Origin of the sequence: Serratia sp. CY31944 (genome assembly GCF_052169175.1) — a bacterium.
In the GTDB taxonomy this organism is placed as follows: domain Bacteria; phylum Pseudomonadota; class Gammaproteobacteria; order Enterobacterales; family Enterobacteriaceae; genus Serratia; species Serratia sarumanii.
Window position 1 is genome coordinate 57,672 of sequence record NZ_JBJNLG010000017.1, and the last position, 55,797, is coordinate 113,468.

Below are 55,797 nucleotides of genomic sequence, written 5' to 3' on the forward strand. Positions count from 1 at the left end.
AGTGCGGCAACGGCGCGCGCTGCTTCGCGCGCTTTGTGCGGCTGAAAGGGCTGACCAACAAACGCGACATCCGCGTCAGCACCCAAAACGGGCGCATGGTGCTCAGCGTCACCGACGACGATCTGGTGTGCGTCAACATGGGCGAGCCTAATTTCGATCCGCAGGCGGTGCCGTTCCGCGCCGCCAAGGCGGAAAAGACCTACATCATGCGCGCGGCGGAACACACCGTGCTGTGCGGCGTGGTGTCGATGGGCAACCCGCATTGTGTTTTGCAGGTGGACGATGTAAAAACCGCCAAGGTGGAGCTGCTCGGGCCGGTGCTGGAAGGGCATGAGCGCTTCCCGGAACGGGCCAACATCGGTTTTATGCAGGTGGTCAGCCGCGATCATATCAAGCTGCGCGTTTACGAGCGCGGCGCCGGCGAAACGCAGGCCTGCGGCAGCGGCGCCTGTGCGGCGGTGGCGGTGGGGATCCAACAGGAATTGCTGTCAGAAGAGGTGCATGTAGAACTGCCGGGCGGCAGCCTGCATATTCGCTGGAAAGGGCCGGGCAACCCGCTGTTTATGACCGGCCCGGCAACCCATGTCTATGACGGATTTATTCATCTATGAAAAGCGTAGAAGAACAGAGCGTCGCCGGCCTGGCGCTGGATGACGACACCGTGATGCAGTACCTGCTGCAGAACCCGGATTTCTTTATTCGCAACGCGCGCCAGGTTGAGCAGATGCGCGTGCCTCACCCGGTGCGCGGCACCGTTTCGCTGGTGGAATGGCATCTGGCCCGCCAGCGCAATCACATCGAACGGCTGGAAGAAGAGATCACGCTGCTGATGGAGCAGGCCAGCGCCAACGAAGGGCTCTTCGCCCGGTTGTTGCACCTGCAGGCCGATCTGGCCACCGCCGACAGCCTGCAGGACATGCTCAACCGGCTGCAGCGCTGGGCGCGCGGCTTTGGTTTGGCCGGCGCCACGGTGCGCCTGTTCGCCGAGCGCTGGAAGATCGGCGCGCCTTCCGACTTTACCCACCTGGCGCTGACGCGTTCGGCGTTCGAGCCGTTTCGCATTCAGCGGCTGGGCAGCGAACAACATTACCTCGGCGGCCTGAACGGCCCCGAACTGCTGCTGCTGTTGCCGCAGGCCAAACAGATTGGCCAGATTGGCTCGGTGGCGCTGTCGATGCTGGGCGACGATGGCGAACTGGGCATGGTGATCTTCAGCAGCCGCGATACGCAACACTATCAGCAGGGCATGGGCACGGTGATGCTCAATCAACTGGCGCGCATGCTGCCGGCGCTGCTGGAACGCTGGGTCGAACGCGCATGACGCCGATTGCGCCCAGCCTGCAGCAGCCGGTGGACGCTTTTCTGCGTTATCTCAAGGTAGAACGGCAACTCAGCCCGCTGACGCAGCTTAGCTATTCGCGCCAGCTGGCGGCGCTGATGCGCCTGGCGCAGGAGATCGGCGTCACCGACTGGGCGGCGCTGGACGCCGCCCGGGTGCGCATGCTGGCGGCGCGCAGCAAACGCGCCGGCCTGCAGTCCGCCAGCCTGGCGCTGCGGCTCTCTTCGTTGCGCAGTTTCCTCGACTGGCTGGTCAGCCAGGGCGTATTGCACGCCAACCCCGCCAAAGGCATCCGCACGCCGCGCAGCGGCCGCCATCTGCCGAAAAACATCGACGTCGATGAAATGAACCAGCTGCTGGAGATCGATCTCAACGATCCGTTGGCGGTGCGCGATCGCGCCATGCTGGAGGTGATGTACGGCGCCGGCCTGCGCCTCTCCGAGCTGGTGGGGCTGGATTGCCGCCATGTCGATATGGCGGCCGGCGAGGTGTGGGTGATGGGGAAAGGCAGCAAAGAGCGCAAATTGCCGATCGGGCGCACCGCCGTCACCTGGCTGGAACACTGGCTGGCGATGCGCGATCTGTTCGGGCCGGAAGATGACGCGATGTTCCTGTCCAATCAGGGGCGGCGCATCTCGACGCGCAACGTGCAAAAGCGCTTCGCCGAATGGGGCGTGAAACAGGGCGTCAACAGCCATATTCACCCGCACAAGCTGCGTCACTCCTTCGCCACTCACATGCTGGAGTCGAGCGGCGATCTGCGCGCGGTGCAGGAGCTGCTCGGCCACGCCAACCTGACCACCACGCAAATTTATACCCACCTCGACTTTCAACATCTGGCGAACGTGTACGATGCCGCGCATCCGCGCGCCAAACGGGGGAAATCCTGATGCATTTTTATCGCCCGCTGCGCCCGCTGGCGGCGCTGACTTTCGATCTGGACGACACGCTGTATGACAATCGCCCGGTGATCCGGCAAACCGAACAACAGTCGGTGGCCTTCCTGCAGAGCTACCACCCCGGTCTGAACAGCTTTCAGTCGGCGGATTTCCACCGCCTGCGCCAGGAGCTGCGCGAGCAGGATCCGGAGATTTACCACGACGTCACCCAGTGGCGCTGGCGCGCTATTCATCTGGCGCTGAGCCGGCAGGGGCTGCGCGATGCCGACGCGGCGATCGGGGCCGATGCGGCGATGCAAAACTTCGCGCTGTGGCGCAGCCGCATCGAGGTACCGCAAGCGACCCACGCCACGCTGAAGGCGCTGGCCGCGCGCTACCCGCTGGTGGCGATCACCAACGGCAACGCCGATCCGGCGCAGTGCGGCCTGGACGGTTATTTCCAGTTCGTGTTGCGCTCCGGGCCGGACGGGCGCGCCAAGCCGTATCAGGACATGTATCACCTGGCCGTCGAGCGGCTGGGCGTGGCGCCCGAGCAGATCCTGCATGTGGGCGACGATCTGACCACCGACGTCGCCGGCGCGCTGCGCGCGGGGCTGCAGGCCTGTTGGATCAACGATCGGCAACGCTGCCTGATGCAGGCCGCCGACAGCCGCCTGCTGCCGCATATTGAGATTTCGCAGTTGGCATCGCTGACAGCATTGTTATAATCCCTGCCAGAACTCTGTATAAATTTCCAGTGAAAAACCCGTCAGCGGCGGGTTTTCCCTTAACCATTAGTGGTGCCTATGGACGTCTCCGATCTGCTCGACAGCCTGAATGAAAAACAACGTGAAGCCGTGGCGGCGCCGCGCAGCAACCTGTTGGTTCTGGCCGGAGCGGGCAGCGGCAAGACGCGGGTGCTGGTGCATCGCATCGCCTGGCTGCTGTCGGTGGAGAACTGCTTGCCGTATTCGATCATGGCGGTGACCTTCACCAACAAGGCGGCGGCGGAAATGCGCCACCGTATCGAACATCTGATCGGCACCAGCCAGGGCGGCATGTGGATCGGCACCTTCCACGGCCTGGCGCACCGTCTGTTGCGCGCCCACCACCTGGAAGCCAACCTGCCGCAGGATTTCCAGATCCTCGACAGCGACGACCAGCTGCGGCTGCTCAAGCGCATCATCAAGGCGCTGAACGTCGACGAGAAGCAGTGGCCGCCGCGTCAGGCGATGTGGTACATCAACGGCAAGAAAGACGAGGGCCTGCGGCCGCAGCACGTCGAGACCTACAACAACCCGGTAGAGGCCACCTGGCTGCGCATCTACCAGGCCTATCAGGAAGCCTGCGATCGCGCGGGGCTGGTGGATTTCGCCGAGCTGCTGCTGCGCGCGCACGAGCTGTGGCTGAACAAGCCGCATATCCTCAACCACTACCGCGAACGTTTCACCAACGTGCTGGTGGACGAATTCCAGGATACCAACAGTATCCAGTACGCCTGGATCCGTTTGCTGGCGGGCGGCAACAGCAACGTGATGATCGTCGGCGACGATGACCAGTCGATCTACGGCTGGCGCGGCGCGCAGGTGGAAAACATCCAGCGCTTCCTGAAAGATTTCCCCGGCGCGGAAACCATCCGCCTGGAGCAGAACTACCGTTCCACCAGCAACATCCTGAAAGCGGCCAACACCCTGATCGCCAACAACGACGGGCGCATGGGCAAAAACCTGTGGACCGAAGGCGGCGAAGGCGAACCGATCTCCATCTACTGCGCCTTCAACGAACTCGACGAAGCGCGCTTCGTGGTCAACCGCATCAAGACCTGGCAGGACAACGGCGGGGCGCTGAACGACTGCGCCATCCTGTACCGCAGCAACGCCCAGTCGCGCGTGCTGGAAGAGGCGCTGCTGCAGACGGCGATGCCGTACCGCATCTACGGCGGCCAGCGCTTCTTCGAACGCCAGGAAATCAAGGATGCGCTGGCTTACCTGCGCCTCATTTCCAACCGCAACGACGACGCAGCCTTCGAGCGCGTGGTCAACACCCCGACGCGCGGCATCGGCGATCGCACCCTCGACGTGGTGCGCCAGGCGGCGCGCGATCGCCAGCTGACGCTGTGGCAGGCGACGCGTGAGCTGATGCAGGACAAGGTGTTGGCCGGCCGCGCTGCGTCGGCGCTGCAGCGCTTTATCGAACTGGTGGAGTCGCTGGCGCACGAAACCGCCGACATGCCGCTGCACGTGCAGACCGACCGGGTGATCCGCGATTCCGGGCTGTTCATCATGTATGAGCAGGAGAAAGGCGAAAAGGGGCAGGCGCGCATTGAAAACCTTGAGGAATTGGTGACGGCGACGCGCCAGTTCAGCTATCAGGACGAAGATCAGGATCTGATGCCGCTGCAGGCGTTCCTGTCGCATGCGGCGCTGGAAGCGGGCGAAGGCCAGGCCGACGCCTATCAGGACGCGGTGCAGCTGATGACCCTGCACTCGGCCAAGGGGCTGGAGTTCCCGCTGGTGTTTATCGTCGGCATGGAAGAGGGCATGTTCCCGAGCCAGATGTCGCTGGATGAAGGCGGCCGTCTGGAGGAGGAGCGCCGCCTGGCCTATGTGGGCGTAACGCGCGCCATGCAGAAGCTGACGCTGACCTATGCCGAAACGCGCCGTCTGTATGGCAAAGAGGTTTACCACCGGCCGTCGCGCTTTATCGGCGAACTGCCGGAAGAGTGCGTGGAAGAAGTGCGCCTGCGCGCCAGCGTATCGCGCCCGGTCAATCACCGCCGCATGGGCACGCCGATCAGCGAGAACGATACCGGTTACAAGCTGGGCCAGCGCGTGCGCCATCCCAAGTTTGGCGAAGGCACCATCGTCAATCTGGAGGGCAGCGGCGAGCACAGCCGGCTGCAGATCGCCTTCCCGGGCGAGGGCATCAAGTGGCTGGTGGCGGCCTACGCTCGCCTGGAAACGGTATAAAAGAGAGGGGCGCGTTGCAGGGGGCAGCCCCTGCAATCGTTCAGGATCAGTGAGGGTAGCGATCGCCGACCTGCGCGGTGGCATACCAGCGCATCACCGCTTCGGTGCCTTCACCGCCTTCCTGCGGCGCCCACGGCATGCAGTCCTCTTCGGTCAACGCCTGATACGGGCCCTGCTTCACTTCGAACACTACGCCGCCGGCATCGACCGACAACACCGCATGCCAGGTAAATGCCGGCATCTCCAGCACTTTGGTTTCTTCGCCGAGCAGGGTGCGTTGCGTTACGACGCCGTCATCGTTGAACTGCAGCACGACAAAACGGCCGCGCAGCGGCGTCAGCAGTTCCCAGGTTTGCGGGTGACGGTGCGGGCGGATATAGGTGCCGGGTTCCATGGCGATCGCCAGGCGTTGCACCGGGTCGCTCAACTCTTCGTGTAAGGTGCGGTGCGCGCGCAGGCGGGGCACGCTGGCGGCCTGTTCGCTCATCGCGGTCAGTTCATGGGCGGTAATCTGTTTCATCGTTTAAATCCGCATGCTTGTCGTACCATTAGGGTGATGTCATCTTAGCAACATTCTTGGTGGCGGTAAGCGATCGCCGCGACTTTTTCAGTACGGTTTAGGCGCCATTTTTGCCATTGAACACCGTGATGATTTGTTGCGCAATTATCCCGCCTAACGTGTTGACAGGCTTTTTCTTCTCGGCGTAACATGCGCGCACTATTATCATTGAGGACAGACGCCTTGGACACACCCAGTAGATACTGGCTCACTGACCTGCGCCGCAGGTATAACTTCTAAGGCTCTCCGTTTTTGCTGATAGCCTTCGTGGTTGTCGGCGACCCCGCAAAGCGTCGCTATGAGTCAGATCTCTTCATGGTCTGAAACAAATCGGTGATACGCATCCCCTCTGTTTCTGTGCTTCAACGCGTTGTCCGCACCCGTTACCTTCACGGAGTTTTGGCACATGCTGAGCGCTTTTAAATTAGATAACCGCCGCTTGTCCCGTCTGGAGCTGGACGACTCGGATGATCTCACGTCATCGCTGTGGGTTGATCTGGTCGAGCCGGAAGAGGGCGAGCGTGAGCGCGTGCAGAATGAGCTGGGACAAAGCCTGGCGACGCGTCCCGAACTGGACGACATCGAAGCCTCCGCCCGTTTCTTCGAAGATGAAGACGGTCTGCATATCCACTCCTTCTTCTACTTTGAAGATGCGGAAGATCACGCCGGCAACTCCACGGTGGCGTTCACCATCCGCGACGGCCGCCTGTATACCCTGCGCGAGCGTGAACTGCCGGCGTTTCGTCTGTACCGCATGCGCGCCCGCAACCAGACCATGCTCGAAGGCAACGCCTACGAACTGCTGCTGGATCTGTTCGAAACCAAGATTGAACAGCTGGCGGACGAGATAGAGAACATCTACAGCGATCTGGAACAGCTCAGCCGGGTGATCATGGAAGGGCATCAGGGCGATGAATACGACGCCGCGCTATCGACGCTGGCGGAGCTGGAAGATATCGGCTGGAAGGTGCGTTTGTGTCTGATGGATACCCAGCGCGCGCTCAACTTCCTGGTGCGCAAGGCGCGTTTGCCGACCGGCCAGCTGGAGCAGGCGCGTGAAGTGCTGCGCGACATCGAATCCCTGCTGCCGCACAACGAATCGCTGTTCCAGAAGGTGAACTTCCTGATGCAGGCGGCGATGGGCTTCATCAACATCGAGCAGAACCGCATCATCAAGATCTTCTCGGTGGTGTCGGTGGTGTTCCTGCCGCCGACGCTGGTGGCCTCCAGCTACGGCATGAACTTCGAATTCATGCCGGAGCTGAAATGGTCGTTCGGCTACCCGGGCGCCATCACCTTGATGATCCTGGCCGGTCTGGCCCCTTACCTGTACTTCAAGCGCAAGAACTGGCTGTAACCCGGCGGCGCCGGGCTCAGCGCAGCTTGCGCTGGGTGTAGAGCGCGTCGAGGGTGAACAGGATCAGCGCCGCCCAGATAAAGCCGAAGGTCACCAGTTTGTCCTGGCCGACGGTTTCGCCGTAGAAGGTGATCGCCAGCAGGAACATCAGCGTCGGGCCGAGATACTGGAAGAAACCGAGCGTCGACAGGCGCAGCCGGGTGGCCGCCGCGGTGAAGCACAGCAGCGGCACGGTGGTGACGATGCCGGCGGCGACCAGCAGCAGGTTCAGCGACCACGGGTTGGCGCTCAGGTGGCTGGTGGGGCTGTCGGCGAACAGGAACAGATAGGCCGCCGCCACCGGCAGCAGCCACAGCGTTTCGATCAGCATGCCGGTCTGGGCGTCGATGGCGATTTTCTTGCGCAGCAGGCCGTAGAAGGCGAAGCTGAACGCCAGCCCCAGACCGATGATCGGCAACGAACCGAACTGCCAGAGCTGCACCAGCACCCCGGTGAACGCCAGCGCCACGGCCACCCACTGCATGCGGCGAAAGCGCTCGCCGAGAAACAGCATCCCCAACAGCACGTTAACCAGCGGGTTGATGAAGTAGCCCAGGCTGGCTTCCAGCATATGGTGGTTGTTCACCGCCCAGATGAACAGCAGCCAGTTGCCGCCGATCAACAGCGCGGTGACCGCCAGCAGCAGCAGCCGTTTGCGATTTTGGCAGGCGGCGCGCACTTTCGGCCAGTTGCGGCCCAGCGTGATCAGCGCCAGCATGAAGAAAAACGACCAGATGATCCGGTGGGTGAGGATCTCGTCCGCGGATACTTGCTGAATCAGTTTGAAATAGGCCGGGGCGATGCCCCACATAAAATAGGCGGCCAGGGCGAAGAAAATGCCCTGACGCGTTTGCTTTGCGTCCATGACGTCACTCGGTGGGGAACGTAAGATGCGGTGAGTGTACTGAAGACGCCCACCGCACACAATCATCAGCCGACCAGATAGGTGGCGGTCGCGGTCGCGATATGCAGGCCGTCGTGGTTATGCAGTTCTACGCGGGCGACGGCGACCTTATTGCCGCTGCGCAGCACGCTGGCGGAGGCGACGAAGTGTTCGCCGCGGCCGGGGCGCAGGTAGTCGACGCGCAGATCGATGGTGCCCATACGCGACAGTTTGGCGGCGATCTCTTCTTCGATCAGCGGCTCCATGCGCGTCAGCACCCCGCCGGCGCAGGCCAGCCCGGCGGCGACGTCGAGCACCGCGGCGATCACGCCGCCGTGCAGAATTTCCTGTGCGGCGTTGCCCACCAGCTTGCGCTGGTTGGTGAAGCTCAGCTCGACGTAATCATCGTCGAAGCGGCGCAGCTCCAGGCCAAGCTCGCGGTTGAACGGCATGTGGTAGACAAAGATTTCGCCGATCTTGCGGCGGGCGGCTTCCAGGGTCAGTGGTGTGGTCGACATAGCGGGTTTCCGTTTTTCTTTTGCGTTTTAAGGGAGCTAACTGGTCAGTCCAGGTTAATGGAATGTTGATTTTATGCTTAACCTTTGTTGCTTTCCAGACTATTCCAATAAAACCGGCCTGCGCTGCGGTAAAGCCTCCTTTGTGTGTAAAATGGCCTGATTTTTTCCGGGATTGCCCTTTTTCGTTGGAGTGAGGAGAGGTTATGCGCATTTTGTCAGGGATCGTTTCCGCCACGCTGCTGATGCCGGCGCTGGCATTGGCTGCGGAAGCCAAAGAGCAGCAGATTCACGATAAGCCGGCGGTGCGCGGCAGCATTATCGCCAACCTGTTGCAGGAGCACGATAATCCGTTCACGCTGTACCCTTACGATCCCAATTACCTGCTGTATACCGACACCAGCGATATCAACCAAGAGGCCATCAAGACATACAACTGGGCCGACAAGGCGCGCAAGGACGAGGTGAAATACCAGCTTAGCCTGGCGTTTCCGCTGTGGCGGGGCATTGCCGGCGACAACTCGGTGCTCGGCGCGTCTTATACTCAGCGCTCCTGGTGGCAATTGTCCAACCGCGGCGAGTCTTCGCCGTTCCGCGAGACCAACTACGAGCCGCAGCTGTTCGTGGGGTGGGCGACCGATTACCGCTTTGCCGGTTGGACGCTGCGCGATGTTGAAATCGGCGTTAACCATCAATCCAACGGCCGCTCGGACCCGACGTCGCGCAGCTGGAATCGCGGCTATGCGCGGCTGATGGCGCAAAACGGCAACTGGCAGGTGGATCTCAAGCCCTGGTTCCGTTTCTCGGAGAGCTCGAGCAACGACGACAACCCGGACATCACCAAATACATGGGATACTACCGGCTGAAGGTCGGTTACGCCTGGGGCGACAGCGTGTTCAGCGTTGACAGCCACTACAACTGGAACAGCGGCTACGGCGGCGCGGAACTGGGCTGGAGCTATCCGATCACCCGCAACGTGCGATTCTATACCCAGGTGTTCAGCGGCTACGGCGAATCGCTGATCGACTACAACTTCCGGCAGACACGGGTGGGCGTTGGTGTCATGCTGAACGATATTATGTAATCATACCCGGTGGGTGTGTACCGATGAAAAAATGGGGAAGTGTGTGTCAACCGCAGCAGTGATTAACAGAGAGTTGCTGGCCGAGCAGGTATTGCGCGATACCTTCGGCTACCAGCAATTCCGTCCGGGCCAACAAACGATTATCAACGCCGCGATCGGCGGGCAGGATTGCCTGGTGGTGATGCCGACCGGCGGCGGCAAGTCGCTGTGTTACCAAATCCCGGCGCTGGTGATGGACGGCCTGACCCTGGTGGTTTCCCCGCTGATCTCGCTGATGAAGGACCAGGTCGACCAACTGTTGGCCTACGGCGTTTCCGCCGCCTGCTACAACTCGACGCAAACCCGCGAGGAGCAGCTGGACGTCATGGCCGGCTGCCGCAACGGCACCATTAAGATGCTGTACATCGCGCCGGAACGGCTGATGATGGAAAGCTTCCTCAACCTGCTCGACCACTGCCCGCCGGCGATGCTGGCGGTGGATGAGGCGCACTGTATTTCGCAGTGGGGCCATGACTTCCGGCCGGAATATCGCGCGCTGGGTCAGCTGAAACAGCGCTTCCCGTCGATGCCGGTGATCGCGCTGACCGCCACCGCCGACGAGTCTACCCGCGGCGATATCGTGCGCCTGCTGTCGTTGCAGGATCCGCTGGTGCAGGTCAGCAGCTTCGACCGGCCGAACATCCGCTACACGCTGGTGGAAAAATTCAAGCCGCTCGATCAGCTGTGGCGCTTCGTGCAGGATCAGCGCGGCAAGAGCGGCATTATCTATTGCAACAGCCGCGCCAAGGTGGAAGACACCGCCGCGCGTCTGCAGAGCCGCGGGCTGAGCGTCGGCGCCTACCACGCCGGGCTGGACAACGATCGCCGCGCGCAGGTGCAGGAAGCGTTTCAGCGTGACGATCTGCAGGTGGTGGTGGCCACCGTCGCCTTCGGCATGGGCATCAACAAACCCAACGTGCGCTTCGTGGTGCATTTCGACATTCCGCGCAATATCGAATCCTATTATCAGGAGACCGGCCGCGCCGGGCGCGACGGTCTGCCGGCCGAAGCCATCCTGCTGTACGATCCGGCCGACATGGCCTGGCTGCGCCGCTGTCTGGAGGAAAAACCCGCCGGACAGCAGCTGGATATCGAACGCCACAAGCTGAACGCCATGGGCGCGTTCGCCGAGGCGCAAACCTGCCGCCGTCTGGTGCTGCTCAACTACTTCGGCGAAGGCAAGCACGAGAACTGCGGCAACTGTGACATCTGCCTCGATCCGCCCAAGCGCTACGACGGGCTGGAGGATGCGCGCAAGGCGCTGTCCTGCGTGTACCGCGTCGGCCAGCGCTTCGGCCTGGGGTACATCGTGGAAGTGCTGCGCGGTTCCAACAACCAACGCATTCGCGAATACGGTCACGACAAGCTGCCGGTGTACGGCATCGGCCGCGATCAAACCACCGAACACTGGACCAGCGTGCTGCGTCAGCTGATCCACCTGGGCTTTATCACCCAGAACATTGCCATGCACTCGGCGCTGCAATTGACCGAGGCGGCGCGCCCGGTGTTGCGCGGCGAGGTGGCGCTGCAGCTGGCGGTGCCGCGCATCCAGAGCCTGAAGTCGCGCGGTAGCGCCAACCAGAAATCCTACGGCGGCAATTACGATCGCAAGCTGTTCGCCAAGCTGCGAAAACTGCGCAAATCGATTGCCGATGAAGAGAACATTCCGCCGTATGTGGTGTTCAACGACGCCACACTGCTGGAAATGGCCGAACAGATGCCGATCAAGGCCGGCGATCTGCTGAGCGTCAACGGCGTCGGCCAGCGCAAACTGGAGCGTTTCGGCGCGCCCTTTATGGCGATGATCCGCGACCATCTCGACAATGACGAAGACTGAGGGCGATAAATCATGCTGATGCTGTTTCTCACCGTGGCGCTGGTGCATCTGATTGCGCTGATGAGCCCGGGGCCGGACTTCTTTTTCGTGTCGCAAACCGCTGCCAGCCGCTCGCGCCGCGAGGCGATGATGGGCGTGGTCGGCATTTCTCTCGGCATCGTGGTATGGGCCGGCGTGGCGTTGATGGGGCTGCATCTGATCCTGCAGAAGATGGCCTGGCTGCATCAGATCATCATGGTCGGCGGCGGCATTTACCTGTGCTGGATGGGGTGGCAGCTGCTGCGTTCCGCGCGGGCGCAGCAAGCGCAGCCGGCGGCGGAAGCCCAGGTGGCGTTGCCGAAGGCCGGGCGCAGCTTTATTCGCGGTTTCCTGACCAATCTGTCCAACCCGAAAGCGGTGATCTATTTCGGCAGCGTGTTCTCGCTGTTCGTCGGCGACAGCGTCGGCGCCGGGGCGCGCTGGGGGCTGTTCCTGCTGATCGTCGCCGAGACCTTCGTCTGGTTCAGCCTGGTGGCGGTGGTGTTCGCGCTGCCGGCGATGCGCCGCGGCTACCAGCGGTTGGCCAAGTGGATCGACGGGGTGGCGGGGGTGCTGTTCACCGGCTTCGGGTTACACCTGATCTTTACCCGCTGATCGGCAGTGACATGCCCAAGGCCGAGCAGCGATGCCCGGCCTTTTTTTCAGGCCTTGCGGGCGGTCGCCAGCAGCCCCGCCACCAGAATGAACAGCGAACCGAATACCCGGTTGAGCAGCTGCATTTGGCGCGGCGTTCTCAGCCAGCCGGCGATGCGCGTCGCCAGGGTGGCGTAACCGATCATCACCAGAATATCCACCACCACGGTGGTGACGCCGAGCACCAGATACTGCTCGGCCTGCGGCTGATTGGGCAAAATGAACTGCGGGAATAGCGCGGCGAGGAACACGATGCTTTTCGGGTTGGTCAGGTTGACCAGCACCGCGCGGCGGAACAGACGGCGGCGCGGCATGCTGCCCGCCAGCGCATGCAGATCCAGCGCCCCGGCGGCGCGCCATTGCTGGATGCCGAGCCACACCAGGTAGGCGGCGCCCAGCCATTTCAGCAGCTCGAACGCCAGCAGCGATTGCGATATCAGCGCGCCGAGGCCGATGCCTACCAGCACGATGTGTGCGCTCAGCCCGACCTGCAGCCCGGCGATCGACGCGGCGGCGCCGCGATAGCCGTGGCTGATGCCGGTGCTCATGGTGTTGATGGCGCCTGAGCCGGGGGACAGGCTGAGGATAAGCGTGGTCAGCAGATAGGTTAACCACCAGTCCAAGGTCATGGTTCTTCGGCTCCCTGAAAGTGTCGTTTTGTGCCACAATGCGCCGAGGCGGCGCCGTTTTTTGTAAGAATTGAATCACAATACGCTAGTATGATTTCTTGTGCCAGCGGTCACATTTTCCGCCGGCCCCACAGGGAAAACGCTCTCGATGACCTCGTTCACTCTCAGCTCCGATGACTGGTTAACGCGTGAAACGCAGTTCGCTGCCTTCGCCACCGGGCCGCTGCTGGATTTCTGGCGGCTGCGGGAAGAGGGCGAGTTCAGCGGCGTGGACGGCGTGCCGATCCGCTTTGTGCGTTTCAGTTCCGCGCGGCATCAGCGGGTGGTGGTGGTCAGCCCCGGTCGCATCGAAAGCTACGTGAAATACCCCGAGGTGGCCTACGATCTGTTCCACTGCGGTTACGACGTGGTGATCGTCGATCATCGTGGCCAGGGGCGCTCCGGCCGTTTACTGGCGGATACGCACCGCGGTCATGTGGTAAACTTCGCCGACTACGTGGACGATTTCGAGCAGCTTTGGCAACGCGAGGTCGAATCGCGCGGTTATCGGCAGCGCTTCGCGCTGGCGCATTCGATGGGCGGCGCGATCCTGGCGCAGTTCCTGCAGCGCCGGCCGCAGGCGTTCGACGCGGCGGCGTTTTGCGCGCCGATGTTCGGCATCCAGTTGCCGATGCCGGATTGGCTGGCCGACCGCATTCTCGACTGGGCGGAGAGCCGCCCGGCGATCCGCGACTATTACGCGGTGGGCACCGGCCAGTGGCGGCCGCTGCCGTATGTGGTCAACGTGTTGACCCACAGCCGCGAACGCTACCGGCGCAGCCTGCGCTATTACGCCGATTACCCCGAGCTGCAGGTGGGCGGGCCGACCTACCATTGGGTGCGGGAGAGCATCCGCGCCGGCCGGCAGATTATCGCTCGGGCCGGGGCGATCACAACGCCGCTGTTGCTTTTGCAAGCCGGTGAAGAACGAGTCGTCGACAACCGTTCGCATCAGGCTTTTTGTCAGGCTCTGTCAGACGCGGGGCGCCCTTGCGAAGGGGGGCTTCCGTGGGTTATCAACGGCGCACGCCATGAGATCCTGTTCGAGCGGGACGCGATGCGCGCCGAAGCACTGAACGCAATCCTGCGCTTCTTTGCTCAACACTTAGGCGGCGCGCTGCCGCCGACAACTCCATCAGAGGTTAGAACATAACGCTATGTATCACGTCGTCGCTTCCGATTTAGATGGCACGCTGCTGTCTCCCGACCATACCCTGTCGCCGTACGCCAAAGAAACGCTGAAGTTGCTGACCCAGCGCGGCGTGCATTTCGTATTCGCCACCGGCCGCCACCATATCGACGTGGCGCAGATCCGCGACAGCCTGGAGATCAGCGCCTTTATGATCACCTCCAACGGCGCGCGGGTGCACAACACCGCCGGCGAGCTGATTTTCAGTCATAACCTGGACGAGGATATCGCCCGCGATCTGTACGGCATGCTGCACGACGATCCGGAGATCACCACCAACGTCTACCGCAACGACGATTGGTTTACCAACCGCGAAAGCCCGGAGCAGGAAGAATTCTTCCAGGAGTCGGTGTTCAAATACCAGCTGTTCGAACCGGGCCTGCTGGAAACCGACGGCGTCTGCAAGGTCTACTTCACCTGCGAAGATCACGAGCGGCTGCTGCAGGTGGAAGACGCCATCAACGCGCGCTGGGGCGATCGGGTCAACGTCAGCTTCTCGTTCCCGACCTGCCTGGAAGTGATGGCGGGCGGCGTGTCGAAAGGGCATGCGCTGGAAGAAGTGGCCAAGATCATCGGCTATACGCTGCAAGAGTGCATCGCCTTCGGCGACGGCATGAACGATCTGGAGATGCTGTCGATGGCCGGCAAGGGCTGCATCATGCGCGACGCGCATCAGCGCTTGAAGGATATGTTGCCGGAGCTGGAAGTGATCGGCTCCAACGTCGATAACGCGGTGCCGCACTACCTGCGCAAGATGTTCCTCTGACATAACCCGGGCGTTTCTCGGAAATAACAAGGGCGCCTTGCGGCGCCCTTGGCATTACTTGTGCTGGCCCTGCTTCTGCAGGAACTGCACGCCCTTGTCCGGGAAGTCGGTGAACACGCCGTCGACGCCGGCCTGGTTGTAAATCACGTCATACAGCTGGTTCACGTCGGTCACGTACTTCGGCAGCGCATCGGCGCGGATGGTGAACGGATGCACCGCCAGCTTGCTGGCGTGCGCTTCTTTCACCATGTCGGTCAGCACGATGTGGCCCGGCTTGGATTTATCCGCCACCACCAGCATGTGGTAGTCCGGCCCGATGCCGTCGGCATATTGAGCGATTTTCTTCATCGCGCCCGGCTTGAACATCCAGTCGTAGTCGTACTCCACCCATTTGCCGTCGGCTTTCTGCTCGTAGGTTTCCTGCCAGTCGTTATAGGCGATCAGCTGCACCAGCTTCAGATCCATGCCCAGCTTCGGCTCCAGCTCGTTCTTGATGCGTTTGAGCTCGTTGGCGTCGAAGCACTGCAGGTATACGTTGTCGTTTTTGCCGGTGTAGCCGTATTGCTTGAGCACCGCCAGCACTTTGCTGGAGATGTCCTTGCCTTCTTGTTTGTGGAACCACGGCGCCTTGATTTCAGGGTAGATGCCGATGTTCTTGCCGGTCGAATGGTTCAGACCCTGCACGAACTCGATCTCTTCCTGGAAGGTGTGTACGCGGAAGTCGGATTTGCCCATCGGGAAGCGGCCAGGATAGCCCTGTACCTTCTTGCCGTTTTCGATTTCAAACCCTTCGGTAAATTTCAGCGATTTGATCTCCGCCAGCGTAAAGTCGATGGCGTAATAACGGCCGTCCTTGCGCGCGCGGTCCGGGAAGCGTTCGGCGACGTCGGTGACGCGATCGAGGTAATGGTCGTGCAGCACCACCAGCTCGTTGTCTTTGGTCATCACCAGATCTTGTTCGAGGTAATCGGCGCCCTGCGCGTAGGCCATTGCCTTCGCCGGCAGGGTGTGTTCCGGCAGGTAGCCGCTGGCGCCGCGGTGGGCGATCACCACTTTGTCCGCCGCCTGCGCGGCGCTGACCATTGAGGTAGCGAGAATGATCCCTGTCAGCAGGGCTTTGACTTGAGTCCGCATTCCGTTTTCTCCGTGTTGTTGGGGGCAGGGTAGTAAAAAGGCCGCAGGGCGGCCTTTAAATCATGCAAAAGTCGTGTGACGGTTAGCCGCGTTTGCCGGCAGCGATTTCCGCGTGGTGTTTCTTTTCGTTCAGCATGGTCAGCAGCAGCAGGATAACCGCCAGCACGCCGCCGCCGATCATCACCATGAAGCCGCCGTCCCAACCGAAGAAGTCTACGGTATAGCCAACGATGGCGCTGGCCGCGACCGAGCCGCCCAGGTAGCCGAACAGGCCGGTGAAGCCCGCGGCGGTGCCGGCGGCTTTCTTCGGCGCCAGCTCCAGCGCGTGCAGGCCGATCAGCATCACCGGGCCGTAGATCAGGAAGCCGATGACCAGCATACAGATCATGTCCACGGTCGGGTTGCCCGGCGGGTTCATCCAGAACACCACGGTGGCGATGGTCACCAGCGTCATGAAGAACACGCCGGTGGCGCCGCGGTTGCCTTTGAACACTTTGTCCGACATCCAGCCGCACAGCAGGGTGCCCGGGATACCGGCGTATTCATACAGGAAGTAGGCCCAGGAAGACTTGTCCAGCGCGAAGTGCTTCACTTCTTTCAGGTAGGTCGGCGACCAGTCCAGAATGCCGTAACGCAGCAGATAGACGAACACGTTGGCGACCGCGATGTACCACAGCAGCTTGTTCGGCAGGATGTACTGCATGAAGATCTGTTTGGCGGTCAGCTCTTCTTCGTCTTTTTCGCTGTAGTCGTCCGGATAGTCGTTTTTGTACTCTTCAATCGGCGGCAGGCCGCAGGATTGCGGGGTGTCGCGCATCAGGCCGAAGGCGATCAGAGCCACCAGGATGGCGCCGAAGGCCGGCATGTACAGCGCCGCGTGCCAGTCGTTGAACCAGGCCATACCCAGCAGGAACAGCAGCGGCGGCAGGCCGCCACCCACGTTGTGGGCGCAGTTCCAGATGGAGACGATGCCGCCGCGTTCTTTCTGCGACCACCAGTGCACCATGGTGCGGCCGCACGGCGGCCAACCCATGCCCTGGAACCAGCCGCACAGGAACAGCAGGACGAACATGATGGCGATGCTGGAGGTGGCCCACGGCACGAAGCCCATGAACAACATCACCGCCGCCGCCAGGATCAGGCCGGCAGGCAGGAACACTCGCGGGTTGGAACGGTCGGAGACCGAACCCATGATGAATTTGGAGAAGCCGTAGGCGATGGAAATGCCCGACAGCGCGAAGCCGAGGTCACCGCGGCTGAAGCCTTGTTCGATCAGGTAAGGCATGGCCAGGGTGAAGTTCTTACGCACCAGATAGTAAGCGGCGTAACCGAAGAAGATCCCCAGGAAAATTTGCCAGCGCAGCTTACGGTAGAGCGGGTCTACCTTATCGCTCGGCACACGGGCGATGTGTGCGGCCGGCTTAAAAATACTCAACATGAGCGCCTCCGATGGCTTTATCTGTTATCACATCAATATGACCTTTTACGTTCATTTGATGATTGAGCGGATATCGAATGTGGTGTTTTTGTGTTCCATAACGAGCGCCATTGTCGTCAAATACGCCTGGTGTCGCTGTGACGAATGGCGCAATTGTTACACTTTTATGAAACCACGGCGGATTTTGAGCGATTCGTTAACGTTATGAAATAGAAAAACGTCCAAAAATCGTGATTATGATCACATTGATGGTTTTTTGTGGACATTTTTATTTCGTTTGATGTTCGTTATTGTTCCTTATCAAACAAAGACCCTTATAACCGTGGCTCAATAGGCTCATAACTACCGATCCTGAGGGAGCGACATGAGCAGCTATTTTGACGGCGGCGAAACGGATGTGATCATCATCGGCGGCGGCGCCACCGGCGCAGGCATCGCCCGCGACTGCGCGCGGCGCGGCTTGCGCTGCATTTTGCTGGAGCGCCACGACATCGCCACCGGCGCCACCGGCCGCAACCACGGTTTGCTGCACAGCGGCGCGCGCTATGCGGTGACCGACGGCGAGTCGGCGCGCGAGTGCATCGAAGAGAACCGCATCCTGAAACGCATCGCCCACCACTGCATCGAGCGCACCGATGGGCTGTTCATCACCCTGCCGCAGGACTCGCTGGACTATCAGCAACAGTTTATCGCCGCCTGTCGCCAGGCCGACATCGACGCCGAAGCGATCGACCCGCAGCTGGCGCTGCGGCTGGAGCCGGCGGCTAACCCGGCGCTGATCGGCGCGGTGCGCGTGCCGGACGGCACCGTCGATCCCTTCCGGCTGACCGCCGCCAACATGTTGGACGCGCGCGAACATGGCGCGCAGATCCTGACCTACCACCAGGTGGTGGGATTGTTGCGCAGCGGCGATCGGGTGACGGGCGTGCGCGTTTACGACCATCAGAATCAGCGGCGCTATGCGCTGCATGCGCCGGTGGTGGTCAACGCCGCCGGCATCTGGGGCCAGCAGATCGCCGAATACGCCGATTTGCGCATCCGCATGTTCCCGGCCAAGGGGGCGCTGCTGATCCTCGGCCACCGCATCAACAACATGGTGATCAACCGCTGCCGCAAACCGGCGGACGCCGACATCCTGGTGCCGGGCGACACCATCTCGCTGATCGGCACCACCTCGACCCATATCGACTACGACCAAATTGACAACATGCTGGTGACCCCGCAGGAAGTGGACATTCTGATCCGCGAGGGGGCGCTGTTGGCGCCCACCCTGGCGCAGACCCGCATTCTGCGCGCCTACGCCGGGGTACGGCCGCTGGTGGCCAGCGACGACGACCCCAGCGGGCGCAACGTCAGCCGTGGCATCGTGCTGCTCGATCACGCCGCCCGCGACGGGCTGGAAGGGTTTATCACCATCACCGGCGGCAAGCTGATGACCTACCGCCTGATGGCGGAGTGGGCCACCGACAAGGTGTGCGAAAAGCTTGGCGTAAACCGCCCGTGCACCACCGCGCAGGATGCGTTGCCCGGCTCCCGCCAGTCGGCGGAGGAGACGGTGCGCAGCGTGGTTTCTCTGCCCGCCAGCATTCGCGGCTCGGCAATTTACCGCCACGGCGACCGCGCCAGCCAGGTGCCGGCGGCCGATCGGCTCGACACCAGCCTGGTGTGCGAATGCGAGGCGGTGACCGCCGGGGAAGTGCGCTATGCGGTCAACTCGCTGACCGTCAATAACCTGGTGGATCTGCGCCGCCGCACCCGCGTCGGCATGGGCACCTGCCAGGGCGAACTCTGCGCCTGCCGCGCCGCCGGGCTGTTGACGCGCTTTAACGTCAGCACGCCGCAGCAATCCATCGCGCAGCTGTCGCAATTCCTCAACGAACGGTGGAAAGGCGTACGGCCGATCGCCTGGGGCGATGCGCTGCGCGAGAGTGAATTTACCAGCTGGGTTTACCAGGGGCTATGCGGGCTTGAGGCCCAGGCCGACAAGGAGCAGGAGGCGGATGATGCGATTTGACGTAGTGGTGATTGGCGGCGGCCTGGCGGGCCTGAGCTGCGCCATTGCCGTGGCCGAACAGGGCAAGCGCTGTGCGGTGGTCAGTTCCGGCCAGAGCGCGCTCTACTTCTCCTCCGGCTCGCTCGACCTGCTGGCGAGATTGCCGGACGGCACGCCGGTCGAGATGCCGCTGGCGGCGCTACCGCAGCTGGCGCAGCAGGCGCCGCAGCATCCGTATGCCCTGATCGGGCCCGGCCGGGTGGCGACGCTGTCCGCCGCCGCGCAGCGGCTGTTGGAGCGCTGCGGGCTGAACCTGCAGGGCGAGGGCACCAACAACCATCTGCGCATTACGCCGCTCGGCACGCGTCGCGCCACCTGGCTCAGCCCGCAGGCGATCCCGACGCTGCCGCTGACCGGCCAACTGCCGTGGCGGCGCATTGCGGTGATCGGCATCGAAGGCTTCCTCGATTTCCAGCCGCAAATGGCCGCCGACTCTCTGAGCCGGGAGCTCGGCGTAGAGACTGAGGTGGCCTATCTGCACATGCCGGCGCTGGACAGATTGCGCAATAACCCCAGCGAGTTCCGCGCGGTAAACATCGCCCGGGTGCTGGATTTGATGGAAAGTCTGCCGCCGATGGCCGAGGAACTGCGGCGGTTGGCGGGGGCAGCCGACGCGCTCTTTCTGCCGGCCTGTTTGGGATTGGAGGACGACGCGTCGCTGGCGGTGCTGCAGGATGCGGTCGGCAAGCCGATCCGGCTGCTGCCGACGCTGCCGCCTTCGGTGCCCGGCATGCGCTTGCATCAGGCGCTGCGGCGGCGTTTTCAACAGCTGGGCGGCGTTTTCATGCCCGGCGACAGCGTGCTGCGCGCCGAGTGCGAAGCCGGCCGCGTCACGGGCCTGTATACCCGCAACCACGGTGATATTCCGCTGCGGGCGCAGCAGGTGGTGTTGGCCAGCGGCAGCTTCTTCAGCAACGGGCTGGTGGCGGATTTCGACGGGGTGCGCGAGCCGATCTTCGGGCTGGACGTACACAGCCGCGCGGATCGCGCCGACTGGAGCCGGCGCGAGCTGTTCGCGCCGCAGCCTTATCTGCAATTTGGCGTGCGCACCGACGGCAGGCTGCGGGCGATGAAGCAGGGCATGCCGTTCGACAATCTGTACGCCATCGGCGCGGTCGCCGGCGGCTACGATCCGCTGCAGCAAGGCTGCGGCGCCGGCGTGTCATTGATCGGTGCGCTGCACGTCGCGCAGCAGATCGCCGCGGAGGAAAACGCATGAGCCTGCATCAGGACCACAGCTTTGAAAGCTGCATCAAATGCACCGTCTGCACCACCTATTGTCCGGTCGCCAAAGTGAACCCGCTCTATCCGGGGCCAAAACAGGCGGGGCCGGACGGCGAGCGGCTGCGGCTGAAAGATCCGGCGCTGTACGACGAAGCGCTGAAATACTGCACCAACTGCAAACGTTGTGAAGTGGCCTGCCCGTCCGACGTCAAAATCGGCGACATCATTCAGCGCGCTCGCGCCGACTTCGCCCAGAGCAAGCCGACGCTGCGCGACGCCATCCTTAGCCACACCGATATCATGGGCTCGCTGTCGACGCCGTTCGCGCCGATCGTCAACGCCGCCACCGGGCTGAAACCGGTGCGCAAGCTGTTGGACAAGGCGCTGAAGATCGATCACCGTCGCGAACTGCCGAAATACTCGTTCGGCACCTTCCGCCGCTGGTACCGGCAACAGGCGCAGGCTCAGCGGCGCTATGCCGAGCAGGTGGCGTTTTTCCACGGCTGCTTCGTCAACTATAACCATCCGCAGCTGGGCAAGGATTTGATCCGGGTATTCAACGCGCTGGATATCGGCGTGCAGCTGCTGAAACGCGAGAAATGCTGCGGCGTGCCGCTGATCGCCAACGGGTTTATCGAGCAGGCCAAAAAGCAGGCCAGGGTTAACGCCGAGTCGCTGCATGAAGCGGTGCTTGAGCGCGGCATTCCGGTGGTGGCGACCTCATCGAGCTGCACCTTCACCCTGCGCGACGAATATCCTCATCTGCTGGACGTGGACACCACCCCGGTGCGCGATCGGGTGGAGCTGGCGACGCGCTATCTCTATCGCCTGATCAATCAGGGGCGCAGCCTGCCGCTGAAGCGCACGCCGCTGCGGGTGGCTTATCACACGCCTTGCCATATGGAGAAGATGGGCTGGACCGCCTACACCCTGGAGTTGCTGCAGCAGATACCGGGACTGGAGCTGGTGGTGCTGGATTCGCAGTGCTGCGGCATCGCCGGCACCTACGGGTTCAAATCGGAGAACTACGCCACCTCGCAAGGCATCGGCGCGCCGCTGTTCCGGCAGATCGAAGAGAGCGGGGTGGACCTGGTAGTGACCGACTGCGAGACCTGCAAATGGCAGATAGAAATGTCCACCAGCAAGCGCTGCGAGCATCCGATCACCCTGCTGGCGCAGGCGCTGGCATAAAAACGAAAGGGCCGGCAAGCCGGCCCTCTGTGGGATTACTGCTTCAGCTTCAGGGTGGAGATGATGCCTTCGGCTTCGGCCTGCGCCTGCTGCTGATTGTCCGCCGGCAGCGTCACCTGAATGGTCAGCATGTTGTTGTTCAGCGAGCCGATCAGGACGGAGGAATAGGCTTTTTCGCCGCTGCTGGTGATGATGCTGTCCAGCTGACGCAGCGGCACGCCGTTGACGTCGAGCGCCTTGTTGGTGATCACCTGCAGGTTGGCGTCACGCGCGCGCTGGGTATTCTCCAGGCGCTTGGCCAGGGTCTCCAGGCTGTCGGCGGTCTTGTCGCCCAGGATCACGATCACCGCGCGCTGGCCGGTGCTGTCTGCGTAAACATGCATGTTGTTGGCCTGGTTGCCCAGCTTGCCGCTCTGATCCGCCATGCCGACCGGCAGGGTGAACGCCAGTTTACCGTCCAGCAGGCTGACCTGCTGCCCGGCCGGCGCGCTGGCCGCCGCGCCGTCAGACGCTGCCTTGGTGTCTTTGGTGTCGCCGTCGCAGGCCGCGAGGCCAAGCGCCAGCAGGCTGATACCCATCAATTTCGCTACTTTACGCATCGGGCTTCCTTCTTCCTTTCCGGTAGGGATTCACTGTCGTATCGCAACCTATTCCAGGCTGAAATGCAAGGCAGATGTTGTCACAAGTTTTTCTCCAGTAATAGCCGATAATCAGCCACTTCGCCTTTCTTTTCCAGCTGAACAATCTGATAGTGGTGGGCGAGCAGCATCGTCAGCATGGCGCGGAACCGGTTACGGGTTTTGACTGTCAGTTGGCGATAGCCCTGCGCCTGCGCCCAGCGCTCCTGTTCGGCCAACAAGGCCTGCGCCACGCCGTGGCGACGAAATGCCGGCAGCACGCCGCCCAGCCAGCTGTAAAACACCGTTTCCCGCTGTTGATAACCGAGTTTGAAACCGGCCGGCTGGCCGTCGATGTCGGCGATCAACAGGCTGGCGGAGGCACCGCCGATGCGCCGCTGCAGATCGGACAGGCTATGCAGGCCGCCGAATTCGGGGATGCGTTGGTAAAGGCGGTGGATTTCTTCGAGCGTGGCGGTGCGGACGATTGGGATCATGGGCGGCCTCCAAAGGATAGGGCCGCCCAGAATAACACGGCTCAGCCCGGCTGCAGGCTGCCGCTGCGCGCCGCGATGCGTTTGAGCAGCATGTTCAGCAACACGCCGTACATCGGCAGGAAGAACAGCAGGCAGATCATCACCTTGAAGCTGTAATCCACCAGCGCGATCTCCACCCAGTTGTTGGCCATGAAGGGATCGCTGCTCTTGTAGAAGGCGATGAAGAAGAACGCCAGCGTATCGCTGATATTGCCGAAGAACATCGCCGCCGCCGGCGCCACCCACCAGGCGCTGCGTTGGCGCAGGCGGTTGAAGACGTGAACGTCGAGGATCTGGCCGAGCACGTAGGCCATAAAGCTGGCGACGGCGATACGCGCCACGAACAGGTTAAAACTGCCCAGCGCCGCGAAGCCCTGCCATTCTCCCTGATAGGTGACGGTGGAGATCACGTAGGAGATGAACAGCGCCGGCACCATCACCGCCAGGATAATCCGCCGCGCCAGCGGCGCGCCGAAGATGCGCACGGTCAGATCGGTCGCGAGGAAGATAAACGGGAAGGTAAAGGCGCCCCAGGTGGTATGGAAGCCGAAAACGGTGATCGGCAGCTGCACCAGGTAGTTGCTGGAGGTAATGATGGCGATATGAAACAGCGAAAGCCAGACCAACGCCGTGAAGCGCTGCTGTGCGGTAAACGAATACATATTGTAGCCTTTTTAGCAGTGGGGTGAGGGAACCCAGTGTGTCTTGTCAAAACAGCAAAAAACGCTGCGCGGCGGCATGATACGCGTTTGCGCAACCAATGCAATGGTTAAATTTAACGCAAACGTTAACGCATCTTGCGCAGAAAAACTACCGGCGTAAACTAGGCGCTAATGAGATGCGGCGAGCGTTCGCCGATCGTTTTTGAACGAGAAAAATTGCATGACTGACTTATTTGCCCAGGCAGACCAGACGCTCGACGCGCTGGGCCTGCGTTGCCCGGAACCGGTGATGATGGTGCGCAAAACCGTGCGCCATATGGACAACGGCGAAACGCTGCTGATTATCGCCGACGATCCGGCCACCACCCGCGATATTCCGGGGTTCTGCCGCTTTATGGAGCACACGCTGGTGGCGCAGGAGACCGAGCAGGCGCCATACCGTTATCTGCTGCGTAAAGGTGTATAACGGCGACACGGTCGTGTTGATGAAGGAAAAGTCCCTTTCCCCGAAATGACAACGGGCGCGCTATGTCGTGCCCGTATTGGTTTCCGAACTCAGCTGCGCTTTCTCAACAACCGCAGCGCGTTAGCGGTGACCAGCGCGGTGGCGCCGGAGTCTGCCAGCACCGCCAGCCACAAACCGGTCAGCCCCAGCAGGCTGGTGATCAGGAAGATCCCTTTCAACCCCAGCGCGATGGTGATGTTTTGCCGGATATTGGCGTGGGTGGCGCGCGAGATGCGAATCATCTCCGCGACGCCCAGCAGCCGGTTGTGGGTCAGGGCGGCGTCGGCGGTTTCCAATGCCACGTCGGTGCCGCTGCCCATGGCGATGCCGATGCTGGAGGCTTTCATCGCCGGGGCGTCGTTGATGCCGTCGCCGATCATCGCCGTCGGGCGCAGTTCGCTCAGCTCGGTGACCGCGTTGACCTTATCTTCCGGCAACAGACTAGCGCGATAGTCGAGGCCCAGCTCGCCGGCGATCGCCGCGGCGGCGCGCGGGTTGTCGCCGGTCAGCATCACGCCGCGAATACCCAGCGCGTTCAGTTCGGCTATCGCCTGTTTGGCGTCGCTGCGCAGCGTGTCGCGCAGCGCCAGCAAGCCGATGGGCGCGCCGTCTTCCAGCACCACCACCGCCGTTTTACCGGCGTTTTCCAGCTTGTCTACCTTGCTCTGCCATTGAACGTCGAGCAGGCCAGGCGCCAGCTTGCCCGGCGCGCTGATCAGCACGGTCTTGCCGTCCACGATCCCTTCCACGCCGACGCCGGCCAGCGCGCGGCGCGCCTGCGCCAGCGGCAGCTCGGCCCCGCTTGCGGCGGCGCGATTGATAATCGCCTGCGCCAGCGGGTGATGTGAACCGGCTTCCACCGCGGCGGCAAGCTGCAGCAGCCGCTGTTCGGTGAGTGTGCCTATCGGCAGCACGTCGGTCACCGTCGGCTTGCCTTCGGTCAGGGTGCCGGTTTTATCGAAGGCGATGGTTTGTATCTGGCCCAGTTGCTCCAGCGCCGCGCCGCCTTTAATCAGCGCGCCGCGCCGCGTGGCGGCCGCCAGCCCGGATGTAATGGCCGCCGGGGTCGAGATCACCAGCGCGCACGGACAGCCGATCAGCAGCAGCGTCAGGCCGCGATAGATCCAGGTATCCCACGGCTGCGAGAACAGCAGCGGCGGCACCAGGATCACCGCGACGGCCAGCAGCATAATGGCCGGGGTGTAATAACGGCTGAACCGGTCGAGGAAGCGTTCGATCGGCGCGCGGCGCTCTTCGGCTTCTTCAATCAGCTGCAGAATGCGGTCGATGGCGTTTTTGCCGGGCTCGGAGATCACCTTCATCTGCGCCGCCTGATCGACGGACAGGCTGCCGGCGGCCACTTTCTCGCCCTGCTGGCGCTCGACCGGCACCGATTCGCCGGTCAGGGCGCTTTCGTCGAAGCTGGCGAACGGATTGAGCAGCTCGGCGTCGGCCGGCAGGCGCCCGCCGGGCGCGATTTCAATCACGTCGCCAGGGCGCAGGCTGGCGACCGGCACGCGTTTGCGTTCCGTGCCTTGCAGCAGCAGCGCGTCTTCCGGCACCAGCTCCATCAGCGCCGTCACGCCGCGTCGCGCGCGGTTGGCGGCGTAGGATTCCAGCAGTTCGCCGACCATAAACAGCAGCAGCACCATCGCCGCTTCGGCGGTGGCGCCGATGAACAGCGCGCCGATGGCCGCCACGCTCATCAGCGTTTCGATGGCGAATGGCGTGCCGGAGCGGATCAAACGCAGCGCCTTGGCGGCGACCGGCGCCAATCCGACCAGCGTGGTGGCGATAAAGGCGATGCGCCCCAGCTCCGGGTTAACCCGATCCAGTACCCAGCTGACGACCATCAGGGTAGTTAACAGCAGCAGCGGTGCGAATTCGCCGAAGCGTGAGGTTTTCGGCGCGGCGGCTTTGGCGTTTTGAGTGCCGAGCAGGGTAAAGCCGGCCTGGGCGACCGCGTCCTGGATCCGCAGGCTGATGTCGGACTGTGCGTCGACTACCAGTTTCTCGGTCGCAAACAGCACCCGCGCGCTGTCGACGCCGGGGAGTGCGGTGACGGCATTTTCGATTTTCTTGGCGCAGCTGGGGCAGTCCATGCCGGTGACTTTCCAACTGAAACGTTGGCTGCCGGAAGGGGGAGCGGCAGCCAGCCTGTCGCTTTCCTCGTCCGGATCGTCGGGCGTGGCGGCGCAGCAGCCGCTATCGCCATGATCGTGATGATGGTGGGCCTGTTCGGCCTGCGCGGCGGCGTTTTTCGGTTCGCTGCTGCAGCCATGCTGCGTTTTGCTGTGGCTGTGGTTGCAGCCGCATCCGCCTTCGGCGTGGTGATGTTCCTGATGATTAAGGTTTTGCTGATTGTGCATAACGTCCCCCTTCGGGCTGTTAAACGGGTTTGCTCAGTTGACTCTACACCTTGGAGTCCACTCCAGAGTCAAGCGCCGGATGAGAATTATTGCTAACGGCGTTCAAGCGTAGAAAGGGGGATTCATTCAATAATGAATAATGCGAATTTTAATCTATCGGCTTTTCTTATCCCCTATTTGGGGAAACAGGCTCGCCGCCGATAGTTTAAATAAGAAAATAATATTCCTATAGAAACTAAAAAATCGCCCGACCTAATAATAAAGAGTTATTAATCTATAACGCTTTAGCAAAATTTACCTTTTACCCTGGGGAAAGCCAGCATGATTCGCTTGAGTCTGCAGGCCGCATTGCTATTGAAGTTTGGTGCCAACTTCTCCTCATCAGGTTTCATTTGTTTTGTAAAGAAGCCAAAGAAGCAGCATAACAAACTTTCGTTGCGATAATAAATGGTTGATTATTTTATGTGCAGTTTTGCGACCCTGCCTATAATTGGAATCGATTACCATTTTTAATGGTGATCTTATTTGCTGATATATATGCATTAATTCTACCTAACACACTGCCGGCAACGGCGCATAAGCCCCTTCCAGCAAGCCTGAGGTTCATTAACCGTGGCTTACGGGGAGGTTATGTCTATCTGTCTGATTGATATCAATCAGGTAATGAGTGGAATCGAACCAATGCAATCTACTAAAAAGGCAATTGAAATTACTGAATCCAGCCTTGCGGCCGCGACAACTGGCTACGATGCTGTAGACGACCTGCTGCATTATCATGAGCGGGGCAACGGGATTCAGATTAATGGCAAGGATTCATTTTCTAACGAGCAAGCTGGGCTGTTTATTACCCGTGAGAACCAAACCTGGAACGGTTACAAGGTATTTGGCCAGCCGGTCAAATTAACCTTCTCCTTCCCGGACTATAAGTTCTCTTCCACCAACGTCGCCGGCGACACCGGGCTGAGCAAGTTCAGCGCGGAACAGCAGCAGCAGGCTAAGCTGTCGTTGCAGTCCTGGGCCGACGTCGCCAATATCACCTTCACCGAAGTGGCGGCCGGACAAAAGGCCAACATCACCTTCGGCAACTACAGCCAGGATCGTCCCGGCCACTATGATTACGGCACCCAGGCCTACGCCTTCCTGCCGAACACCATTTGGCAGGGCCAGGATCTGGGCGGCCAGACCTGGTACAACGTCAACCAATCCAACGTGAAGCATCCGGCGACCGAAGACTACGGCCGTCAGACGTTCACCCATGAGATTGGCCATGCGCTGGGCCTGAGCCACCCGGGCGACTACAACGCCGGTGAGGGTAACCCGACCTATCGCGACGTCACCTATGCGGAGGATACCCGCCAGTTCAGCCTGATGAGCTACTGGAGTGAAACCAACACCGGTGGCGACAATGGCGGCCACTATGCCGCGGCTCCGCTGCTGGATGACATTGCCGCCATTCAGCATCTGTATGGCGCCAACCTGTCGACCCGCACCGGCGACACCGTGTACGGCTTTAACTCCAACACCGGTCGCGACTTCCTCAGCACCACCAGCAACTCGCAGAAAGTGATCTTTGCGGCCTGGGATGCGGGCGGTAACGATACCTTCGATTTCTCCGGTTACACCGCTAACCAGCGCATCAATCTGAACGAGAAATCGTTCTCCGACGTGGGCGGCCTGAAGGGCAACGTCTCGATCGCCGCCGGTGTGACCATCGAGAACGCCATTGGCGGTTCCGGCAACGACGTGATCGTCGGCAACGCGGCCAACAACGTGCTGAAAGGCGGCGCGGGTAACGACGTGCTGTTCGGCGGCGGCGGGGCGGATGAGCTGTGGGGCGGTGCCGGCAAAGACATCTTCGTGTTCTCTGCCGCCGGCGATTCCGCACCGGGCGCTTCAGACTGGATCCGCGACTTCCAGAAAGGGATCGACAAAATTGACCTGTCGTTCTTCAACAAAGAGGCGCAGAGCAGCGATTTCATTCACTTCGTCGATCACTTCAGCGGCACGGCCGGTGAAGCGCTGCTGAGCTACAACGCTTCCAACAACGTGACCGATTTGTCGGTGAATATCGGTGGCCATCAGGCGCCGGACTTCCTGGTGAAAATCGTCGGCCAGGTTGACGTCGCCACTGACTTTATCGTGTAACACAGCAACGGAACGCCCGGCGCAGTCTCGGCCGGGCGTGATGCGGGAGCCCGGTATGAAAGGTACTTTAACGCGCACCGCTTTGGCGGCGGGCGGCATGATGGTGACGGGTGCGGTCATGGCCGGCAGCCTGGCGCTGCCGACCGCGCAGTCGCTGGCGGGGCAATGGCAGGTGGCCGACAGCGAGCGGCAATGCCAAATCGAGTTTTTGGCGAATGAGCAAAGTGAAACCAACGGCTATCAGCTGGTGGATCGGCAACGTTGTCTGCAAAGCGTGTTTGCGGCCGAGGTGGTGGGCTGGCGCCCGGCGCCGGACGGCATCGCCCTGCTGCGGGCGGATGGCAGCACGCTGGCGTTCTTCTCGCGCGACGGCGATCTGTATCGCAATCAGCTGGGCGCCGATGATGCCCTGACGTTGAAAGCGCTGGCTTGATAATGAAAAACGGGTTCGGCGCGCCGAACCCGCGGCAGATAGTTACAGGTAGAGCGAACGCACGATCAGGAAGTGGCCGGAGAAGTAACAGAAAGCCACGATGGCGTCCGCCGCGCGGAAGGTGAAACGGTAGCGGTTGAGCAGCCAAACCACGTTGGCCAGCAGCAGCAGCGAGGTGCCGGTCAGCAGCGAGAAGCCGAAATCGGTGCTGCGCAGGAAATATTGCTCGCCCGCCAGCCAGACCATCAGCAGCGTCATCGCCACGTAGGTGACGATCGGCCAGCGCATCTCTTCCAGCCGGGTCCAAAGGGTGGCCAGCAGCAACGCGCCGATCGCCAGCAGCGCCAGCGGCAGCGGCCAGAACAGGCTGAACGTCATCTGGCTGGCGAAGCTCAGGGTATACAGCAGATGGGACAGGAAAAAGGCGCCGATGGCGTACAGCACCCGCTCGCGCGGCAACAGGAGCAGCGCGTCGCCGATCAGCGTCGCCAGCAGGCCGAGCACGATCAGATAACCCGCGGCGCCGAGCACCGGCGCCTGCCAGGCCAACAGCAACAGCAGCAGCAGCGTGACGGGTTTGAACACCCAGCGCTGCCAGCGCGGGCCACGGTATGAGGCGTCGACGAACAGCCAACCGGAAAAGAATACGGCAAGGAACGGCCAACTCATTTATGTCTTCCTTATGCATGAGGGAGCCGCAACAACCGGCTCCAAACTGTCACCAATGTCACTTCTTATTTCAGTGTAGGTAGCCTGCCGACGATCGACAATGCTTTCTTGAGAATGCTATGTTTACGCCGATTTGGCCGTGAAGGAAATGGGAAACCGATGAGCAAACCACCGTTATTTTTTGTCGCCGTGATTGCGCTGATCGCCGTGCTGGCCACGCAACGCTACTTCAAGCAGCGCCAGCGGGAGGCGGAAAACGATCGCGCGCCGATGCGCAGTCTGCAGGTGACGGTGAGCGACAAGCGCAGCTTCCCGGTCGCCAAAACCCGCGCGCCGCAGCGCGAACCGCTGGTCAATGAGCCGATGTATTACGAGGTAGTGTTCAGCCCGAACCAGGGCGGTGAAGACATCACGCTTCGGCTGAAACAGTGGCAATACAACCCGATAGAAAAAGGCGCGCAGGGCACGTTGAACATGCAGGGCACGCGCTTCGTCTCTTTCAGCGTTCAGCCGTAGCGGTCATTTCTTCTTGATGGGCGGCTGTTTCTTTTGCCAGGCCAGCAGCTCGAACACGCCAAAGATAAAGATCTTGGCTTCTTGCCAGTAGCTGATTGGCTGATCCTTCGGCTGGGTGGATTTCAACAGCACCAGCTGCAGGCCGTGCATCACCACCATAAAGAACAGCGCCACGTCGATGAAATACTTCAGCGGCTTGGGAAAAGGATGGAACAGGTTAGAGAGCAGGAAGCCCCACACGCACAGCATCAGCAGGCGGCCCAGATTAATCAGCATGGTCGGTTTTCTCTTGCGAACGAATATAAAGGCGATAGGCCACCTGGCCGGCGACCTTCTCCCGGTGCAGCTGCCAGCTGGCAGGCACGTCCGCCGCGGCGCTTTCCGCCTCGGCTTCTACATAGATCCAGGCCTCGTCGGCCAGCCAGCCACGCTGCTCCAGCAGCAATGCGGTCTCCGCCAGCAGGCCTTTGCGAAACGGCGGATCGAGGAACACCACGTCGAACGGTTGGCCCTCGCCCGCCAGCCAGCTCAGCGCGTTGGTGTTGATAACCACCCCCTTGCCCTGCAGCAGCGCCAGATTTTTTTCCAGCTGCTGCGCCACCGGCCGTTCGAATTCCAACAGCGTGGCGCTGCCGGCGTAGCGCGACAGCGCTTCCAGCCCTAATGCGCCGCTGCCGGCGAAACAGTCCAGGCAGCGCGCGCCCTGAATCACCGGCGCCAGCCAGTTGAACAGGGTTTCGCGCACCCGATCGGTGGTGGGGCGCAGCCCCGGGCTGTTCGGCACCGGAAGCTTGCGACCGCGCCATTGGCCGCCGATGATGCGGATCTGTCCGGCTGCGGCCTGGGGCGGTTTTTTGGCCGCCGCCCGTGGCGAGAGTCTTGTCATAAGCGTTGTTTGATTTCTTTTGCGGCGCGGAGCCGTAGAGGTTAACGAAAAGTTGCCCCTATTCTACCGGTGACGGGCTTCGGGGGGAACGGTAAAACTTTGTTGTCTGATTTCACACCGGAAAGCATGCCGGATGCGTGTTGCTGCGCGAGGGAAAGTGATAGACTCGGCGGATTATTGTCAGCATATATCCTTCAGGTATGTAGGGTAAGCGAGCCTTCGGTACGGAGTAGAGTCATAACATGGCAAAAGATAAGAAACGTGGGTTTTTCTCCTGGCTGGGGTTTGGCCAGAAGGAAAAGGAAGAAGAGCAACAGCAACCTGAGCAGCCGGTAGAGCAGGCGGAGCCTCAGGCCGCGGAGACACCGGCTGAACCGGCCACCGCCAAGCTGGATGACAAGCTCCCCGCCCAGGAATCTGAACCTGCCGCCTCCGTCGACACCCCGGGAGAGTGGGATAGCGGCCAGGCCGGTGAACCCATCGCGGAAAACCTGCCTGCGGCGGCCGAACACCCGATGGCGCAAGCGTTGGCCGAAGAGATTGTCAGCGTGACCGAGCAGGTAGTGGCGCAGCAGCAGCCGGTCGTCGAGCCCGAGCCAGTTGTTGAGCCCGAGCCTGTCGTTGTGCCCGAGCCTGTCGTTGTGCCCGAGCCGGTGGTTGAGCCCGAGCCGGTGGTTGAGCCCGAGCCAGTTGTTGAGCCCGAGCCAGTTGTTGAGCCCGAGCCAGTTGTTGAGCCCGAGCCAGTTGTTGAGCCCGAGCCGGTGGTTGAACCTGAGCCGGTTGTCGAGCCCGAGCCGGTCGTTGAGCCCGAGCCAGTTGTTGAGCCTGAGCCGGTCGTTGAGCCTGAGCCGGTCGTCGAGCCCGAGCCGGTTGTCGAGCCCGAGCCGGTCGTCGAACCAGAACCGGAGCCGGAAGAAGAAGCGCCGCTTGAACCTGTGGTGCCGGCCGCTGCGCAAGAGCAGGAGCGGCCGACCAAAGAGGGCTTCTTCGCTCGCCTGAAGCGCAGCCTGCTGAAAACCAAGCAAAACCTCGGCTCCGGCTTTATGGGGCTGTTCCGCGGTAAAAAGATCGACGACGACCTGTTCGACGAGTTGGAAGAACAGCTGTTGATCGCCGATGTCGGCGTGGAGACCACGCGCAAGATCATCACCTCCCTGACCCAGCACGCCAGCCGCAAGCAGCTGAAAGACGCCGAAGCGCTGTATGGCAAGCTGAAGGAGGAAATGTCCGAAATTCTGGCCAAGGTCGATCAGCCGCTGGATGTCAGCGGGAAAACCCCGTATGTCATTCTGATGGTCGGCGTGAACGGCGTGGGTAAAACCACCACCATCGGCAAGCTGGCGCGCCAATTCCAGGCGGAAGGCAAGTCGGTGATGCTGGCGGCGGGGGATACTTTCCGCGCAGCGGCGGTGGAGCAACTGCAGGTGTGGGGCGAACGCAACCGCATTCCGGTGGTGGCGCAGCATACCGGGGCGGATTCCGCTTCGGTGATCTTCGATGCGGTGCAGGCCGCCAAGGCGCGCGGCATCGATGTCTTGATCGCCGATACCGCCGGCCGTCTGCAGAACAAATCGCACCTGATGGAAGAGCTGAAGAAGATCGTCCGCGTCATGAAAAAACTGGACGACCAGGCCCCCCATGAGGTTATGCTGACGCTCGATGCCAGCACCGGCCAGAATGCGGTCAGCCAGGCGAAATTATTTAATGAGGCCGTGGGCTTAACCGGCATCACGCTGACTAAACTGGACGGTACCGCCAAGGGCGGGGTGATCTTCGCCATCGCCGATCAGTTCGGTATCCCGATTCGCTATATCGGCGTTGGGGAAGGCATCGAAGATTTGCGGCCGTTTAAGGCTGACGATTTTATTGAGGCACTTTTTGCCCGAGAGGATTAATACGGATGATTCGCTTTGAACAGGTCAGTAAAGCTTATCTGGGCGGACGACAAGCGCTGCAGGGGGTCGATTTCCATCTGCGCCCGGCGGAAATGGCGTTTCTGACCGGCCATTCCGGCGCGGGGAAAAGTACCCTGCTGAAACTGATTTGTGGTATCGAACGGCCCAGCGCCGGCCACATCTGGTTTGGCGGCCACGACATCAGTCGTTTGAAAAACCGCGAGGTGCCGTTCCTGCGTCGGCAGATCGGCATGATCTTCCAGGATCACCACCTGCTGCTGGATCGCACGGTGTATGACAATGTGGCGATGCCGCTGATCATCGCCGGTGCCAGTACCGAAGACATCCGCCGCCGCGTCTCCGCCGCGCTGGACAAGGTCGGTTTGCTGGATAAAGCGAAGAACTTCCCGATTCAACTGTCCGGCGGTGAGCAGCAGCGCGTGGGCATCGCTCGTGCGGTGGTGAACAAGCCGGCGGTGTTGCTGGCGGATGAACCGACCGGCAACCTGGACGACGCGCTGTCGGAAGGCATTCTGCGCCTGTTTGAAGAATTCAACCGCGTCGGTGTCACCGTATTAATGGCGACGCACGACACTGGGCTTATCGCCCGCCGCAATTACCGCATCCTGACGCTGAGCCAGGGCCGCATGCAAGGGGGCGCTCACCATGGCCAATAACGCAAAAACCGCCAAGAGCAAGGCGCTGCGCGGCGGCTGGCGCGAACAGTGGCGTTACGCCTGGATGAACGCCATCAAAGACATGCTGCGCCAGCCGTTGGCGACGCTGTTGACGGTGATGGTGATCGCCATCTCCCTGACGCTGCCGAGCGTGTGCTACATCGTGTGGAAAAACGTCAGCACCGCGGCCAGCCAGTGGTACCCGACGCCGCAGCTGACGGTCTACCTGGATAAATCGCTCGACGACGACGCGGCGCTGAAAGTGCTCGACGCCATCAAGGCGGAAGCCGGCGTGGAGAAGGTGAATTACCTGTCGCGTGAAGAAGCGCGCGGCGAGTTCCGCAACTGGTCGGGCTTTGGCGGCGCGTTGGACATGCTGGAAGAGAACCCGTTGCCGGCGGTGGCGATCGTTACGCCGAAGATGAGCTTCCAGAGTTCGGATACCCTCAACACCCTGCGCGATCGCGTGGCGGCGGTGCAGGGCGTGGAAGAAGTGCGTATGGATGACAGCTGGTTTGCCCGCCTGGCGGCGCTGACCGGGTTAGCGGGCCAGATCGCGGCGATCATCGGCGTGCTGATGATCGTGGCGGTGTTCCTGGTGATCGGCAACAGCGTGCGTCTGAGCATCTTCAGCCGCCGCGACACCATCAACGTGATGAAGCTGATCGGCGCCACCGACGGTTTTATCCTGCGGCCGTTCCTTAACGGCGGGGCGATGCTCGGCTTTGCCGGCGCGCTGCTGTCGCTGGTGCTGTCCGGTGCGCTGGTGTGGCAGCTGGAGTCGGTAGTCGCCGGGGTGGCCAAGGTGTTCGGCACCACCTTCACTCTGCACGGGCTGGGCTGGGACGAGGCGCTGTTGCTGCTGATCATCTCCGCGATGATCGGTTGGATCGCCGCCTGGCTGGCGACGGTGCAACATTTACGCCGATTTACACCACAGTAAGATTTTTTTGGTATACTCTTCTCCTGCTGCTTTTGATCGCGTTGCGGGAGAAGAGTGACCTCAAGCGAAGTCAGCACAACACCTCTCTTCTTAGCGCACAAATTCCCTATCGGCCTGCACTCTCGTCACGTATTGTCAGCAACAATGCTTGCAAAAAAAGGGTGAACTTTTAGGGCGGAGTACGGTCAAAAATTGCAGCAAATGTTAAGGTGCCCGGCGTGTGGAACCGCTTTTGCTTCAGCAACTGCCGTAGAATCAATCATTTCCCCGCTGTAATAATCACCTGCATGATTTTGTATTCTCATAGAGAGGGTTTGAATGACCAAAGAAATGCAAACTTTAGCCTTAGTACCCCAAGGTAGCTTGGAAGCCTATATCCGGGCAGCCAACGCCTATCCGATGCTGACGGCAGAGGAAGAGCGGGAGCTGGCTGAACGGCTGCATTATCAGGGCGATCTGGATGCCGCTAAGCAGCTCATCCTGTCTCACCTGCGCTTTGTCGCTCATATTGCCCGCAACTATTCAGGCTATGGTCTGCCACAGGCGGATCTGATTCAAGAAGGCAATATCGGCCTGATGAAAGCCGTTCGCCGCTTCAACCCTGAAGTCGGCGTGCGTCTGGTTTCCTTTGCGGTGCATTGGATTAAGGCGGAAATCCACGAGTACGTATTGCGCAACTGGCGCATCGTGAAAGTGGCGACCACCAAAGCGCAGCGCAAGCTGTTCTTTAACCTGCGCAAAACCAAACAGCGTTTGGGCTGGTTCAACCAGGACGAAGTGGAACTGGTGGCCCGCGAGCTGGGCGTAACCAGCAAAGACGTGCGCGAGATGGAATCTCGCATGGCGGCGCAGGACATGACGTTCGATCCGACTCCGGATGACGAGGCCCGCGATGGCCAGTCGATGGCGCCGGTGCTGTACCTGCAGGACAAGAGCTCCGACTTCGCTGAAGGCATTGAGGAAGATAACTGGGAAAGCAACGCCGCAGACAAACTGGCCTATGCGCTGGAAGGTCTGGACGAGCGCAGCCAGCATATCATCCGCGCCCGCTGGCTCGACGACGACAACAAGTCGACGCTGCAGGAGCTGGCCGATCAGTACGGCGTTTCCGCCGAACGCGTGCGCCAGCTGGAAAAGAACGCCATGAAGAAATTGAAAATGGCGATCGAAGCCTGAGTCGATGCGATATTCGAAAAAAAAGCCCGGCAAGCCGGGCTTTTTCATGCCTGAAATTCGGCGTTATGGCGCCACGGCGGTAAAGTCCGGTGCCGGGCAGTCGTAGCCGAATTTCGCCGCCCACGGGTAGCGAGTGCCGGTGTTGATGTAGCGTTGATAAAGCGCCCGGCCGGTCTTGGCGTCGCGCTTGATAACCCAGCTGGCGGCGTTACACAGCACGGCGGCATAGGCCTGGCTCTTCGGCGGCAGCAGATCGGCCGCCTGTTGCGCCAGCCCCACCGCCTGCCAGCGATAGTGCAGGAAACGGTTGTCCTGCGCCGGCAGTGCCGCCTTGGCGCGCGCCGCTTCTGCGCTGTCGATCCAGCTTTTATGCTTCAGCTCGCGAGTATCGAACGCATCCCCCAGATAGGAATAGCCGGCGCCATAGATGGCGTAATCCGGCGTCATCTCATAGCCGGTAAACTCCAGCCCCTGGGCGCGCAGCAGGTTGGCCGCACGATAGTAAGCTTGCGCGCGTGCCAGCGGCGCGGCGGACTTGTCCTTGGCGGCCTTCAGCTCATCGGCGTACTGCTGCGCCGCTTGCCGGTAGTTGGGGATATCGAAATAGTCCTGCGCTTCCGCGGCCCGCCCGGCGCGCATCAAGCGCCGCGCCAGCAGTTCGCGCAGCTGCACTTCCGGCGTGATCTGCTGGCCGCCGTAGTCGTCCGGGTTAACCGGCTTGAGCGGCGTCGTCGGCGCCGGGGCGTGCTTATCGACAAAGTCTTTCAACTCATCGACGGTCAGCACGCGCTCCGCCACGTCGGCCACGTCGGCCCAGTAGATCGCCTTGCCGCGATACAGCAGGTCCATCGCCTGCAGATAGTCGCCGCGGTTCAGCGCCAGAATAGCCTGTTCGCCGGCCACCCGGCACTCGGGGACGATGGTTTCCGCGACGAAGTCGGCGTTGCGCTGTTCGCCCCAGCTTTCGTCGGCGGGGAACGCGCTTGCCGCCTTGGCGTAGGCGGCGGTGGCGGCTTTCACGTCGCCGTCGCGCAGCGCCATTTTGGCGCGCAGCCACCACGCCAGGCCGCTGTCGCCGGCGTTTTTCAGCAGGCTCGCCGCCATCGGGTACTGCCCGGAACGGTAGGCCAATGCCGCCAGCCGATCGCTGCCGGCGAAGCCGCTTTTCACCGTGCCGTCCAGCAGCGTCAGTATCTGGCTGATGATCTGGGCAGAGCGGCCGTTGCCGTCGGTATCTGCCATTTGCAGGTTGCCGCTGCGGGCGAACAGCTCAATGGTCACCAGCTGCTGGATCAACGGATCGCCGATCACCTGCTTCAGCGTTTCCAGATGGTCGGGATTGACCAGGTAGCTGGAGACGTACTGCAGCGACTGCCCGCCGCTCGGATCGCCCTGCGCCGCCTGCTGTGCGTACAGGTGGGCAGCGGGGGCGACGTCACCCAGCCACAGGTGGATGCGCGCCTGCTGCCCGAGGCTGCTTAGCGCCAGCTGGTCGGGATCGGCGGCGCCGCTTTTCACCCGATCGATCACCTGCTGGAACGCCGCCAGCGCCTGTTCAAGTTCGGCTTTAGGCGGATGCTCGGCGGCGGGGGCCGCTTCACCCGATTCATTCACCGGCGTACCGTGGTCAGCCATCAACACCCGCCCAAGCGAATATTGCGCCCGCAGCCCCCAGTCGCCCTGTTCGGCGGCCGGGAGCTTCAGCACCTGCTGGAAATAGTCTGTGGCGCGCGGATCATGGCTGGCGAAAGCGACGGCGCCCAGTTGATAAAGGCGTGCGGCGTTGGACAACCCCTGCGTATTGACGGCGTCAGCCTCTTCCACCGTTTTGGCGGCGCGCATTTTGCCGATCGCCACCGTTTCCGGCGACTGCGGCATCGGTTTCGGCGGCATCGGCGGCGGCGGGGCTTGCCAGCGCGGCAGCTGTTTATCCGCCGGCACCAGTCGGCCGGCTTCGAAGGCGAAATTGCCCTCCGGCATATACAGCAGGGTGCCGTTGCGGTCGATCAGCAGCCGGTTAGGGAAATCCGGGCCGCAGGCATAGCCGCTCAGCGGCAGCGCGGCGCCGATCAGCATGGCCAGCGGAAGAAGGCGGCGGGTGTTCCGTGCCGCGCGCGTATCAAGGTGTGACAAGGGTGCCTCCTGGCGTCAGTTGTTGGCAGCGTAGCCAGCCCAGCGGCCGGGATTGCCCGGCGCGCAGCTGATCGCCGCTGATGCGAATAAAGCGTTGCCGCTGCGGTGCGGATTCCAGCCGGTAGTTGCCGACCGCGTCCGCCGCCAGGCAGTCGTCGGCGCGGATGGCCACCTCTTGCGGCAGCGGGGCGTCCACCGGCCCGTTGTTATGAATTATCAGATCATACAGCCCGTTTTGCTGTGGCTGAGGCCTAAATTTTACCTGCCAGTCGACGTTCAGCGGCTGCCGTTCGATCACCGCTCGCAGCGTGGCGAGCGACCAGGCGCGCCGATCGTCCGCCAGCGGCAAGCGGAACCAGATAATGCCGCGCAGCCGGGGCGGCGTTTGCTGCGCCAGCGTCTGCAGAAAATCGGCGATCTGCTGCGGCGCGACCGTCAGCTCGCGGCCGTTGCCCGCCACGCGCAGCGAGGACTCGCTCTCCACCTGCGCGCCCTGCGCATCAAACCCCAGCAGCGCCATGCCGTAGGCCGGCAGCGCGACGCGAAACGGCTTCGGTGTGACGGAGGCGTACTGCCGCACCCAGCGCAGCGCCAAGGGGCCGTCAAACAGCCCCTGCTGCGGCGAGAGCACCGCGTGCACCTGCAGGACGGAGCTGGCGGCCTGTTGCAGTACGCCGGGCAGGTCGGGCGAGCCGATCCAGGCCGGCAGGGCGGTGATGCCGAGCTGCAAAGCGGCGGGCAGCCGTTGGCGCAGTTGCTGCAGAAAGCGTTGGTAGTCCGGCAGGCGGGCGGTGGCGGCGTCATGATCGATCTCGACGCCGGTGACGGGCAGCCCGGCCGCCTGCCAGCGTTGGGTGAGCGCCAGCAGGCGCTGGATAATGGCCTCTTGGTCCAGCTGCGGCAGCTGGCCGTCGAGGCGCGCCACCAGCCAGAGCGGGCGGCCGTCCTGCCGCAGCAGGTTGAGATCGGCCGGGATCTCCCGCCAGCCCTCGCGCGGATGCACCTGCAGCGCCAGCACGCGCAGCCCACTGAACAGATCGCGGCTGTGCGCCAGCGCATCGGCGTGCTGCGGCGTCCAGACCCGCTGCCAGATATAAACCTGCTGATCCCAGCCTGAGGCCAGGCGCAGCGCCTGCTGGCGCCCGAGGAGCGCGGCCGCCAGCCCCAGCGCAATCAAGATTAGCGCCGCCAGCCGGCGTTTCATTTTTGCCAGAGATCGCCCTGCGGTGCGAAGCCGCAGGCGCGCATGAAGTTATCGACTTCCCCGCGTTCGCGCGGCGCCAGGCCGGCGGTCGACAGCTGCCAGTGGGCGATCTGCGGCAGCTGACGCTGCGCATCCTGCACCAGGTAAAGACCGACGCCGCGGCGGCGCGTCACTTCGCGAACCAGCAGGTCCTGCAGCTCGGCGCGGTCGTCCTGCAGCGCGATTTTCACCGCCCCCAGCAGCCGCTCGTTGAAGCGGGCGGCGAACAGCGCCTTGCCGTCGTTCAGCCAGCTCTGCCACTGTTCCGGCTGCTGGTGCGGCCAAATTTTACCGAGGTCGATAAGGTCTTGCGGGGACAGCGCGGTCAGGCGCTCGATGGTCAGTTTCATGCAGAATTTCCGCGCAGCTAAATGATGCCGACAGTGTAATAGATCTTGTGCAGAGCGTTGTGTAAGTTTTTCTGTACGATTACTGTGCAATATGTTTTTTGCACGGGGCATTTTCCGAGTAAATAGTTAGTAAACGGATTGTTAACCAGCACAACGCACTACGCCTCAAGGTAAAGAGCGCAGATTTAATTCGAATTTTATCCTGTTTACACCGCTTGTTTCTGCCTGATGAAGTTGATTTGCAGAAGAAAATTCCTGTTTAATGGCATGAAAAATAAAGTCTTATTAGAAAATAATGCCGACAAAGCGCCTAAATCATTATTACTTATAACAAAAGCGGTCAATAACGATCCGGTGCAGGCAAACACAACAGGTACGTTCACAACGACAGATGGGGATTTGCGGATGAAATTAACAACAGGTAAGGCACTGCTGGCGGGTTGTATTGCGATGGCCATGAGCCAGGCGGCCATGGCGAAAGACATCAAGGTGGCGATCGTCGGGGCGATGTCCGGCCCGGTCGCGCAGTATGGCGACATGGAGTTTACCGGCGCGCGCCAGGCGATTGCCGACATCAACGCCAAGGGCGGCATCAAGGGCGACAAGCTGGTCGGCGTGGAATACGACGACGCCTGCGACCCGAAACAGGCGGTTGCGGTCGCCAACAAGGTGATCAACGACGGCATTCGCTACGTGATCGGCCACCTGTGCTCCTCGTCCACCCAGCCGGCGTCCGATATTTATGAAGACGAAGGCGTGATCATGATTACCCCGGCGGCCACCAACGCCGATCTGACCACCCGCGGCTACAAAATGATCATGCGCACTACCGGCCTGGATTCGGATCAGGGTCCGACCGCCGCCAAATACATCCTCAGCGACATCAAGCCGAAGCGCATCGCCGTGGTGCACGACAAGCAGCAATACGGCGAAGGCCTGGCGCGCTCGGTGCGCGACAGCCTGAAAAAACAGGGCACCGAAGTGGCGATGTTCGAAGGCATCACCGCCGGCGACAAAGACTTCTCCACCCTGGTGGCGCGCCTGAAAAAAGAGAATATCGACTTCGTGTATTTCGGCGGTTACTACCCGGAAATGGGCCAGATCCTGCGTCAGGCCAAGCAGGCCGGGTTGACCACCCGCTTCATGGGGCCGGAAGGCGTGGGCAACTCCTCGCTGTCCAACATCGCCGGGGCTGCTTCGGAAGGCATGCTGGTGACGCTGCCGAAGCGCTACGATCAGGTGCCTGCCAACCAGCCGATCGTCGATGCGTTGAAAGCCAAGAAGCTGGATCCGACCGGCCCGTTCGTCTGGACCACCTATGCCGCGCTGCAGTCGCTGACCACCGGCATGGCGCGCAGCGGCAGCCAGGAGCCGGCGGACATCGTCAAGGATCTGAAAACCGGCAAGCCGGTGGAGACCGTGATGGGGCCGCTGAGCTGGGATGACAAGGGCGATCTGAAAGGCTTCGAGTTCGGCGTGTTCGAGTGGCATGCCAACGGCACGTCCACACCGATCAAATAAGCCATAATGATTAGGGTGGGGCGCGGCTCGCTGCGCCCGGCGGGTCGGCTTGCCGGCCCCGTCTCCCTTTACCCGCCGGTTCTCCGCCGGCGGGTTTCGCAGCCAAGGGTTCAGAGTATGTCAGAGCAACTCCTCTATTTTCTGCAGCAGATGTTCAACGGCTTAACGTTGGGCAGCACCTATGCATTGATCGCCATCGGTTACACCATGGTTTACGGCATCATCGGCATGATCAACTTCGCCCACGGCGAGGTGTACATGATCGGCAGCTATGTCTCCTTTATCGTGATCGCCGCCCTGATGATGCTCGGCATTGACGTCGGCTGGTTGCTGATCGGCGCCGCGTTCCTGGTCTCGATCGTCATCGCCAGCGCCTACGGCTGGAGCATCGAGCGGGTGGCCTACAAGCCGGTGCGCAACTCCAAGCGCCTGATTGCGCTGATCTCGGCCATCGGCATGTCGATATTCCTGCAAAACTACGTCAGCCTGACGCAGGGCTCACGCGATCTGGCGCTGCCCAGCCTGGTGACCGGCCAGTGGGTGCTGGGGGAAAGCAACGGCTTCGCCGCCACCATCAGCACCATGCAGCTGACCATCTGGCTCGTGACCTTCCTGGCGATGCTGGCGCTGACGCTGTTTATCCGCTATTCGCGCATGGGCCGCGCCTGCCGCGCCTGTGCGGAAGACCTGAAGATGGCCAGCCTGCTGGGCATCAACACTGACCGGGTGATCTCGCTGACCTTCGTCATCGGGGCGGTGATGGCGGCGGTGGCCGGGGTGTTGCTCGGCCAGTTCTACGGCGTCATCAACCCTTACATCGGCTTTATGGCCGGCATGAAAGCCTTCACCGCCGCGGTCCTGGGCGGCATCGGCAGCATTCCCGGCGCGATGATCGGCGGCCTGGTGCTGGGCGTGGCGGAAGCGCTGACCTCCGCCTACCTGAGCACCGAATACAAAGACGTGGTGTCGTTCGCGTTGCTGATCGTGGTGCTGCTGATCATGCCGACCGGCATCCTCGGGCGTCCGGAGGTTGAGAAAGTATGAAACTCAATCTGTTCAATGCGCTGATCGCCACGGCGGTGCTGTTCGTGATGGCGTCGTTCCTGATGGGCATGCAGCTTAGCCTGGACGGCACCAAGCTGGTGGTGCACGGCGCGGCGGAAGTGCGCTGGATGTGGATCGGCATCGGCTGCGTCATCGTCTTTTTCTTCCAGCTGTTGCGCCCGCTGCTGCAGCAGGGATTGAAAAAAGTCTCCGGCCCGGCGTTCGTGCTGCCGAGCTTCGACGGCACCACGCCGCGGCAAAAGTTGCTGGCGGCTCTGCTCATCGTCGCGGCGGTCGCCTGGCCGTTCCTGGTGTCGCGCGGCACGGTGGATATCGCCACCCTGACGCTGATCTACGTGATGCTGGGCCTCGGCCTCAACGTGGTGGTGGGTTTGTCCGGTTTGCTGGTGCTCGGCTACGGCGGTTTCTACGCCATCGGTGCCTACACCTACGCGCTGCTGAATCACTATTACGGCCTCGGCTTCTGGGAGAGCCTGCCGCTGGCGGGCATCGTCACCGCCGCCTTCGGCTTCCTGCTCGGTTTCCCGGTGCTGCGGCTGCGCGGCGACTATCTGGCGATCGTGACGCTCGGCTTCGGTGAGATCGTGCGCATCCTGCTGCTGAACAATACTGAGATCACCGGCGGGCCGAACGGCATCAGCCAGATCCCGAAACCGACCTTTTTCGGCCTGGAGTTCAACCGCAGCGTGCGCGACGGCGGTTGGGATACCTTCCATAACTTCTTCGGCCTGAAATACGATCCGAGCGATCGCATCATATTCCTGTATCTGGTGGCGCTGCTGCTGGTGGTGCTGACGCTGTTCGTCATCAACCGCCTGCTGCGCATGCCGCTCGGGCGCGCCTGGGAAGCGCTGCGCGAAGACGAGATCGCCTGCCGCTCGCTGGGCCTCAGCCCGACGCGCATCAAGCTGACCGCCTTTACCATCAGCGCCGCTTTCGCCGGGTTTGCCGGCACGCTGTTCGCCGCGCGCCAGGGCTTCGTCAGCCCGGAATCCTTCACCTTCGTCGAATCGGCCTTCGTGTTGGCGATCGTCGTACTGGGGGGCATGGGCTCGCAGTTCGCGGTCATTCTGGCGGCGATCCTGCTGGTGGTGTCGCGCGAACTGATGCGCGATCTGAATGAATACAGCATGTTGCTGCTGGGTGCGCTGATGGTGCTGATGATGATTTGGCGGCCGCAGGGGCTGCTGCCGATGAAACGGCCGCAGCTGAAGCTGCAGGCGGCGGACATTCACGCGGGCAAGGGGGAGCAGGCATGAGCGTTCAACCTTTACTGCAGGTGGAAGGCCTGTCGATGCGTTTCGGCGGGCTGCTGGCGGTCAACAACGTGGCGTTGACGCTGAACGAAGGCGAAATCGTGTCGCTGATCGGCCCCAACGGCGCCGGTAAGACCACGGTGTTCAACTGCCTGACCGGTTTTTACCGCCCGACCGGTGGCACCATCAAATTGCGCGATCGCCACCTGGAAGGGCTGGCGGGGCAGGCCATCGCCCGCATGGGCGTGGTGCGCACCTTCCAGCACGTGCGGCTGTTCCGTGAAATGACGGTGATCGAGAACCTGCTGGTGGCGCAGCATCAGCACCTGAAAAGCGGCGTGTTTGCCGGGTTGCTGAAAACCCCGGCCTTCCGCCGCGCCGAAGCCGAGGCGCTGACGCACGCGGCGGAGTGGCTGGAGCGCGTCGGCCTGCTGGAGATGGCCAACCGTTCGGCGGGCAACCTGGCCTACGGGCAGCAGCGGCGGCTGGAGATCGCCCGCTGCATGGTGACCCGGCCGGAGCTGCTGATGCTGGACGAACCGGCCGCCGGCCTCAACCCGAAAGAGACCGACGAACTGGATCACCTGATCGTCGAGCTGCGCGATCGGCATAAGGTATCGGTGCTGCTGATCGAGCACGACATGAAGCTGGTGATGGGCATTTCCGACCGCATTTACGTGGTGAATCAGGGCACGCCGCTGGCGCAGGGCACACCGGCGGAGATCCGCAGCAACCCGGACGTGATCCGGGCTTATTTGGGCGAAGAATAATATGTTGTCATTCAATCAGGTATCCGCCCATTACGGCAAAATTCAGGCGCTGCATCAGGTCAGTCTCACGATAAGCCAGGGCGAAATCGTGACGTTAATCGGCGCCAACGGCGCCGGTAAAACCACGCTGCTCGGCACCCTGTGCGGCGAGCCGCGCGCCAGCGAAGGCAGCATCGTCTTTCAGGACCAGGACATCACCCAGTGGCAAACCTCGCGCATCATGCGCGAAGCGGTGGCGATCGTGCCGGAAGGGCGGCGCGTCTTCTCGCGCATGACGGTGGAAGAAAACCTGGCGATGGGCGGCTTCTTCGCCGATCGCCGGCAGTATCAACAGCGCATCGAACGGGTGTTCACTCTGTTCCCACGCCTGCTGGAGCGCCGAAACCAGCGCGCCGGCACCATGTCCGGCGGCGAACAGCAGATGTTGGCCATCGGCCGCGCGCTGATGAGCCAGCCGAAGCTGCTGCTGCTCGACGAGCCCTCGCTCGGGCTGGCGCCGATCATCATCCAGCAGATCTTCGACATCATTCAGCAACTGCGGGAAGAGGGCATGACCATCTTCCTGGTGGAGCAAAACGCCAATCAGGCGCTGAAATTGGCGGACCGCGGTTATGTGCTGGAAAACGGCCGCGTGGTGTTGGAAGATACGGGGGCTGCATTGTTAGCCAACGAAGCAGTGAGGTCGGCGTATCTGGGCGGTTAATCCGCCCCCCTACGAATTAAAATAATCAGGTACGAGAAGAAGAAATGAAGACAGAAGGGTTACTCGCGCAGCGCATCGTTAACGTAAAAAGTTCGGCCATCCGTGAATTGCTTAAACACAGCAAGATGGAACACGTCATTTCGCTGGCGGGCGGCATCCCCTCTGATGCGCTGTTCGATTTCGAAGGATTGAGCATCGCCACCCAGCAGGCGATCACCGAACAGCCGAAAAGCGCGTTCCAGTATGGCCTGACCGAGGGCAGCCCGCTGCTGCGTGAGCGCATTTGCGCGCTGTGCGCCGAGCGCGGCGTCACCGCGCGCGCGGAAGAGGTGATGGTCACCGCCGGCTCGCAGCAGGCATTGGATTTGGTGATGCGCGCCATCGTCAACCCCGGCGACGTGTTCGTGGTGGAGCGCCCGACCTACCTGGCGGCGCTGCAAACGCTGGAGCTGGCGGAAGCCAACATCATGTCGGTCTCGTCAGACAGCGACGGCATGGTGGTGGAAGAGCTGGCCGAGCTGCTGAAAACCCAGCGCATCAAGGGCGTGTACGTGGTGCCGAACTTCGGCAACCCCAGCGGCATCACCCTGAGCGCCGCGCGCCGCGAACTGCTGGTGAAACTGGCCGCTGAACATAACTTCCTGATCATCGAAGACGATCCGTACGGCGAGCTGCGTTTCACCGAAGAGCGCCACCCGACGCTGCATCAGGTGTCGCAGCGGGTGCTGGGCAACACCGACCACATCATTTATACCTCGACCTTCTCCAAGATCCTGGCGCCGGGTCTGCGGTTGGGCTGGGCGATCCTGCCGCCGTTCCTGCTGCATAAAGTGGCGATCATCAAGCAGGCGGCGGATCTGCACGCCAGCGCGCTGTCGCAGAGCATCGTCGAATGCTACCTCGGCCTGGATCGCCTGCCGGCGCAGATCGACAAGATCCGCGCCGCCTACAAACAGAAGGGCGAGATCCTGGCCGGATTGGTGGAGCAGGCGCTGGGCGACTACATCACCTTCGATAAGCCGAAGGGCGGCATGTTCCTGTGGGCGCGTTTCCGCCAGCCGTTCAACGCCACCGAATGGCTGAATACCACGCTGCAGCAGGGCGTGGTGTTCGTGCCGGGGGAATACTTCTTCTCCGACAACCCGGATCGTTCGACCTTCCGCCTGTCGTTCGCCACCGCCACCGAGCAACAAATGCAGGAAGCGGTGGCGCGCCTGCGCCGTTCGCTGTAATCCCCGCGGCGGCGGAGCGTATGCCCGCCGCCGACATCAAACTGCCATCTTCACTTCACTCTCCTGTCACATGGCTGTCACTTTTTAGTTATTTTTCTGTCATCCGCGCATGGCATGTTAGCTTCCGAACAAAAAACTGATTCTTTTCGCTCACGCGCTTTTACACCAGCTTTTTTCAGGAGTTAGGCATGCTCACCTACGCTATTCGCAAAACCACGCTGTGCGTCGCATTGACCCTAGCGGTCAGCACTCAGGCGCTGGCGGCGACCGAGATCCCGTTCTGGCATTCGATGGAAGGCGAACTGGGTAAGGAAGTGGACTCCCTGGCGGATCGCTTCAACCAGTCGCACAGCGACGTCAAGATTGTGCCGGTTTACAAAGGCAACTACGAACAGAGCCTGGCGGCGGGCATCGCCGCTTACCGCTCCGGCAAGGCGCCGGCGATCCTGCAGGTTTACGAGGTGGGCACCGCCACCATGATGGCCAGCAAGGCCATCAAACCGGTCTACGAAGTGTTTAAAGAGGCCGGCATCAACTTCGACGAGTCGGTGTTCGTGCCGACGGTTGCCGGCTATTACACCGACAACAAGAGCGGCCATCTGCTGTCGCAGCCGTTCAACAGCTCCACGCCGGTGCTGTACTACAATAAAGACGCCTTCAAGAAGGCCGGCCTGAACCCGGATCAGCCGCCGAAAACCTGGCAAGAGCTGGCGGCGGATACCGCCAAACTGCGTGAGGCCGGCATGAAGTGCGGCTACGCCAGCGGCTGGCAGGGCTGGATCCAGCTGGAGAACTTCAGCGCTTGGCACGGCGTGCCGTTCGCCAGCGAAAACAACGGTTTCGGCGGCACCAACGCCAAGCTGGAGTTCAACAAGCCGCTGCAGGTCAAGCATATCGCGCTGCTCGAAGCGATGAACAAGAAGGGTGATTTCACCTACTTCGGCCGCAAAGACGAATCCACCGAGAAGTTTTATAACGGCGACTGCGCCATCACCACCGCGTCATCCGGTTCGCTGGCGGACATCAAGCACTACGCCAAATTCAACTACGGCGTCGGCATGATGCCGTACGACGCCGACGCGAAAAACGCGCCGCAGAACGCCATCATCGGCGGGGCCAGCCTGTGGGTGATGAACGGCAAAGACGCCGCCACCTACAAGGGCGTGGCCGAGTTCCTGCAGTACCTGGCGCAGCCGGAAATCGCCGCCGAATGGCACCAGAAGACCGGCTATCTGCCGATCACCACCGCGGCTTACGATCTGACCAAGCAGCAGGGCTTCTACGACAAGAACCCGGGCGCCGACGTCGCCACTCGCCAGATGCTGAACAAGCCGCCGTTGCCGTTCACCAAGGGCCTGCGCCTGGGCAACATGCCGCAGATCCGCAGCGTGGTGGATGAGGAGCTGGAAGGCGTATGGACCGGCAAGAAAACGCCTCAGCAGGCGTTGGACGCCGCCGTGCAGCGCGGTGATGTATTGCTGCGCCGTTTCGAAGCATCGACCAAGTAACCCTGCGTCGCGGGCCCGGCAGACCGGGCTCGCGTCTTCACGCCGATCCTTCCGTACCCGATTAATGGTTTAACTGCTATGTCATCTTCCCGTCCCGGTTTCGGCTGCAGCTGGTTGCCCTATGCGTTGGTGCTGCCGCAGCTGCTGATTACCGCCGTCTTCTTTTTATGGCCCGCCGGCGAGGCGCTGTGGTATTCGGTGCAGAGCCTCGATCCGTTCGGCCTGTCCAGCCAGTTTGTCGGGCTGGATAACTTTAAGCAGCTGTTTCAGGATCCTTACTACCTCGACTCGTTCTACACCACGCTGATCTTCAGCTTCCTGGTGGCGGGCATCGGGCTGGCGGTTTCGCTGTTCTTCGCCGCGCTGGTGGACTACGTGCTGCGCGGCAGCCGGCTCTATCGCACGCTGATGATCCTGCCCTATGCGGTGGCGCCGGCGGTGGCGGCGGTATTGTGGATCTTTCTGTTCAACCCCGGCCTGGGGTTGATCACCCATTTCCTCAACGGGCTGGGCTATAACTGGAACCATGCGCAAAACAGCGGCCAGGCGATGTTCCTGGTGGTGCTGGCCTCGGTATGGCAGCAGATAAGCTATAACTTCCTGTTTTTCCTCGCGGCGCTGCAGTCGATCCCGCGCTCGCTGGTGGAGGCGGCGGCCATCGACGGCGCCGGCCCGGTGCGGCGTTTCTTCCATCTGGTGCTGCCGCTGATCGCGCCGGTGAGCTTCTTCCTGCTGGTGGTCAATCTGGTGTACGCCTTCTTCGATACCTTCCCGGTGATCGACGCCGCCACAGGCGGCGGGCCGGTGCAGTCCACCACCACGTTGATCTACAAGATCTACCGCGAAGGCTTCGCCGGATTGGATCTCTCCAGCTCTGCCGCGCAGTCGGTGATCCTGATGCTGCTGGTGATCGGCCTGACGGTGATCCAGTTCCGCTTCGTTGAACGTAAGGTGCGCTATCAATGATTGAGAATCGACGCGGGCTGGATATCTTCAGCCATGTGATGCTGATTATCGGCGTGCTGGTGGTGCTGTTCCCGCTGTACGTGGCCTTTGTCGCCGCCACGCTGGACGACAAGCAGGTGTTTCAGGTGCCGATGACGCTGGTGCCCGGCGGCCACCTGTGGGAAAACATCCGCAATATCTGGCAGGGCGGCGTGGGCAACCTCAAGGTGCCGTTCTCGCTGCTGCTGCTGAACAGCGTGATCATGGCGCTGGCGATCACCTTCGGCAAGATCGCGGTGTCGGTGCTGTCGGCTTACGCCATCGTGTACTTCCGCTTTCCGCTGCGCAGCCTGTTCTTCTGGCTGATTTTCCTCACCCTGATGCTGCCGGTGGAGGTGCGTATCTTCCCGACGGTGGAGGTGATCTCCAACCTCAACCTGCTGGACAGCTACACCGGCCTGACGCTGCCGCTGATGGCCTCGGCCACCGCGACCTTCCTGCTGCGCCAGTTCTTCATGACGCTGCCGGATGAGCTGCTGGAGGCGGCGCGCATCGACGGCGCCGGGCCGATGCGTTTCTTCTGGGACATCGTGCTGCCGCTGTCGAAAACCAATCTGGCGGCGCTGTTCGTCATCACCTTTATCTACGGCTGGAACCAATACCTGTGGCCGATCCTGATCACCAGCGACGCCTCGATGGGCACCGCGGTGGCGGGCATCAAGAGCATGATCTCCACCTCCGGCGCGCCGACCCAGTGGAACCAGGTGATGGCGGCGATGATTCTGACTTTATTGCCACCGCTGGCGGTGGTGCTTCTGATGCAGCGCTGGTTTGTGCGCGGTCTGGTTGATAGCGAGAAATAACGACGATGGCAGGATTAAAACTACAGGCGGTCACCAAGTCTTACGACGGTAAAACGCCGGTGATCAAACAGATCGACCTCGACGTGGCGGACGGCGAATTCATCGTGATGGTCGGCCCGTCCGGCTGCGGCAAATCCACGCTGCTGCGGATGGTGGCCGGGCTGGAACGCACCACCAGTGGTGATATCTATATCGATACCCGGCGCGTGACCGATCTGGAGCCCAAGGATCGCGGCATCGCGATGGTGTTCCAGAACTACGCGCTCTATCCGCACATGAGCGTGTACGACAACATGGCCTACGGCCTCAAGATCCGCGGTTTCGGCAAGGATCATATCCGCCAGCGGGTGGAAGAAGCGGCACGGATCCTGGAGCTGGAGCCGCTGCTCAAACGCAAACCGCGCGAGCTTTCCGGCGGCCAGCGCCAGCGCGTGGCGATGGGGCGCGCCATCGTGCGCGAACCGGCGGTATTCCTGTTCGATGAGCCGCTGTCCAACCTGGACGCCAAGCTGCGGGTGCAGATGCGCCTGGAGCTGCAACAGCTGCATCGTCGTCTGAAAACCACCAGCCTGTACGTGACCCACGATCAGGTGGAGGCGATGACGTTGGCGCAGCGGGTGATCGTGATGAGCAAGGGCGTGGCGGAGCAGATCGGCACCCCGAGCGAGGTGTATCAGCGGCCGGCTTCGCTGTTCGTCGCCGGCTTTATCGGATCGCCGGCGATGAACCTGCTGCCAGGCACCCTGAGCGCCGACGGCGGCCAGCTGTTGCTGGCGGACGGCATGGCGCTGCCGTTGCCGGCGGCCAAACCGCAGTGGGCGGGGCGGCCGTTGACGTTGGGCATTCGGCCGGAGCATATTCAACTGGTGGCGCAAGGCCAGGGCGTGCCGCTGCAGCTGCAGACGCTGGAGCTGCTGGGGGCCGACAATCTGGCGCACGGCCAGTGGGGCGGCCACGGGGTGATCGTGCGGCTATCGCATGAAACCTTGCCGGCGGCGGGCAGTACGCTATATTTGCAGCTGCCTGCTCAGGCGCTGCACTTCTTTGACACCGACAGCGGATTACGGATGGATTGATGACGAGACCCTGGCCTTACCCTCATATTGTCGCCCACCGCGGCGGCGGTTCTCTGGCGCCGGAAAACACCCTGGCGGCGATCGACGTCGGCGCGCGCCACGGCCACAAGATGATCGAGTTCGACGCCAAGCTGGCGCAGGACGGGCAAATTTTCCTGCTGCACGACGACACGCTGGATCGCACCAGCAACGGCTGGGGCGTGGCGGGCGAGCTGCCGTGGGACAAACTGGTGCAGCTGGACGCCGGCAACTGGTACAGCTCGGCCTTCAAGGGCGAGCGGCTGCCGCTGCTGTCGGAGGTGGCGGAACGCTGCCAGGAACACGGCCTGATGGCCAATATCGAGATCAAGCCGACCACCGGCAGCGACGATGAAACCGGCCGGGTGGTGGCGCTGGCGGCGCGGCTGCTGTGGCAAGGGCAGACCGATCCGCTGCTTTCCTCCTTCTCGGTAGAAGCGCTGGCGGCGGCGCAGCGCACCGTGCCGGATTTGCCGCGCGGCCTGCTGCTGGAGGACTGGGACGACAACTGGCGCGAGCTGACCGAACGCCTGGATTGCGTCTCGCTGCATATCGATCATAAAGCGCTGACCGCCGAGCGGGTAAAAGCGTTGAAAGACGCCGGGCTGCGCATTCTGGTGTATACCGTCAACCAGCCGGATCGCGCGCGCCTGCTGCTCGACTGGGGCGTTGACTGCATTTGCACCGACCGGATAGATTTAATCGGCCCGGATTTTTAATCCGGCGCCGATGAATCCCGCGACGACAAGCCTTGCCGCCGCACCACCGGAAGGAATGCGATGCCTGGCTTTATGATGTCACTGTGGCACCAGATCGTGCTGTCTTTACCGCTGTTTGTGCTGATCGCGTTGGGTTATGGGCTGATTCGCTGGGGGAAATGGCCTGCCGGCATCACCGATGGCCTGACGCGCTTCGTGTTTTCCCTCGCCTTGCCCGCCATGCTGTTTCGCATGATGTGCGACTTCTCGCAGCGCCCGGCGGTCGACGCCCGGCTGCTGATCGCGTTTTTCGGCAGTTGCCTGATCGTGTTCGTGCTCGGCCGTCTCGTCGCCCGGCACCTCTTTCGGCTGGATGGCGTCGCCGGATCGGTGTTTGCGCTGGGCGGCATTTTCTCCAATAACGTGATGCTCGGCTTGCCGATCGCCGGCGTAATGCTGGGGGAGGCGGCGATCCCGTCGGTGGCGCTGGTGCTGGTGTTCAACGGCCTGATCCTGTGGACGCTGGTGACGGTGTCGATCGAATGGGCGCGCAACGGCTCGCCGACGCTGAGCGGCTTCGCCAAAACCGCGCGCAGCGTGCTGACCAATCCGCTGATCGTCGGCATTCTGTCCGGCACCCTGTTCAGCCTGACCGGCCTGCCGCTGCCGGCCTTCGTCGATCGGCCGATCAGCATGCTCGGCCAGGTGGCAGCGCCGCTGTCGCTGGTGGTGCTTGGCATGGGGCTGGCGGAGTACCGCATCGGCGAAGGCTGGCGGCTGAGCAGCGCCATCTGCGTGCTGAAACTGCTGGTGCAGCCATTAGTGATTTGGCTGCTGGCCTGGATGATGGATCTGCCGCCGATGGAGACCCGGGTTGTGGTGCTGCTGGGCTCGATGGCGGTGGGGGTGAACGTCTACCTGATGTCGCGCCAGTTCAATACGCTCACCGGCCCGGCCGCCACCAGCCTGGTGATGTCCACCGTGCTGGCGGCGATCACTACGCCGCTGATCCTCACCGTTATGGGCGTGCGGGCGTAGCCGGCATCGGCGCCTGCGGCACCGCCGGCGCGGTGCGATTGAACGGATCGCGCGGCTGGTTGCCGTTGGGCAGCAGCTGCCCGCCGTTCGGCGTGGTTTGCAGCAGCTGCTGCCGTTGATTGTCGAACTGCCGTTGCTGCTGCAGGCGGCGTTGATCCATCTGCCGATTGTTCAACAGGCGCTGTTGCTGAGCCTGTTGGCTGTTTTGGTTGAGCAACTGCTGCTGTGAGCGCAGGTCGGTTACGCCGTTGGCCGCCGCAGCCAGGCCGGGCAGCCACAGCAGAACAAACAGGATGTGAGAAGTTTTCATGATGGTTACCTCGCCTTTTTATTAAGCCTAACCCAACGGTGAAATTTTGCCGGTAGTTTGTATTTTGTTCAGATGTAAACCGCCTTTTCGCCAACGCGGCGCGCATCTTCCGTTACAATCGCCCTTTCGGTCTTTTTAGGGTGAACCCATCGTGCTGCTTTTGGTTATAACCACCATCCTGTGGGCGTTTTCTTTCAGCCTGATTGGCGAGTACCTGGCGGGCCAGGTCGACAGCGGGTTCTCGGCGCTGGTGCGCATCGGGCTGGCGGCGTTGGTGTTCCTGCCGTTTCTGCGCTGGCGCAATATCAAGCCCAGGGTGATCCTGCTGTATATGCTGGTGGGCGCTTTCCAACTGGGCATCATGTACCTGTTCAGCTTCCGCGCCTATCTCTACCTGACGGTGCCCGAATTCCTGCTGTTCACCGTGCTGACGCCGCTGTATATCACGCTGATCTATGACTTGCTGAGCGGCCGGCGTCTGCGGTGGGGCTACGTATTCAGCGCGCTGCTGGCAGTGCTGGGCGCGGCGATCATCCGCTATCACCAGCTGAGCGAACACTTTTGGTGGGGGCTGCTGTTGGTGCAGGCGGCGAATATCAGCTTCGCCATCGGCATGGTCGGCTATAAGCGCCTGATGGAAGTGCACCCCTTGCCGCAGCACACCGCATTTTCCTGGTTCTACCTGGGGGCGGCGGTGGTGGCGGTGGTGGCCTGGTTCCTGTGGGGCAATCCGCAGCAGCTGCCGACCACCAATCTGCAGTGGGGCGTGTTGATCTGGCTGGGCGTGGTGGCGTCGGGGCTGGGCTACTTCATGTGGAACTATGGCGCGACGCAGGTGGATGCCGGCACGCTCGGCATCATGAACAACATGCATGTGCCGGCCGGTTTGTTGGTCAACCTGGCCATCTGGCAACAGCAGCCGCATTGGCCGAGCTTTATCATCGGCGGGGCGGTGATCGTCGCTTCGCTGTGGGTGCACCGGCGCTGGGTGGCGCCGAAACGGCTCGGCTAAGCGGGCGGGCCACCCGGCACGTTTATACGTCGGCCGTCAACGCTTTGGCACCGGCAGCGCCAGGGCGTGCCGCGTCGCGCACAAACGGCAGATGATCGCAGGCGTGCTGGCGGGCCGAGCGGATAAAGGCCTCGGTCACCGCCTGGCGCTGTTCGCCGTCGCGCACGGCGGCGTACAAGCGGCTCCACAGGCCGTCACCCAGGGTTTTGGTCACTATCAGCCCCTGCTGTTCGAAACTCTCCACCACCCAGTGCGGCAGCGCCGCAATCCCCATCCGCGCCGATACCATCTGAATCAGCAGCAGCGTGTTATCGACGTTCTTCAACGCCGGGCTAACGCCCGCCGGCTGCAGAAAATGCCGCCAGATATCCAGCCGCTGGCGCTGCACCGGGTAAATCAACAGCGTTTCGTCACCCAAGTCTGCCGGCTCGATGTGCGGCTTGCCGGCCAGCGGATGATCCGGCGCCAGCACCAGGCGTACCTCGAAATCAAACATCGGTGAATAGTGCAGGCCGCTGCGCGGCAGAATATCCGACGTCATCACCAGATCCAGTTCGCCCTGTTGCAAGGCCGGCTGCGGATCGAAAGTCACGCCGGAAGTAAAGTCCATCACCACCTGCGGGAAACGCCGGCGGAAGTTGTCCAGCGCCGGCGTCAGCCACTGAATGCAGCTGTGGCATTCGATGGCGATGCGCAGCGTGGTCTGATGCGGCTCGTGGCAGGCCTGCAGCGCCTGCTGGATCTGCGGCAGCACCTGCTCCGCCAGCTGCAGCAGGATCTCGCCCTGGGCGGTGAAGCGCAGGGGCTGGCTCTTGCGCACGAACAGCTTGAAGCCCAGACGTTGCTCAAGATCGCTGAACTGGTGCGACAGGGCAGACTGCGTCTGATGAAGTTGGGCCGCCGCCCCCGCCAACGAACCGCTGTTGCGCAGGGCCTGCAGCGTCCGTAAATGTTTCAGTTCGATCATGAGAGTCCTTCACATTGACAGTGAATAAATTGCGCTTGTGGTTAATACAGTACCTGCTGATTATGGATGTGTAAACATCTGGACGGCTAAATGGGGAATATGACGATGGCAATTTTGAATCACACACTGGGTTTTCCTCGCGTTGGGCTACGACGTGAGCTGAAAAAAGCTCAGGAAAGCTACTGGGCCGGCAACTCAACGCAGGAAGAGCTGTTGGCGGTTGGCCGCGAGCTGCGCGCTCGTCATTGGCAACAGCAACAGCAGGCCGGGGTGGATTTGGTGCCGGTCGGCGATTTCGCCTGGTACGATCATGTGTTGACCACCAGCCTGCTGCTGGGCAACGTGCCGGCGCGCCATCAGAATGCGGATGGCACGATCGATCTGGACACGCTGTTTCGCATCGGCCGTGGCCGCGCACCGACCGGCGAGCCGGCGGCCGCGGCGGAAATGACCAAATGGTTCAACACCAACTATCACTACATGGTGCCCGAATTCCAGCAAGGCCAGCAGTTCAAGCTGGGCTGGACTCAGTTGCTGGACGAAGTGGACGAAGCGCTGGCGCTCGGCCATCGCATCAAGCCGGTGCTGCTGGGCCCGGTGACCTATCTGTGGCTGGGTAAGGTGAAGGGCGAGGCGTTCGACCGCCTGTCGCTGCTGAAAGACATCCTGCCGGTTTACCAACGGGTGCTGGCCGAGCTGGCGAAACGCGGCGTCGAGTGGGTGCAAATTGATGAGCCTGCGCTGGTGCTGGAACTGCCGCAAGCCTGGCTGGATGCGTTCAAACCGGCTTACGACGCACTGCAGGGGCAGGTGAAGCTGCTGCTGACCACGTATTTCGACAGCGTCGGCCACAACCTCGATACCGTCCGCACGCTGCCGGTGCAGGGGCTGCATGTCGATCTGGTCGCCGGCCATGACGATATCGCCGCGCTGAGCGCCGCATTGCCGCAAGACTGGCTGCTGTCGCTGGGGGTAATCAACGGCCGCAACGTCTGGCGCGCCGATCTGAGCCGCTGGTTCGAACGTCTTCAGCCGCTGGTGGGCAGCCGTCCGCTGTGGATCGGCAGCTCCTGTTCACTGCTGCACAGCCCGATCGATCTGAGCGTGGAAAGCCGTCTGGACGAAGAAGTGAAAAGCTGGTTCGCCTTCGCCCTGCAAAAATGCGCCGAGCTGGCGCTGTTGAGCTCGGCGCTGAACGCGCCTGACGCGACGAAACGGGCCGAAC

54 protein-coding genes (2 of these 54 running past the window's edge) are annotated in these 55,797 nt (G+C 61.9%); 36 read left to right on the forward strand and 18 right to left on the reverse strand.

Annotation, left to right across the window (positions count from 1 at the left end):
- The 5 genes from dapF to uvrD form a co-directional block, all read left to right on the forward strand.
- On the forward strand, positions 1–611 hold the 3' portion of the coding sequence (gene dapF, locus ACJ8IN_RS17505; protein WP_047569816.1) for a diaminopimelate epimerase. The gene continues 214 nt to the left of window position 1, outside the view; the window shows 611 of its 825 coding nt (coding positions 215–825); its start codon lies off the left edge, out of view; its stop codon occupies positions 609–611.
- Positions 608–1,321 carry a DUF484 domain-containing protein gene (locus ACJ8IN_RS17510; RefSeq protein ID WP_033636652.1) on the forward strand — a complete coding sequence of 238 codons (714 nt, stop codon included), beginning with the start codon at positions 608–610 and terminating at the stop codon, positions 1,319–1,321. The genes dapF and ACJ8IN_RS17510 overlap by 4 nt, the downstream gene beginning before the upstream one ends.
- Positions 1,318–2,229 (forward strand): tyrosine recombinase XerC, encoded by a 912-nt coding sequence (xerC, locus tag ACJ8IN_RS17515; protein WP_016929495.1) that lies wholly within the window; start codon positions 1,318–1,320, stop codon positions 2,227–2,229. Before ACJ8IN_RS17510 ends, xerC begins: the two co-directional genes overlap by 4 nt.
- Positions 2,229–2,945, forward strand: coding sequence for a 5-amino-6-(5-phospho-D-ribitylamino)uracil phosphatase YigB (yigB, locus tag ACJ8IN_RS17520; RefSeq protein ID WP_033649639.1), 717 nt, complete (start codon positions 2,229–2,231; stop codon positions 2,943–2,945). Before xerC ends, yigB begins: the two co-directional genes overlap by 1 nt.
- 78 nt (positions 2,946–3,023) lie before the next feature.
- A complete protein-coding gene (gene uvrD, locus ACJ8IN_RS17525) occupies positions 3,024–5,186 on the forward strand; it encodes a DNA helicase II (protein WP_442519514.1) in 2,163 nt (720 codons plus the stop codon).
- Positions 5,187–5,232: 46 nt separating this feature from the next.
- On the opposite strand, the gene ACJ8IN_RS17530 is transcribed toward uvrD, so the two are convergent.
- Positions 5,233–5,706, reverse strand: coding sequence for a WbuC family cupin fold metalloprotein (locus tag ACJ8IN_RS17530; RefSeq protein ID WP_033636654.1), 474 nt, complete (start codon positions 5,704–5,706; stop codon positions 5,233–5,235).
- 445 nt (positions 5,707–6,151) lie between these two features.
- Between ACJ8IN_RS17530 and corA the strand changes: the two genes are divergently transcribed.
- Entirely contained in the window at positions 6,152–7,102 is a 951-nt protein-coding gene (corA, locus tag ACJ8IN_RS17535; protein ID WP_004934262.1) for a magnesium/cobalt transporter CorA, read from the forward strand.
- A gap of 16 nt (positions 7,103–7,118) precedes the next feature.
- On the opposite strand, the gene rarD is transcribed toward corA, so the two are convergent.
- Positions 7,119–8,006, reverse strand: a complete 888-nt coding sequence (gene rarD / locus ACJ8IN_RS17540; protein ID WP_033636655.1) for an EamA family transporter RarD — start codon at positions 8,004–8,006, stop codon at positions 7,119–7,121.
- Positions 8,007–8,071: 65 nt separating this feature from the next.
- Entirely contained in the window at positions 8,072–8,542 is a 471-nt protein-coding gene (locus ACJ8IN_RS17545; protein WP_033636656.1) for a thioesterase family protein, read from the reverse strand.
- Between the two features lie 203 nt (positions 8,543–8,745).
- On the opposite strand from ACJ8IN_RS17545, the gene pldA reads away from it, so the two are divergent.
- The 3 genes from pldA to rhtC are packed head-to-tail and all read left to right on the forward strand — an operon-like array spanning position 8,746 to position 12,133.
- Positions 8,746–9,624, forward strand: a complete 879-nt coding sequence (pldA, locus tag ACJ8IN_RS17550) for a phospholipase A (protein ID WP_039568129.1) — start codon at positions 8,746–8,748, stop codon at positions 9,622–9,624.
- Positions 9,625–9,667: 43 nt separating this feature from the next.
- Positions 9,668–11,500 (forward strand): ATP-dependent DNA helicase RecQ, encoded by a 1,833-nt coding sequence (gene recQ, locus ACJ8IN_RS17555; RefSeq protein ID WP_033636658.1) that lies wholly within the window; start codon positions 9,668–9,670, stop codon positions 11,498–11,500.
- 12 nt (positions 11,501–11,512) lie between these two features.
- Positions 11,513–12,133 (forward strand): threonine export protein RhtC, encoded by a 621-nt coding sequence (rhtC, locus tag ACJ8IN_RS17560; protein ID WP_016929486.1) that lies wholly within the window; start codon positions 11,513–11,515, stop codon positions 12,131–12,133.
- A gap of 47 nt (positions 12,134–12,180) precedes the next feature.
- Here rhtC and rhtB read toward each other — a convergent pair whose 3' ends face one another.
- Positions 12,181–12,801: a homoserine/homoserine lactone efflux protein gene (gene rhtB, locus ACJ8IN_RS17565; protein ID WP_025304879.1), complete on the reverse strand. Its 621-nt coding sequence runs from the start codon at positions 12,799–12,801 to the stop codon at positions 12,181–12,183.
- 148 nt (positions 12,802–12,949) lie between these two features.
- Between rhtB and pldB the strand changes: the two genes are divergently transcribed.
- On the forward strand, positions 12,950–13,993 hold the full coding sequence (gene pldB / locus ACJ8IN_RS17570; protein WP_033654016.1) for a lysophospholipase L2: 1,044 nt from the start codon (positions 12,950–12,952) through the stop codon (positions 13,991–13,993).
- A gap of 4 nt (positions 13,994–13,997) precedes the next feature.
- Positions 13,998–14,795, forward strand: coding sequence for a sugar/pyridoxal phosphate phosphatase YigL (yigL, locus tag ACJ8IN_RS17575; protein ID WP_033636660.1), 798 nt, complete (start codon positions 13,998–14,000; stop codon positions 14,793–14,795).
- 54 nt (positions 14,796–14,849) lie between these two features.
- Here the strand turns inward: yigL and glpQ are convergent, their stop codons facing one another.
- Positions 14,850–15,929 carry a glycerophosphodiester phosphodiesterase gene (gene glpQ / locus ACJ8IN_RS17580; RefSeq protein WP_019452531.1) on the reverse strand — a complete coding sequence of 360 codons (1,080 nt, stop codon included), beginning with the start codon at positions 15,927–15,929 and terminating at the stop codon, positions 14,850–14,852.
- Positions 15,930–16,011: 82 nt separating this feature from the next.
- Positions 16,012–17,367 carry a glycerol-3-phosphate transporter gene (gene glpT, locus ACJ8IN_RS17585; RefSeq protein ID WP_033636663.1) on the reverse strand — a complete coding sequence of 452 codons (1,356 nt, stop codon included), beginning with the start codon at positions 17,365–17,367 and terminating at the stop codon, positions 16,012–16,014.
- Positions 17,368–17,731: 364 nt separating this feature from the next.
- On the opposite strand from glpT, the gene glpA reads away from it, so the two are divergent.
- The 3 genes from glpA to glpC are packed head-to-tail and all read left to right on the forward strand — an operon-like array spanning position 17,732 to position 21,835.
- Entirely contained in the window at positions 17,732–19,381 is a 1,650-nt protein-coding gene (gene glpA / locus ACJ8IN_RS17590) for an anaerobic glycerol-3-phosphate dehydrogenase subunit A (RefSeq protein ID WP_033636664.1), read from the forward strand.
- The gene (glpB, locus tag ACJ8IN_RS17595) at positions 19,371–20,639 is read left to right on the forward strand and encodes a glycerol-3-phosphate dehydrogenase subunit GlpB (protein ID WP_060423407.1); all 1,269 of its coding nucleotides are present in this window, start codon (positions 19,371–19,373) and stop codon (positions 20,637–20,639) included. The genes glpA and glpB overlap by 11 nt, the downstream gene beginning before the upstream one ends.
- Positions 20,636–21,835, forward strand: coding sequence for an anaerobic glycerol-3-phosphate dehydrogenase subunit GlpC (gene glpC, locus ACJ8IN_RS17600; RefSeq protein WP_308325338.1), 1,200 nt, complete (start codon positions 20,636–20,638; stop codon positions 21,833–21,835). The genes glpB and glpC overlap by 4 nt, the downstream gene beginning before the upstream one ends.
- A gap of 35 nt (positions 21,836–21,870) precedes the next feature.
- On the opposite strand, the gene ACJ8IN_RS17605 is transcribed toward glpC, so the two are convergent.
- The 3 genes from ACJ8IN_RS17605 to ACJ8IN_RS17615 form a co-directional block, all read right to left on the reverse strand.
- Positions 21,871–22,434 carry a DcrB family lipoprotein gene (locus ACJ8IN_RS17605; protein ID WP_308325339.1) on the reverse strand — a complete coding sequence of 188 codons (564 nt, stop codon included), beginning with the start codon at positions 22,432–22,434 and terminating at the stop codon, positions 21,871–21,873.
- A gap of 80 nt (positions 22,435–22,514) precedes the next feature.
- Positions 22,515–22,949: a GNAT family N-acetyltransferase gene (locus ACJ8IN_RS17610; RefSeq protein WP_308325340.1), complete on the reverse strand. Its 435-nt coding sequence runs from the start codon at positions 22,947–22,949 to the stop codon at positions 22,515–22,517.
- 41 nt (positions 22,950–22,990) lie between these two features.
- Entirely contained in the window at positions 22,991–23,650 is a 660-nt protein-coding gene (locus tag ACJ8IN_RS17615; RefSeq protein ID WP_033636672.1) for a 7-cyano-7-deazaguanine/7-aminomethyl-7-deazaguanine transporter, read from the reverse strand.
- A gap of 220 nt (positions 23,651–23,870) precedes the next feature.
- Here ACJ8IN_RS17615 and tusA point away from each other — a divergent pair, with 220 nt between their 5' ends.
- On the forward strand, positions 23,871–24,116 hold the full coding sequence (gene tusA, locus ACJ8IN_RS17620) for a sulfurtransferase TusA (RefSeq protein WP_025304890.1): 246 nt from the start codon (positions 23,871–23,873) through the stop codon (positions 24,114–24,116).
- A gap of 89 nt (positions 24,117–24,205) precedes the next feature.
- On the opposite strand, the gene ACJ8IN_RS17625 is transcribed toward tusA, so the two are convergent.
- On the reverse strand, positions 24,206–26,524 hold the full coding sequence (locus ACJ8IN_RS17625; RefSeq protein ID WP_060424205.1) for a zinc/cadmium/mercury/lead-transporting ATPase: 2,319 nt from the start codon (positions 26,522–26,524) through the stop codon (positions 24,206–24,208).
- A gap of 681 nt (positions 26,525–27,205) precedes the next feature.
- Here ACJ8IN_RS17625 and ACJ8IN_RS17630 point away from each other — a divergent pair.
- Positions 27,206–28,669 carry a serralysin family metalloprotease gene (locus ACJ8IN_RS17630; protein WP_033636674.1) on the forward strand — a complete coding sequence of 488 codons (1,464 nt, stop codon included), beginning with the start codon at positions 27,206–27,208 and terminating at the stop codon, positions 28,667–28,669.
- Positions 28,670–28,724: 55 nt separating this feature from the next.
- Complete coding sequence (locus tag ACJ8IN_RS17635) at positions 28,725–29,102, forward strand: AprI/Inh family metalloprotease inhibitor (protein ID WP_060428398.1); 378 nt, start codon at positions 28,725–28,727, stop codon at positions 29,100–29,102.
- A 42-nt stretch (positions 29,103–29,144) separates the two neighbouring features.
- On the opposite strand, the gene ACJ8IN_RS17640 is transcribed toward ACJ8IN_RS17635, so the two are convergent.
- A complete protein-coding gene (locus ACJ8IN_RS17640) occupies positions 29,145–29,771 on the reverse strand; it encodes a lysoplasmalogenase (RefSeq protein ID WP_033636676.1) in 627 nt (208 codons plus the stop codon).
- A gap of 159 nt (positions 29,772–29,930) precedes the next feature.
- Between ACJ8IN_RS17640 and ACJ8IN_RS17645 the strand changes: the two genes are divergently transcribed.
- Positions 29,931–30,287, forward strand: a complete 357-nt coding sequence (locus ACJ8IN_RS17645) for a DUF2500 domain-containing protein (protein ID WP_047569794.1) — start codon at positions 29,931–29,933, stop codon at positions 30,285–30,287.
- Positions 30,288–30,290: 3 nt separating this feature from the next.
- On the opposite strand, the gene ACJ8IN_RS17650 is transcribed toward ACJ8IN_RS17645, so the two are convergent.
- Both ACJ8IN_RS17650 and rsmD read right to left on the reverse strand, forming a co-directional pair.
- Entirely contained in the window at positions 30,291–30,563 is a 273-nt protein-coding gene (locus ACJ8IN_RS17650; protein WP_004934327.1) for a DUF1145 family protein, read from the reverse strand.
- Positions 30,553–31,173 (reverse strand): 16S rRNA (guanine(966)-N(2))-methyltransferase, encoded by a 621-nt coding sequence (rsmD, locus tag ACJ8IN_RS17655; protein ID WP_033636678.1) that lies wholly within the window; start codon positions 31,171–31,173, stop codon positions 30,553–30,555. Before rsmD ends, ACJ8IN_RS17650 begins: the two co-directional genes overlap by 11 nt.
- A 242-nt stretch (positions 31,174–31,415) precedes the next feature.
- Between rsmD and ftsY the strand changes: the two genes are divergently transcribed.
- From ftsY to rpoH, 4 genes are all read left to right on the forward strand, one after another.
- Positions 31,416–33,068: a signal recognition particle-docking protein FtsY gene (ftsY, locus tag ACJ8IN_RS17660; RefSeq protein ID WP_308325342.1), complete on the forward strand. Its 1,653-nt coding sequence runs from the start codon at positions 31,416–31,418 to the stop codon at positions 33,066–33,068.
- 5 nt (positions 33,069–33,073) lie between these two features.
- Positions 33,074–33,745, forward strand: a complete 672-nt coding sequence (gene ftsE / locus ACJ8IN_RS17665; protein WP_004934337.1) for a cell division ATP-binding protein FtsE — start codon at positions 33,074–33,076, stop codon at positions 33,743–33,745.
- Positions 33,735–34,688, forward strand: coding sequence for a permease-like cell division protein FtsX (gene ftsX, locus ACJ8IN_RS17670; protein ID WP_033636680.1), 954 nt, complete (start codon positions 33,735–33,737; stop codon positions 34,686–34,688). The genes ftsE and ftsX overlap by 11 nt, the downstream gene beginning before the upstream one ends.
- A gap of 318 nt (positions 34,689–35,006) precedes the next feature.
- Positions 35,007–35,864, forward strand: a complete 858-nt coding sequence (gene rpoH / locus ACJ8IN_RS17675) for an RNA polymerase sigma factor RpoH (RefSeq protein WP_004934345.1) — start codon at positions 35,007–35,009, stop codon at positions 35,862–35,864.
- A 63-nt stretch (positions 35,865–35,927) separates the two neighbouring features.
- Here rpoH and ACJ8IN_RS17680 read toward each other — a convergent pair whose 3' ends face one another.
- The 3 genes from ACJ8IN_RS17680 to panM are packed head-to-tail and all read right to left on the reverse strand — an operon-like array spanning position 35,928 to position 39,590.
- Positions 35,928–37,940, reverse strand: a complete 2,013-nt coding sequence (locus ACJ8IN_RS17680; RefSeq protein ID WP_308326135.1) for a hypothetical protein — start codon at positions 37,938–37,940, stop codon at positions 35,928–35,930.
- Between the two features lie 43 nt (positions 37,941–37,983).
- Complete coding sequence (locus tag ACJ8IN_RS17685; RefSeq protein WP_308325343.1) at positions 37,984–39,201, reverse strand: DUF3142 domain-containing protein; 1,218 nt, start codon at positions 39,199–39,201, stop codon at positions 37,984–37,986.
- A complete protein-coding gene (gene panM, locus ACJ8IN_RS17690) occupies positions 39,198–39,590 on the reverse strand; it encodes an aspartate 1-decarboxylase autocleavage activator PanM (protein ID WP_047569785.1) in 393 nt (130 codons plus the stop codon). The genes ACJ8IN_RS17685 and panM overlap by 4 nt, the downstream gene beginning before the upstream one ends.
- Positions 39,591–39,995: 405 nt before the next feature.
- Here panM and ACJ8IN_RS17695 point away from each other — a divergent pair, with 405 nt between their 5' ends.
- From ACJ8IN_RS17695 to ACJ8IN_RS17750, 12 genes are all read left to right on the forward strand, one after another.
- The gene (locus ACJ8IN_RS17695; protein WP_060425130.1) at positions 39,996–41,111 is read left to right on the forward strand and encodes a branched-chain amino acid ABC transporter substrate-binding protein; all 1,116 of its coding nucleotides are present in this window, start codon (positions 39,996–39,998) and stop codon (positions 41,109–41,111) included.
- Positions 41,112–41,228: 117 nt separating this feature from the next.
- Positions 41,229–42,155 (forward strand): high-affinity branched-chain amino acid ABC transporter permease LivH, encoded by a 927-nt coding sequence (gene livH, locus ACJ8IN_RS17700; protein ID WP_015376290.1) that lies wholly within the window; start codon positions 41,229–41,231, stop codon positions 42,153–42,155.
- Entirely contained in the window at positions 42,152–43,435 is a 1,284-nt protein-coding gene (locus ACJ8IN_RS17705; protein WP_308325344.1) for a high-affinity branched-chain amino acid ABC transporter permease LivM, read from the forward strand. Before livH ends, ACJ8IN_RS17705 begins: the two co-directional genes overlap by 4 nt.
- The gene (gene livG / locus ACJ8IN_RS17710) at positions 43,432–44,202 is read left to right on the forward strand and encodes a high-affinity branched-chain amino acid ABC transporter ATP-binding protein LivG (RefSeq protein ID WP_043148327.1); all 771 of its coding nucleotides are present in this window, start codon (positions 43,432–43,434) and stop codon (positions 44,200–44,202) included. Before ACJ8IN_RS17705 ends, livG begins: the two co-directional genes overlap by 4 nt.
- A gap of 1 nt (position 44,203) precedes the next feature.
- Positions 44,204–44,905, forward strand: coding sequence for a high-affinity branched-chain amino acid ABC transporter ATP-binding protein LivF (gene livF / locus ACJ8IN_RS17715; RefSeq protein WP_033636687.1), 702 nt, complete (start codon positions 44,204–44,206; stop codon positions 44,903–44,905).
- Between the two features lie 44 nt (positions 44,906–44,949).
- Positions 44,950–46,137, forward strand: coding sequence for an aminotransferase-like domain-containing protein (locus ACJ8IN_RS17720; RefSeq protein WP_171402768.1), 1,188 nt, complete (start codon positions 44,950–44,952; stop codon positions 46,135–46,137).
- A 188-nt stretch (positions 46,138–46,325) separates the two neighbouring features.
- On the forward strand, positions 46,326–47,645 hold the full coding sequence (gene ugpB / locus ACJ8IN_RS17725) for a sn-glycerol-3-phosphate ABC transporter substrate-binding protein UgpB (RefSeq protein WP_033636688.1): 1,320 nt from the start codon (positions 46,326–46,328) through the stop codon (positions 47,643–47,645).
- Positions 47,646–47,723: 78 nt separating this feature from the next.
- Complete coding sequence (ugpA, locus tag ACJ8IN_RS17730; RefSeq protein WP_015376293.1) at positions 47,724–48,611, forward strand: sn-glycerol-3-phosphate ABC transporter permease UgpA; 888 nt, start codon at positions 47,724–47,726, stop codon at positions 48,609–48,611.
- A complete protein-coding gene (ugpE, locus tag ACJ8IN_RS17735; RefSeq protein WP_019455301.1) occupies positions 48,608–49,453 on the forward strand; it encodes a sn-glycerol-3-phosphate ABC transporter permease UgpE in 846 nt (281 codons plus the stop codon). Before ugpA ends, ugpE begins: the two co-directional genes overlap by 4 nt.
- 5 nt (positions 49,454–49,458) lie before the next feature.
- Positions 49,459–50,529 carry a sn-glycerol-3-phosphate import ATP-binding protein UgpC gene (locus tag ACJ8IN_RS17740; protein WP_308325346.1) on the forward strand — a complete coding sequence of 357 codons (1,071 nt, stop codon included), beginning with the start codon at positions 49,459–49,461 and terminating at the stop codon, positions 50,527–50,529.
- Positions 50,529–51,266, forward strand: coding sequence for a glycerophosphodiester phosphodiesterase (ugpQ, locus tag ACJ8IN_RS17745; protein WP_047729384.1), 738 nt, complete (start codon positions 50,529–50,531; stop codon positions 51,264–51,266). Before ACJ8IN_RS17740 ends, ugpQ begins: the two co-directional genes overlap by 1 nt.
- A 60-nt stretch (positions 51,267–51,326) precedes the next feature.
- Positions 51,327–52,283, forward strand: a complete 957-nt coding sequence (locus tag ACJ8IN_RS17750) for an AEC family transporter (RefSeq protein WP_047569768.1) — start codon at positions 51,327–51,329, stop codon at positions 52,281–52,283.
- Here ACJ8IN_RS17750 and ACJ8IN_RS17755 read toward each other — a convergent pair.
- On the reverse strand, positions 52,264–52,593 hold the full coding sequence (locus tag ACJ8IN_RS17755; RefSeq protein ID WP_033649665.1) for a hypothetical protein: 330 nt from the start codon (positions 52,591–52,593) through the stop codon (positions 52,264–52,266). The two genes, ACJ8IN_RS17750 and ACJ8IN_RS17755, sit on opposite strands and share 20 nt — an antisense overlap.
- A 151-nt stretch (positions 52,594–52,744) precedes the next feature.
- Between ACJ8IN_RS17755 and ACJ8IN_RS17760 the strand changes: the two genes are divergently transcribed.
- Positions 52,745–53,605 carry a carboxylate/amino acid/amine transporter gene (locus tag ACJ8IN_RS17760; protein ID WP_033649666.1) on the forward strand — a complete coding sequence of 287 codons (861 nt, stop codon included), beginning with the start codon at positions 52,745–52,747 and terminating at the stop codon, positions 53,603–53,605.
- A gap of 22 nt (positions 53,606–53,627) precedes the next feature.
- Here the strand turns inward: ACJ8IN_RS17760 and metR are convergent, their stop codons facing one another.
- Positions 53,628–54,572, reverse strand: a complete 945-nt coding sequence (gene metR / locus ACJ8IN_RS17765; protein WP_033636696.1) for an HTH-type transcriptional regulator MetR — start codon at positions 54,570–54,572, stop codon at positions 53,628–53,630.
- Between the two features lie 90 nt (positions 54,573–54,662).
- On the opposite strand from metR, the gene metE reads away from it, so the two are divergent.
- A protein-coding gene (metE, locus tag ACJ8IN_RS17770) for a 5-methyltetrahydropteroyltriglutamate--homocysteine S-methyltransferase (protein ID WP_308325347.1) crosses the window boundary here: on the forward strand, positions 54,663–55,797 show its start. 1,154 nt of this gene lie beyond the right edge of the window; the window shows 1,135 of its 2,289 coding nt (coding positions 1–1,135); it begins with the start codon at positions 54,663–54,665; its stop codon lies beyond the right edge, outside the window.

Coding starts and splice junctions, on each gene's coding strand:
- ACJ8IN_RS17740 (WP_308325346.1), top strand. CDS start 49,459: ATGGCAGGATTAAAACTACAGGCGGTCACCAAGTCTTACGACGGTAAA.
- ugpE (WP_019455301.1), top strand. CDS start 48,608: ATGATTGAGAATCGACGCGGGCTGGATATCTTCAGCCATGTGATGCTG.
- ACJ8IN_RS17545 (WP_033636656.1), bottom strand. CDS start 8,542: ATGTCGACCACACCACTGACCCTGGAAGCCGCCCGCCGCAAGATCGGC.
- glpA (WP_033636664.1), top strand. CDS start 17,732: ATGAGCAGCTATTTTGACGGCGGCGAAACGGATGTGATCATCATCGGC.
- ftsX (WP_033636680.1), top strand. CDS start 33,735: ATGGCCAATAACGCAAAAACCGCCAAGAGCAAGGCGCTGCGCGGCGGC.
- panM (WP_047569785.1), bottom strand. CDS start 39,590: ATGAAACTGACCATCGAGCGCCTGACCGCGCTGTCCCCGCAAGACCTT.
- ugpA (WP_015376293.1), top strand. CDS start 47,724: ATGTCATCTTCCCGTCCCGGTTTCGGCTGCAGCTGGTTGCCCTATGCG.
- ACJ8IN_RS17755 (WP_033649665.1), bottom strand. CDS start 52,593: ATGAAAACTTCTCACATCCTGTTTGTTCTGCTGTGGCTGCCCGGCCTG.
- yigB (WP_033649639.1), top strand. CDS start 2,229: ATGCATTTTTATCGCCCGCTGCGCCCGCTGGCGGCGCTGACTTTCGAT.
- uvrD (WP_442519514.1), top strand. CDS start 3,024: ATGGACGTCTCCGATCTGCTCGACAGCCTGAATGAAAAACAACGTGAA.
- pldA (WP_039568129.1), top strand. CDS start 8,746: ATGCGCATTTTGTCAGGGATCGTTTCCGCCACGCTGCTGATGCCGGCG.
- glpB (WP_060423407.1), top strand. CDS start 19,371: ATGCGATTTGACGTAGTGGTGATTGGCGGCGGCCTGGCGGGCCTGAGC.
- glpQ (WP_019452531.1), bottom strand. CDS start 15,929: ATGCGGACTCAAGTCAAAGCCCTGCTGACAGGGATCATTCTCGCTACC.
- ACJ8IN_RS17630 (WP_033636674.1), top strand. CDS start 27,206: ATGCAATCTACTAAAAAGGCAATTGAAATTACTGAATCCAGCCTTGCG.
- ACJ8IN_RS17680 (WP_308326135.1), bottom strand. CDS start 37,940: ATGCTGATCGGCGCCGCGCTGCCGCTGAGCGGCTATGCCTGCGGCCCG.
- xerC (WP_016929495.1), top strand. CDS start 1,318: ATGACGCCGATTGCGCCCAGCCTGCAGCAGCCGGTGGACGCTTTTCTG.
- ACJ8IN_RS17695 (WP_060425130.1), top strand. CDS start 39,996: ATGAAATTAACAACAGGTAAGGCACTGCTGGCGGGTTGTATTGCGATG.
- livH (WP_015376290.1), top strand. CDS start 41,229: ATGTCAGAGCAACTCCTCTATTTTCTGCAGCAGATGTTCAACGGCTTA.
- ACJ8IN_RS17510 (WP_033636652.1), top strand. CDS start 608: ATGAAAAGCGTAGAAGAACAGAGCGTCGCCGGCCTGGCGCTGGATGAC.
- pldB (WP_033654016.1), top strand. CDS start 12,950: ATGACCTCGTTCACTCTCAGCTCCGATGACTGGTTAACGCGTGAAACG.
- ftsY (WP_308325342.1), top strand. CDS start 31,416: ATGGCAAAAGATAAGAAACGTGGGTTTTTCTCCTGGCTGGGGTTTGGC.
- tusA (WP_025304890.1), top strand. CDS start 23,871: ATGACTGACTTATTTGCCCAGGCAGACCAGACGCTCGACGCGCTGGGC.
- metR (WP_033636696.1), bottom strand. CDS start 54,572: ATGATCGAACTGAAACATTTACGGACGCTGCAGGCCCTGCGCAACAGC.
- ACJ8IN_RS17645 (WP_047569794.1), top strand. CDS start 29,931: ATGAGCAAACCACCGTTATTTTTTGTCGCCGTGATTGCGCTGATCGCC.
- ACJ8IN_RS17750 (WP_047569768.1), top strand. CDS start 51,327: ATGCCTGGCTTTATGATGTCACTGTGGCACCAGATCGTGCTGTCTTTA.
- ACJ8IN_RS17720 (WP_171402768.1), top strand. CDS start 44,950: ATGAAGACAGAAGGGTTACTCGCGCAGCGCATCGTTAACGTAAAAAGT.
- yigL (WP_033636660.1), top strand. CDS start 13,998: ATGTATCACGTCGTCGCTTCCGATTTAGATGGCACGCTGCTGTCTCCC.
- glpC (WP_308325338.1), top strand. CDS start 20,636: ATGAGCCTGCATCAGGACCACAGCTTTGAAAGCTGCATCAAATGCACC.
- ACJ8IN_RS17530 (WP_033636654.1), bottom strand. CDS start 5,706: ATGAAACAGATTACCGCCCATGAACTGACCGCGATGAGCGAACAGGCC.
- ACJ8IN_RS17685 (WP_308325343.1), bottom strand. CDS start 39,201: ATGAAACGCCGGCTGGCGGCGCTAATCTTGATTGCGCTGGGGCTGGCG.
- rhtB (WP_025304879.1), bottom strand. CDS start 12,801: ATGACCTTGGACTGGTGGTTAACCTATCTGCTGACCACGCTTATCCTC.
- glpT (WP_033636663.1), bottom strand. CDS start 17,367: ATGTTGAGTATTTTTAAGCCGGCCGCACACATCGCCCGTGTGCCGAGC.
- rpoH (WP_004934345.1), top strand. CDS start 35,007: ATGACCAAAGAAATGCAAACTTTAGCCTTAGTACCCCAAGGTAGCTTG.
- rhtC (WP_016929486.1), top strand. CDS start 11,513: ATGCTGATGCTGTTTCTCACCGTGGCGCTGGTGCATCTGATTGCGCTG.
- rsmD (WP_033636678.1), bottom strand. CDS start 31,173: ATGACAAGACTCTCGCCACGGGCGGCGGCCAAAAAACCGCCCCAGGCC.
- ACJ8IN_RS17640 (WP_033636676.1), bottom strand. CDS start 29,771: ATGAGTTGGCCGTTCCTTGCCGTATTCTTTTCCGGTTGGCTGTTCGTC.
- ACJ8IN_RS17635 (WP_060428398.1), top strand. CDS start 28,725: ATGAAAGGTACTTTAACGCGCACCGCTTTGGCGGCGGGCGGCATGATG.
- ugpQ (WP_047729384.1), top strand. CDS start 50,529: ATGACGAGACCCTGGCCTTACCCTCATATTGTCGCCCACCGCGGCGGC.
- livF (WP_033636687.1), top strand. CDS start 44,204: ATGTTGTCATTCAATCAGGTATCCGCCCATTACGGCAAAATTCAGGCG.
- livG (WP_043148327.1), top strand. CDS start 43,432: ATGAGCGTTCAACCTTTACTGCAGGTGGAAGGCCTGTCGATGCGTTTC.
- ACJ8IN_RS17615 (WP_033636672.1), bottom strand. CDS start 23,650: ATGTATTCGTTTACCGCACAGCAGCGCTTCACGGCGTTGGTCTGGCTT.
- ACJ8IN_RS17705 (WP_308325344.1), top strand. CDS start 42,152: ATGAAACTCAATCTGTTCAATGCGCTGATCGCCACGGCGGTGCTGTTC.
- ACJ8IN_RS17605 (WP_308325339.1), bottom strand. CDS start 22,434: ATGCGTAAAGTAGCGAAATTGATGGGTATCAGCCTGCTGGCGCTTGGC.
- ACJ8IN_RS17625 (WP_060424205.1), bottom strand. CDS start 26,524: ATGCACAATCAGCAAAACCTTAATCATCAGGAACATCACCACGCCGAA.
- rarD (WP_033636655.1), bottom strand. CDS start 8,006: ATGGACGCAAAGCAAACGCGTCAGGGCATTTTCTTCGCCCTGGCCGCC.
- ftsE (WP_004934337.1), top strand. CDS start 33,074: ATGATTCGCTTTGAACAGGTCAGTAAAGCTTATCTGGGCGGACGACAA.
- ACJ8IN_RS17610 (WP_308325340.1), bottom strand. CDS start 22,949: ATGATCCCAATCGTCCGCACCGCCACGCTCGAAGAAATCCACCGCCTT.
- corA (WP_004934262.1), top strand. CDS start 6,152: ATGCTGAGCGCTTTTAAATTAGATAACCGCCGCTTGTCCCGTCTGGAG.
- ugpB (WP_033636688.1), top strand. CDS start 46,326: ATGCTCACCTACGCTATTCGCAAAACCACGCTGTGCGTCGCATTGACC.
- ACJ8IN_RS17650 (WP_004934327.1), bottom strand. CDS start 30,563: ATGCTGATTAATCTGGGCCGCCTGCTGATGCTGTGCGTGTGGGGCTTC.